Here is a 57,671-nt window from a genome sequence, read left to right on the forward strand (position 1 = left end):
GCCTTTCTTCTCATCCGCTGGCTTTGGGCTCTCGCGATCCTTGTTGTCCTGCTGCTGTTGCTGTCCCTGCTTGCCAGGCTCCTCCCCTCCGGGTTCGCCCCCCTCGACCTGCCCCTGCTGTGCGGGCTGTTCTGCTTCAGGGGAAGCATTGGAGCGGTCATTCCTGTTCTGTTCGGGGACGCTGTTCATTTCGATTCTCCGCCGCAGCAAGTCTGCTGCCGATTGACTGTGGGCGTGTCGCCGTTACGGGAACGTACGGGGAAGCGCCCCATATGAACGACTGTCATGAACAGGCTCGCAGCAACAAGTGTGTACAGTGAGGTTTCAAAAAGGGGTAACGCCATGATCCAGGGAAGAAGCAGGCACCTTGTCGACGTCGAGCGCGAGCTGGCCCACTGGAAAATCGCGTTCAACCTGGGCGCCCTGCCCGCGATGAGCTTCCGCTACGAAGTGGCGCCGGTTATCCGGCTTGCCTGCGATATCTATGTGAGAGATCCGCACGGCACCCGGTCGGCATGGATCGACGATCTGCACGGCAGGCTTGCGAAGCGATCGAGCCTGCGCGGCCACCCTGGGGCAGCAGAGATCGCCGATCGATGCTGGTCCTTGCTTGGCTGCGCTTAGGCGCGGCCAGCCGCGTGATTCCGCTCGCGCATCAACTCATCATTCAGTACGTTGACAATGGAGATGACCGCGTCGGCAAGTCCGCGGGAATCGCTGATGGATCCGTAGAAGTAGATTCTGGAGCCTTCAATGCGAACGTCCGCCAGCTGGAGCTGGGACGCCAGGGCTCTGCACTTGATGAGGAACAGCTCTGTCCAGCGGGCGCCGGGCGCCAGATCCAGCAGCGCGGTGATGGCCTCGTCGGTGGAAGCGTCGACACGCTCGTGCAGCAGCGGAACATCGAAACCGACGATTCTTGGGAGCATGGAAGCGTTCACCTGAACATCCTCTCGCTGATGGGCGCTGCGAGCACTGGCCACAATACAACGGATTGCCCCGCGGGAGTGGGCGGCCCGCTCTGCCACGGGTGACCGTCGATGCGCTACGCATGAGCGCGCCCATCTGGAATCAATGGCCAACCTGAGCGTCAACCGTGCAGGCATGCCGCGCGTCCGCCACCGGAATGCGTGAGCGCGACGTACTGACCATTGCCTGCGGCATTTCAAGCGCCTGCACCACCCGATGCTGCGCACGATGCTCGCTGCCCTCGACGCCCACGATGTAAACGAAACGTCCGTCGAACTTGGCTTGTGTGCCCTCGAAGAGATCGTCGGCCTGTAGTGCCCGCTTCAATGACTTCATCCACGCCCGTTCAGGGATGCGGTCCAGCTCTACCACGACGGCAGCGCCTCCGCAGTCCAGGGGCATGCACTCCACACGCAGTACACGTGGCGAAGCGGGGTTGGCGTGGGATCGGCGCATGGCGGACACTCCAGTGCAGGGGACGGCGGCAGTATCCATAGCGCTCGCCAAGACGCCGTCAACACATCCCGTGGCACCTTCCACACGACGTGGACGGCATCGAGAGGCGGGGCCGCTTCGACACCGGGCTGACAACCCACACGCGTCGCGTTGATGCAGCACAGGACACACTGCAGCTCCGATGGCAACGCAGGCATGTGCCAATGCAACCCGATATGAACCAGCGGAATCGATACAGTCTGCTGCTGGTGGAAGACCAACTGGACCTTGTTGCCCTCATGGAACAGGCGCTTGAAGAGGGCGGTGGCCAGGTAACACACGCCTACAGCGTGTTCGATGCATTGGGGCTGCTGGATACGCAGCGATTCGACGGTGCCGTTCTGGATGTGGAGCTTCGTGACGGTGTGGTTTTCCCCGTCGCCGATCGCCTGGCTGAACTCGGCATCCCCTATCTGTTCGTTTCTGCGGTGTACGACCAGCTGGTGCCGCTGCGCCATCGACGCGCCACCTTCGTTGCCAAGCCTTTCCATGTCGAGCGATTGCGGGAGGCCGTGCAGCGTGTGATGGGAAACGACGGCGCACCACCCATCACTCACTGATCCCCGCTAACCAGCACGGCACGCCTTCGAAGGGCGTGCTGCCTCTGCTATGGTCGCCTGAGTCCTTCGGCGATCCGAAGCGCGGCGGATACGGCAATCAAGGATGAATGGCGAAGATGAAGAAATCATCATCGCGCTGCCATCCGAGACCTTCATAGAGCGCCTGGGCAGCCGCGTTGTCCTTCGCCGTCTGCAGCTCGATGCGCGCTGCGCCGCGTCCTCGTGCCTCTTCAACGGCGTTGATCATGAGTGTGCGGGCAACACCAGTACGACGTGCTGGTCTGTCGACGTAAAGATCATAGAGTACAAAGCTTGGGCGTGCGCTGATGGAGTCGAACAGCGGGTACAGCTGGGTGAACCCGACAAGGCCGCCCCCATCTGCCTCGGCCACCAGTACAAGCGAAGAGCCTTCTGACAGGCGTGCATGCATGAATTGCCTTGCCAATGGCAGGTCTGCGGGCTGCTCGTAGAACTGGCGATACCTGTCGAACAGCATAGCGACCTGTTCAAGATCTTCCGCGCTCGCCAATCGTGTGCGTGTCTTCACTATTTCGGCTCCAGCTTCAGGCGGAACAGAGAGGGCTCCACGAAGGGCGCGGACCTCTCCGCGGAGGAGGCCGACACACTTCGGGCATTACTGGGTCATGCCCCTCAATCACAGGGAAAGGCCGCCCTCAGGCCATCGACGACCAAGGGTGCAGCATCCTGCTGCAGTCTCCCCTGGGGCAGCTGTCGAAGATGTGAAGCGACCCGGTCAACCAACTCGTGCGGGAGAATCCGGCCTTGGCCACACCACTGGGCGTGGCTGGCATCGGCAACGCCCTGGATATAGGCGCTGGCGCGAGCGCTGGACAGGCTTCGGCACTGATCGCCGTCGCAGAAGCCATCAGCGCCTTTGCCCTGCAGCAGGGTGATGAGTTCGGCTCCACTGACAAGCCAGGTGCGTGCCGGTTGCGTTGTTCCGGCAAGGGCGGATCCCGCCAGGACGCAGAGGCCCAGTGCGAGGAGCCAACGCATGCCGCGGCGCGCGTGGGGGGCGTGATGTCCTTTCATGTCGGGGTCCTTGGTGGTCGTCTCTGCGGGTTCCACGCAGCGAGGGTCAAAGTCGATCGAGCTGGTTGCGCGGATGAAACTCCGGGTCGTCCTGGTCTTCCAGCATGGCCTCCACCAATGTCTCGAAGGATGCGGTGGCGGTATCCAGGTCCGTGGAAGACAGGAAGCTGGATTCGCCGTGGCCTACCAGCGCAATCGCGGCAATGGTCTCCCGCTCATCGTCCTCGGCCCAGAGATAGTCGTGGATCAGCGCCACCCCCTGGTCACCTGCCTTCAGGAAGTCGGCGGCGCTTCGTGCCACAGCAAGAAACGCGATGAGATCGTAGAGGCTTTCCGAATAGGTCAGCGATCCTGCAACAAAGTGCGTGCTGCTGCGGTCATAGGCGGCAACCTGGATGTTCTCAGCCTGTGCAGAGGCCAGGAAAGCGTTCAATGCGGCGCGATTGTCGGGGTAGCGGGCCAGCAGCGCCTGGCAGTCCGCAAGCAGGTGATGCAACGCCTCGTCGCTTGAAGAGGCTAGGTATTCACCGTTGCCCAGCTGCCACTGCCCGGCGATGCATCGCCAGTCGGACCATCGGGATGCTGCGGGCACGGGCGCGGCCAGCCATCTGGAGAGATCTTCGGGGCACAGCTGCAGGCGGAGCAGCGCTGAATAAGGCTCTGACAAAGCGATCCCCCATCGTGTCTGCGTGTACAGATGGCTTGTAACAGACAACGGTTGGCCCGCCAACACCCGAACGTCGCTCTCAGGGTTCGCCGCGATCGGGCGTCGAGCTATCGCGCAGCCGTCGACCCTCTGGCCACGCACCGGCCCGTCATCACCAGTCGGCGCACCGGCAGCTCCGGTGTGCGCAGGCGTTCAAGCAACAGCGACATCGCGGCCCGCCCCATCTCCTCGACCGGCTGCTCGATCACAGTGATGCCCGGCTCGACCAGCTCGGTCCAGCGTTCGTTGTCGAAGCCGGCCAGTGCCAACGCGTCTGGAATCGCCAGCCCTGCGCTACGGGCGGCTTTCAATGCGCCCATCAACAGCAGGCTGTTGCTGGTGACCAGTGCTTCGGGGCGGGATGACGTGGCGAGCCACTGCTCGACCGTCGCGATGGCGGCTTCGGCCGTGGGTTCAACCTCGCGGTAGTCCGGCTCCAACCCATGGGTGCGCATTGCAGCGAGATAGCCGTCGCGACGCTCGGCCGCCGTGGTACTGGTGCTGCCGAACAATCCGCCAATACGGCGATAGCCGCGCTCGACCAGATGCTCGACCAGGCCCGCCATCGCTGCCGGATTGTCGAGTACCACGCTGTCGATCGACCCGCCGGGCGCGGCGCGGTCCACCAGCACCGTTGGATAGTCCAGCGTGAGCCGTTCGAGCCGGCCCACCGTGGTCCGGGTCGGCGCGAAGATCAGGCCACTGATGCGTTCTTCGTGCATCAGTTGCAGATACAGCGCCTCCCGCTCCGGGTCCTCGTCGGTGTTGCAGAGGGTCACGCGCAATCCTTCGCGATAGGCCACCTCTTCCACCGCGCGGATCAGCGCCGTGAAGAACGGGTTGCGGATGTCCGCGACGATCAGGCCGATGATGCCGGTGTGCCGGGAGCGCAACCGCCTGGCCTGCAGGTTGGGTCGATAGCCGGTCTGGCGGATCGCCAGCTCGACCCTGCCGCGCACGTCCTCGCTGACCGGACCGCCGCCGAGCACCCGTGACACCGTGGATTTGGATACCCCCGCCACGCGTGCGACGTCGTTGATGCTGATGCTCATTGGAAACGTTCCCGGAAACGTGCGCTGTTCATGGCCGGATGGCCGTTCAGGACAATGCTAACGCCAAAGGACTATTGGCTTTTTGTGCAGTGCACATTGAAATGCGGAGTGGGAACGTTCCCAATACGCTTCAGCCACCCCTTCCCGGAGCCCGCCTTGTCGCCCCTGCCCCCTCCCTCCCCCGTCAGCCGGGAACTGATCCGCCTGGACGCGCGGGCACAGGACAAGACCGATGCCATTGCCCAGGTGGCCCAGATGCTGGTCGCCGCAGGCTGCGTGGCGCCGGGCTACGAGGCCAGCATGGGGCGCCGCGAAGCGCTGGCGAACACGTTCCTCGGCCATGGCGTGGCCATCCCGCATGGGCTCGGCGAGGACCGCCACCTGGTGCGCCACGACGGCATTGCGGTGCTGCAGCTGCCGGAAGGCGTGGAATGGAACCCGGGCCAGGTCACCCGCCTGGTGGTTGGCATTGCCGCCCAGTCCGATACCCACATCACCCTGCTGCGCAGGCTGACCCGTCTGATCCAGGACGAGCCGGCGCTGCAGCGGTTGTTCACCACCGCCGATGCGGGCGAGATCGTCAATGCGCTGGCCAGTGATGCGACCGTCACTGTCGCCCACCTACCGGTGACGGACCTGGCCGAGCGCTTCGAATGGTCCATCGCTTACCCCAGCGGGCTGCACGCGCGCCCGGCCACGCGCTGGGCCGAAACGGCGCGGGGCTTCACGGCCCGTGCCCAGGTACGCGCGGGCGATCAGGCAGCCGATGCCAAGAGTCTGGTAGCACTGCTGCAGCTTGGGCTTCGCGAAGGCGATGCCGTGAGTGTTTCTGCCGAAGGCGCCGATGCCCCCGCACTGCTGGCCGCACTGCGCAAGGTCATGGACGGGCTGGTGGCGCAGGAAAAGGCCGATGCGGAGCGTGCAGCACAGCGAAAGGTGGCGCCGGTCGCGGGCTGGAATCCGCCCGAAGCGCAGGCGGCAATCGCCGGCATCGGCGCCAGCCCCGGGCTGGCCATCGGCCCGGTCCATGTACTGGCCAGCGCGCAGGCCGACGTTGCCGATCGCCCTGCCCCGCTCGGCGAGGGCGGCGCACGCCTGCAGGATGCACTCGGCCGCACTCGCCAGCAGCTGGCCGCGCTGCAGGATGATACCCAGCGCCGCCTTGGCGCCTCGGATGCAGCAATCTTCAAGGCGCAGGCTGCGCTGCTTGACGACACCGACCTGATTACCCGCACCTGCCAGCTGATGGTTGAAGGCCACGGCGTTGCGTGGTCCTGGCACCAGGCCATCGAGCAGATCGCCTCCGGGCTGGCGGCGCTGGGCAACCCGGTGCTGGCCGGGCGCGCTGCAGACCTGCGCGATGTGGGCCGGCGCGTGCTGGCGCAGCTTGACCCTTCTGCGGCCGGCGGCGGCCTGGCTGATCTGCCGGCGCAGCCGTGCATCCTGCTTGCCGCCGACCTGTCGCCCTCGGATACCGCCAACCTCGACACCAACCGCGTGCTCGGCCTCGCCACCGCACTGGGCGGCCCCACTTCACACACTGCAATCCTCTCGCGCACGCTCGGCCTGCCGGCGCTGGTTGCCGGTGGAGCCGAACTGCTGGCGATCCAGGCCGGCCGCGAGGCGATCATCGACGGCAGCAGCGGGCGGCTCTACCTCTCCCCCTCCGAGGCCGATCTTGCTTCGGCACGCGCCTGGATCGCCGAGCAGCAGCAGATCCGCGCACGCGAAGCCGCACAACGTGCGCAGCCGGCGCAGACCACCGATGGCCATCGCATCGACATCGGCGCCAACGTGAACCTGCCGGAGCAGGTGCCATTGGCGCTGGAACAGGGCGCGGAAGCTGTCGGCCTGATGCGCACCGAATTCCTGTTCCTCGAACGCGGCAGCACGCCCAGCGAGGACGAGCAGTACGCGACCTACATGGCGATGGCCAAAGCGCTGGACGGCCGTCCGCTGATCGTGCGCGCGCTCGATATCGGTGGCGACAAGCAGGTCGCCCACCTGGAGCTGCCGCGAGAGGAAAACCCCTTCCTCGGCGTACGCGGCGCGCGCCTGCTGCTGCGCCGCCCGGATCTTCTGGAACCGCAGCTGCGTGCGCTGTATCGCGCAGCCAGGGACGGTGCACGGCTGTCCATCATGTTCCCGATGATCACCTCGGTGCCTGAGCTGGTCGCTCTGCGCGCCATCTGCGAGCGCCTGCGCGCCGAACTGGACGCACCCGACGTGCCGATCGGCATCATGATCGAAGTTCCGGCCGCCGCAGCGCAGAGTGATGCGCTGGCGCGCCACGCCGACTTCTTCTCGATCGGTACCAACGACCTGACCCAGTACGTGCTGGCCATCGACCGCCAGAACCCGGAGCTGGCCGCGGAAGCCGACAGCCTGCATCCGGCCGTGCTGCGCGCGATCCGCGCCACGGTGGAAGGTGCACGCACGCAGGGGCGCTGGGTGGGTGTCTGCGGCGGCCTGGCCGGCGATCCGTTCGGTGCGATGCTGCTGGCAGGGCTGGGCGTGGACGAACTGTCGATGACCCCGAACGACATCCCGTCGGTGAAAGCACGCCTGCGCGGCACTGCACTGGCCGATCTGCAGAGGCTGGCCAACGCCGCGCTGGACTGCGAAACCGCCGAGCAGGTGCGCGCCCTCGATGGAGCAGGTGCATGAATGCCCGCGCCGTCACCGTCACGTTGAACCCGGCAATCGACCAGACCGTGCGGCTGGCCAGCCTGCGGCGGGGCCATGTGCACCGCGCGCGCAGCAGCCGCGACGATGCGGGTGGCAAGGGCATCAACGTGGCCGCCTGCCTGGCCGACTGGGGCGTGCCGACCACGGCACTGGGCGTGCTCGGTGGCAGCAACGACGGTGTGTTCGGCACGTTGTTCTCGGCGCGCGGCATCGTGGATGGCTGCCTGCGTATTCCGGGCAGCACCCGCACCAACATCAAGCTGGTTGACGAGGAAGACGGCGAAACCACCGACATCAACCTGCCGGGCCTGGCACTCGACGGTGCCGATCTGGACGCCGTGTCGCGCCGGCTCGGTGCCTTGCTGCTGCCTGGCCTGCCGGTGGTGCTGTCCGGCAGCCTGCCGTCCGGACTGCCGGCTGATGCATGGGCGCGGCTGCAGGCGCAGGCCGGCGCCGCCGGGACGCGCGTGCTGCTGGACACCAGTGGCGATGCGCTTGCCGCTGCCTTAAGTGGCACCGCGGGTGCACTGCCCTACGCGGTCAAGCCCAACCGCCAGGAGCTGGAGGCCTGGACCGGCACGCAGCTGCTGGATCGCAGCGCTCTGCGCGTCGCTGGCCAGGCCCTGGTCGAACGCGGGGTCGCTTTGGTAGCGATCTCGATGGGCACCGACGGCGCGCTGTTCATTGATCGCAGCGGCGCGCTGGTCGCACGACCGCCGCGACTGGCCCAGGGCAGCACGGTCGGTGCGGGCGACGCCATGGTCGCCGGCATCGCTGCCGCGATGCTGGATCCCTCCATCGATCTGGCCGGTTGCGCACGGCTGGCGACCGCGTTCTCGATGAGCCGGCTGCAAAGCGGTGACGCACGACGGCTGGACCCGGCGCAGGTACGCGCATGGGCCGGCGATGTACTGATCGAGCGGTTGGATTGACCCCTCCTGCCGGAGGCACGGCGGCTGGCTTCATGCCAACCGCAGCGCCCTCGGCAAGGACGAACCCGAAGAATTCCAGGAGTTCCCATGCACGCTTCCACCGTAGTCATCGCCGCTGGCGAGCGCAGCATCGAGGCGGTTCTTGCCGCCGAAGCGCTGCGCCGCGCCGCCCGCCAGCGCGGGCTCGAGCTGATGATCGAGATCCGCAGCGACCAGGGCGTGACCGGCGCACTGCCTGCATCGAACGCCGCCGCCGCGACGCACCTGCTGCTGGTGGGTGATGGTGAGGCGGACATCGCGCGCTTCGCCAATGCTGAGATCGCGCATGCCAGCCTGGGCGAGGTACTGGACGACCCGGTTGCGGCGCTCGCACCGCTCGCGGCCGCATATTCGAACGACGCCGGCACGAATGCGGGCAAGCGCATCGTTGCCGTTACCTCCTGCCCCACCGGCATCGCTCACACCTTCATGGCGGCAGAGGGGCTGCAACAGGCCGCCAAGGCGCTGGGCCATGCAATCCGGGTCGAAACACAGGGTTCGGTCGGCGCGCAGGACGCGTTGAGCGACGAAGAAATCGCCACCGCAGACCTTGTTCTGATCGCCGCAGACCGCGAAGTCGATCTGTCGCGCTTCGCTGGCAAGCGTCTTTTCAAGAGCGGTACCAAGCCGGCGATCAATGACGGCCAGAACCTGATCCGCAAGGCACTGGCCGAGGCCGGCGTGCAGGCAGGTACGGCAACATCGGGGCGCACGACCGAAAAGACCAAGGCCACCGGGCCCTACAAGCACCTGATGACCGGCGTGTCGTTCATGCTGCCGTTCGTCACTGCTGGCGGCCTGCTGATCGCACTGGCATTCGCGCTCGGCGGCATCTATGCCTTCGACGATGCCCACAAGGGCACGCTGGCCTGGTCGCTGTTCCAGATCGGCGCCAAGTCCGGCTTCATGTTGATGGTGCCGGCCCTGGCCGGTTACATCGCCTACTCCATCGCCGACCGCCCCGGCATTGCGCCCGGCATGATCGGCGGACTGGTAGCAGTGAACATGGATGCTGGCTTCATCGGCGGCATCCTGGCTGGCTTCATTGCCGGTTATGGCGTGCACTGGATCAACCGTGCGCTGCGCCTGCCGCGCAGCCTTGAAGGCCTCAAGCCGGTGCTGATCCTGCCGGTGCTGGGCACGCTGCTGGTCGGCCTGTTGATGATGTACGTGATCGGTACGCCCGTGGCCGGACTGCTGGCGTGGCTGACCGACTGGCTGCGCGGCATGCAGGGCAGCAGCGCGATCCTGCTTGGCCTGCTGCTGGGTGGAATGATGGCGGTGGACATGGGCGGGCCGGTCAACAAGGCGTCCTACGCCTTCTCCACCGCATTGATTTCCAGCCAGGTCTACACGCCGATGGCGGCGACGATGATCGGCGGCATGACGCCGCCGCTGGGTATCGCACTGGCCACATGGCTGTTCAGCAACCGCTTCACCGCCGAAGAGCGTGGCACGGCCGGTGCCGCCGGCGTGCTTGGCCTCAGTTTCGTGACCGAAGGCGCGATCCCCTACGCCGCGCGTGATCCGCTGCGCACCATTCCAGCGCTGATCCTTGGTTCCGCGGTGGCGGGTGCGATCTCGATGGCCGCAGGCGTCGAACTGAAGGTGCCGCACGGCGGTGTCTTCGTGCTGCCGATCCCGAATGCGGTCACCCACCTTGGCATCTACCTGCTGGCGCTGTTGGCCGGCGTGGCCGTCACTGCGGTCGCGCTGCGCATCCTCAAGAAGCCGGTCACCACGCCAGCCTGACCCTTGCCCCTCACGGTCCTTCCGCAGTCCCTGTGCATGCAGGGATCCAGCGACCTGCGCCCTGCACACGGAGCTCCGCCCATGACCTGCTCTTTCCACCGCCTGTTGCCGGCAGCGATCCTGCTGGCCCTGCCGTCGCTGGCCGCAGCCACCGACGCGAGCGACGTCCTCACCCCCAAGCTGTCGTACACCGGCGAAGCGGCCGCCACGCTCGACGGCGGCAAGCGCAGCGGCACGGCCTATGCCGGCCAGCTGATGTTCGGCGCCGACGTGAACCTGGACGCCGCGTTCGGCTGGCGGGGCGCAACGATCAAGGCCTACGGCATCAACCGCCACGGCACCAACCTCGCCAACAGCAGCACAGGCAACAGCACCTCGGTGCAGGAAATCTACGGCGGCCAGGGCACGCGCCTGGCCAACCTGACGCTCGAGCAGAAACTGCTGGACGACCGGCTGGTGCTTGAGGCGGGACGCAGCGTTGCCAACATCCATCATCTCGGTTCGGAGTTGTGCCAGTACTTCCAGGGCAACTCGGCCTGCGGCAACCCGACCTATGTGTTCCGTACCAGCAACTTCACCTGGTGGCCGGTATCGAGCTGGATGGCTGATGCCACGGCATGGGTGACGCCGGATGTCTACGTACGCGTGGGCGCGTACCAGGTCGACCCGAGCCAGGCCGAAGATGGCCAGCACGGCCTGAAATGGAGCACGAACCAGGCCACCGGCTGGATCGTGCCCTACACCATCGGCTGGCGCAGCCCCGCGTCGGCGCGCTTGAAGGCCCGCTACGAACTGGGTGGCTGGCAGGACAACTCGACCTACCGCGACCCGCTGCGCGATGCCAACGGCATGCCGGCGCTGCTCAGTGGCCAGGAACACGCGACACGTCACGGTCGCTCCGGTGCATTCGCCCGCTTCGAGCAGCAGCTCACCAGTGATGGCAGCGACCGTGGCCTGACCCTTTTCGGCGCCGCGCTCAAGGGTACCTCCGGCCAGTTGATAGAGGATCACTTCCTGCAGGCCGGGCTGGTGCAGAAAGGTACGTTCGCCAGCCGGCCGCAGGACAGCATCGCCTTCGTCGTGACCCAGCAGAAGTACAGCAGCATCGCGCTGGAGAACCTGCGCCTTGCCCGTGCCGCAGCGGGCGGCAGCGGCACCCCGCACGGGAGCCAGGTGATGATGGAACTGAGCTATGGCATCCAGGTCACCCCGCAGCTGCGGGTCGCGCCGAACCTGCACTACATCGTGCATCCGGACCAGTTCAACGAACCCGCACGCCAGCATGATCTGCCGAATGCGCTGATCGCCGGCCTGCGGGTCGATTGGAGTCTGTAGGAGAATCCGTTTTCGTCCACGCGATTGCCGCTCAACGGCTCATCAAGTCTCGAAGTGGGCTTTCAGCCAGTCGTCGACACCCTCCAGTTTCACGCCAATGCTGGCATTGAACGTCCCGTCCAGGCTCCAGGAGACGCCCCTGCCCTGGGCGAAGGCAGCACGGTACTTCCTGATCATGTTTGATGGGTCACTGGCAAGCTCCTCCATCAGCTGGGGAACGCTCCACACGATCAGCTTGAAAGGAACACCGAACTTTTCCTCAAGGATGGCGGGCAGCTGCTCATAACGGACCGTGTCTCCCGCAAGATAGACGATCTCGTTTCGAAGGGGGGGCGAGTGGAAGACGATCTGTGCAGTCATTGCACCGATGTCCTCCGGTGTGGTCAGCGTAACCGCATTGGAGGCTGTGCCAAGTGCATTGACCTTTCTGCCGGGAAGATCGATGACGCCAAACTCCGGCTCGAAGAGGTAGCTGGTGAACATGCCGGTGGAAATGACCACCCAGTCCATTTCGGCCTGTGAGCGGAGATAGTCGCGTACATCCAGCTGGGCGTCGAAAAGATCCTGTGGCCCGCCGCGTCCGATGGCGTCAAAGTCGACCCCGAATTGCCAAGGGAAGTACCTGGTAATGCCCGACTTCGCGGCGGCGCGCGCTACCTTCATGGGAGTGTCGCGGCCAGCGGCGTAACCGGTGCAGCCGATGACCGTGTCATAACCGGAAAATAGATCAGCCAGCTCATCGACCGTGGCAGTGACCAGGTCGCCAGGAACAAGGGCCACTCCCAGCGAGCGGATCTGGTCAATGACCGTACGCTTGTCCGGTAGTGTGGATTCAATCGACGCAGGCCTCAGCATCACGCTGATGGTTGCGTCATGCACAACCGCGAGCTGGGCCAGGTTGCGGATGACGGGCATTCCGAGTTCGCCGGCACCCAGGACCAGGATTGAGCGGGAAACAATCGGGGGAGACATTGAAACCACCATCAGTGTGTACGATGGCGGCGATTCTGCGCCCCTCCCTAGTTGCCACGTAAGAAGGTACACCGATGATACCGACCGCACCGTTCATGAGCACCGATGAGCTTCTGCGACATTCACAATCGATATGCGACGGCATGAGTGCGGACGACGACGGTCTGCGCCGCGAGGTGCTCGCGCATGCCGGCAGCCGCTGGTCGCTGGGCATCATTCACGCCCTGGGGGTCTACGGAACACTGCGTCACGCCGATGTGGCGCGGCGGATGAAGGGAGTCACGCAGCGTATGCTGACGCGTACCCTGCGTCAGCTTGAAAGGGACGGACTGATCCATAGGCAGGATTTCCGTGAGGTTCCGCCGCGCGTGGAGTACACCATCACTCCGCTGGGCAGGGAGCTGCTGGTTCTTATGATCCCGATGTGGACCTGGGTAGTGGGACACGCCGAGGAATTCCGCCGCTGCCGGGAGAATTTCGACGCGCACCAAGGCCCTCCCCCTGACTGACCAGGCCTGCATCCGGTGCATCCAGGCGCTCCCGCCAGCCGTATGTAGGATGCCCGCGCTGTGCGGGCATCCTACCGAGGAACGCACCGTGAACGCTCTTCAGCGCATCGCCGCCGCAGTCAGCTTCGCCGTACTCGTCTCAGCCGCTTCCGCCAGCTTCGCCGCAGATACCGTGATGGTTGGCGGGGCCGAGATGTACCCGACCAGGACCATCGTTGAAAACGCTGTGAACTCCAGGGATCACACCACTCTGGTGGCAGCGGTCAAGGCCGCGGGCCTGGTCGACACGCTCAATGGCGCCGGTCCCTTTACCGTCTTCGCACCCACCAATGCCGCCTTCAACAAGCTTCCAGCAGGCACGGCCGATGCACTGGTCAAGCCTGAAAACAAGGCACAGCTCACCCGGATCCTCACCTACCACGTGGTCCCAGGACGCTTCAGTTCCGCCCAGCTCCTGGCCGATGCCAGGAAGCACGGTGGAAAAGCCACGCTGAAGACTGTGCAAGGCGAGCCGCTTACCGTGGCACTTCATGACGGCATGTTGTGGGTGATCGACGCCAAGGGCGGCAAAGCAGGTATCAGCATCGCCGACGTCAACCAATCCAACGGCGTCATCCACGTTGTTGATGCTGTGCTGATGCCGAAGTAGTGGCACGCCCTGCCACTCCGGCCAGCAGCATGACGTAGCGGACGAGGACCCGGGCACAGGCCCGGCTCCTCCCGTCACTGAAGCGCCTGGGCCAGTTTGAGTACATCCGCCGGGAACGTCGCGTAGTCATCCAATGGCGCGCGATGGGTGTCGCGTCGGTGGATGAGGCGCACGGCAACCACCCGCTGTTGCGGAACGATGACCAGGTGCTGGCCCAGGTAGCCATTGGCGGCGTAGGCAACGGTTGGGCCGCGTTGGATGTCGAACATGTCGGAGAGCTTGAGTCCACGACCGGTGATCTCGCTGCCATAGTGCTGCGGCCAGTCCGCCCCAAGTCGCTCGGACATGTACGCAATCAATGCACTCCTGCTGTCGAATGCCCTGCCCCCGGTTGCCAGCAATGCCTGCTGGACCGGGGCGCTGACTTCATGCTGCGCCAGGAAGCCGGCCATCTGGCCTTTCAGCTCATAACGCTCCCATGCTGGAATGCGCCACCACAGGAGACCAACATCCGGCGAGCGGGCACTTGCTCCAGTCAGCAGCGCCACAGACCGTTCGCTCAGCACGCGCGTACCCGCCGGGGTGACGCCGCCATCAAGCAGCAGCTGTCCGATGGTCGCCAGATCGCGGGCGCTCAGCGACAATCCGGCCATGCCCAAGGGCGTGCCCGCATCGTCCTTCAACCACGTATATCGGGCAATGCCCAGCGGTTTGAACAGGCGCGCCTCAAGGTAGGCATCCATCGGTTCCCCTGCCAGACGCTCGACAATGCCGGGCAGCAGATTGGTAGCCTTGTTGTTGTAGGAGAACGTGGTGCCTGGATCGCGGCTCAGCTCTGCCGCCAGCGCAAGCTTGACCAGGTCCGGCGCAGCTTCCAGCTCTTCCCCCGCGTTGGCCACGTTCTGCAGGCCAGAGGTATGGTCCAGCAGCATGCGTACCGTGATGTCCCTTTTCCGCCCCTGCTTCCACTCCGCGAAGATGTTGCTTACCGGCTCGTCGATCGAGGCCAGTTTTCCCTCGTCCAGCAGAAGCACGATGGCCAGCGCCACCACCGACTTGGTGGCCGACATGAGGTGAATCGGCTCCTCGCCCGTCCCTGGTTGGGGCTCCAGCAGTGTTTTTCCATCCTTCCAGACAAGTACCGCGTCAGAATGCGCGGCACGGGCATTGTGTTCGATTGTCGCGACGGCGTCGGCCGTGGTGGTCGTGGTGGCCAGTACAGGGACGGCCAGCATCAAGGCCGCGAAGCTGGACAGCCATCGTGCAGTTTTCATGGGCATCTCCTACGGTGAATGCCTGGTTACATTGACTACAGGTGTAGTCACGACCGAGTGCCTGAAGTCATGCCCGACCACATGGCAGCATCATCACGTCGCCACCCGCATGGCCCCCGCAGCCCGCCAGGGGGACACGCGAAGTCGATGGCCCTTGCTGCCGGCCTGCGTTCTGATCGCTCCAATCCGGCGGGTGCAGCCGTACGCCGAGCGCAACGCCGCCCGATTTCGTTTCGCACTGCAGCAAATGCGGCGTGCCAAACAGCACTTCTGATCGCTCAACTGTCTGATTTCCCGAGCTTCTGGTCATCCATCGTTCATTCTGATTGACAGCGTTGTCAGGTCGCACTTACAAGAGCCCACGTCCGGCGCACGGCGCGGGAACGTCCAGACATCATCTATGGGGAGAGAGGGACCCTATGACCGGCCATTTCAGGAAGAGCACACTCGCACAGGCAGTCCTTGCCACCATCGTCACCGCCACTGCGGCGCTGCCGGTCGCGGCGCAATCAGCCAAGGAAAGCAGTTCCACCGCCACCAGCGAGGCACGGGAGGCCTCGACGTTGGACGCCGTCATCGTCACTGTCGAACGCCGGGAACAGGACCTGCAGAAATATGCAGGTACCGCCCAGGCAATTTCCGCGGACGATACGCGTGCGCTGGGCATCAACAATGAGCTGCGCAACATCCAAGCCCTGGTGCCAGGCATGAGCATGGCCAACCAGGAAGGCAACCTGGAGATCTTCATCCGCGGCGTGGGTTCTTCGAACAACACCGAGCTGGGTGATCCGGGCGCCGCGCCCCACATCAACGGGGCCTACATTGCACGACCGCGCGGTCTGGGCGGCATGTTCTACGATGTCGAGCGGGTGGAAATCAACAAGGGCCCGCAGGGCACGCTGCGCGGCCGCAATGCGCTGGCCGGCACGCTGAACATCATCACCAAGCGCCCTGACCTGGAAGCCTTCGGCGGGTACGTTCAGGCCGAGGCCGGCAATCGTGACCATCGCGGTGGCGAATTCGCCCTGAATCTTCCGATCGGCGGTGGCGCGGCCTTCCGGGTGGCTGGCTACAAGGTGGAGAAAGACTCTCCGTTCAAGAATGCTGGGCGCGCGCAGGACCTGGAACCGGCTGGCGTGCAGGACGACCGGGGCGCACGCCTGTCGTTCCTCTACCAGCCGGATGACAAGCTGTCGATCTTCGCCATGGCCGACATCGGCAAGGAAGGCGGTACGGGCTATCCAGGCGCCAACGTCTACACCGCCGCCAAGGCCGGCTACCTGCCGGACGATGTCGACCTGCGAAAGATCATCTACCGCGGCGCGCAGGGCAAGCTCGACAGCACCAACTGGGGGGCGCAGACCAGCATTTCCTATGACTTCGGCAAGGTGGCGGTGGAGTACAACGGCAGCTACCGCAACGTGGACTACCGCCAGACCAATGCGCAGAGCGAAGGCATCCTCTGGCCGGGCCGCAACATCGATCCGGTATCACCCAGCAACCCGGGCGGCATCGACTACGACAACTACTCCACGCAGTATTGGCTGACCGAGTCGGAGTCGCAGGTACATGAGCTGCGGTTCACGTCCGACCAGGACGAACGGCTGCGCTGGACCACCGGCCTGTTCCACTTCAATGAGGACCAGCGGGTGGGCTACCTTTCGCTGGTGGACAAAGGGCGCTGGTATTCGGGCACTGAATTCACCATGCCCAAGGTCAATGGCAAGTCATCCGCCGTTTTCGCCGACGGTACATTCGACGTCAACGATCGCCTGCGCCTGAAGGGCGGCCTGCGCTACTCCGAGGAGAAGAAGTCGCGTTACGGCATTGGCGGCAACTGGTCGCTGGGCTTGCCTGGCCAGGGCGGGGACTTTGCCACGCGCCTCGGCACGCCCGGCTTCGAGCCGGCTTTCATGAGCCGTCCGAACTTTGACGTCAGCAACATCACCTCGCAGGCGGAGATGGCCCGCTTCCTGCTGCAGGGTGTGCTGCGACATGGTCGCAACGACACCTTGCTGCAGCAGATCGGCGCGGTGCCCGATGGCGGCCCATTCGGTTGCGTGGATCGCCCCGACATCGGTGGCGATACCGTCGATTGCCCGTACCAGAGCTGGGCCCAGGTCAGCGCGATTCCGGCCCAGCAGTTCGGCAAGAGCAAGTTCAGCTTTACCGACTGGCGCGCGGGTTTCGAGTACGACGTGAGCGATGACAGCCTGCTGTACGGACTGGTGTCGACCGGCCACAAAGCGGGGGGCTTCAACGACACGTTTGATCCGAAGGAGATTCCTGAGACCTTCAAGCCCGAATCGATCATTGCCTACGAAATCGGCAGCAAGAACTCCTTCCAGATGCTGGGTCGCACCTCGACCTTCAACGTCAGCGGGTTCTATTACGACTACAGCGACCAGGTGTTCCAGGACCTGGCGGTGATCGCCACCAACCCGACCACCGGTGAAGCGACCGGCTATGCCCTGGTCAACCGCAACGTCGGCAAGTCCGCGGTGTACGGCCTGGAGGCGGAAAGCACCTTGCGCTTTCCGCACAATTTCATGGTCAACATCAACGCGCTCTGGATGGATAGCGAGATCAAGCGTGGCACCGTCGCCGATGTCCGCAGCCAGAACTACGACGCCGGTGGTGCCACCTCGCTGATCGACCTGTCCGGCAACGAACTGCCGCTGGCGTCGAAACTTACCTTCAACGTAAGGCTGCAGCATACGACCGAGCTGCGCTTTGGCACCTTCGACTGGCAGTTGCTGGCCTCCTACCGCTCGGCCTTCTACCTCACCCAGTACAACAACCGGGACGTGGAGTTCATCCGACAGGATCCAGCCAGTGGCGAGCTGGTCCATGACCGTACCGAAAGCGCCGCTGCGGCCGGCTTCCCTGACCGCCAGAAGGGCGAGACCACCTTGAACGCGGGCATCGGTTTCACCTCACTGAGCGGCAACTGGCGCGTGGAAGCCTGGGGCAACAATCTGTTGGGCAACGATGTCTCGCAGAAGGCCCTGGTGGGTTCCGGCATCAACGTCCGCTTCCTGAACGACCCGCGCAGCTACGGCCTGCGCCTGCGTTACCAGTTCTGAGCAGCGCAGCCTTGAAGGAGGGCCGGTTTCGCCGGCCCTCCGCGCGCAATCACCACGTCCTGCCCTGTGCGACAACGCACGGGGCGTCGTCCTGCCCGTGATGACACGAGAATCATGAAACACACAACCCGCTGGTCGCAGTTCGGTGTACTCATCACCGTCTTTTTCTTCTGGGGTTTCGTCGCTGCAAGCAACGGCATCCTCATTCCGGTGTTCAAGAAAGCGTTCCATCTCAGCCAGGCACAGAGCATGTACGTGGCGATGGCTTTCTACGTTGCCTACACCGCCGGTTCGCTGATCTACATCGCCATCTCCCGCGCCATCGGCAACGACCTGCTGCATCGGGTGGGCTATCGCAACGGCATCTGCCTTGGCCTGCTGGTGTCCGCGCTCGGTGCCCTGCTCTTCTATCCGGCGGCCAATACCGGCTCGTTTGCACTGATGCTGTCCGGCCTGTTCATCGTGGGCCTGGGCTTCTCGCTCCAGCAAATCGCAGCCAATACGCTGGCGGTGATCATGGGTGATCCGGCCACCGGATCGCAGCGCCTGACCATGGCCGGCGGTGTCAACAACCTGGGCGCAACGGTAGGCCCACTGCTGGTGAGCATTGCCATCTTTGGCAGCGTGTCAGCGGGCAACACAGAGGCGAGCATCGAGAGCGTAAAGATCCCATACCTGGTGCTGGGTGCCGCCTTCGTACTGGTCGCCGTGCTGCTGCGGTTCTCGAGCGTGCCCAATCATGTCGAGCTGCGCGCCACGGTCCCCGCAGGTGCGACCGGGGCGAATCACCAGGCAGATCGCGGATCTGCGCTCTCCTATCCGCAGCTGGCGATGGGCATGATCGCGATCTTCCTCTACGTCGGCGTGGAGGTGTCGACCATCGACAATCTTCCAGCCTACCTTGAGCAACCCTTGAGCAAGGGTGGGCTGGGCCTGGAAACCTCGGTGATCGCCCCGTTCGTCTCGCTGTACTGGGCCAGCCTGATGATCGGCCGCTGGGGTGGTGCCGCCGGAGCGTTCGACGTGCGCGCAGGCACGCAGAAGCTGCTGATGCTGGTGCTGCCGTTCATTGCATTTGCCATCTACCTTGCCGTCAACGCGATCTCTGGCCACAACTCCGCACAGTTCCTCCACTACGCGCCGGTGATCGTCCTGATGATCATCGCCACCCTGGCCAGCAAGGGCAATCCATCACGCATGCTGCTGTACTTTGCCGTGTGTGGCATTGCGGCGCAGCTGGTCGGCATGTTCACCACCGGAATGACCAGTGTGATTGCCTTCATCAGTGTCGGGCTGTTCTGCAGCACGATGTGGCCCTGCATTTTCACCCTGGCCATCACGGGCCTGGGCCGCCACACCAACCAGGCAAGCAGCCTGCTGATCATGATGATCATGGGCGGCGGCATCGTCAGTTGGGCGCAGGGGGCACTGGCCGACAAGGTCGGCGTGCACTACAGCTTCATCATTGGCGTGCTGTGTTTCTGCTATCTGGCGTTCTACGCGTGGGCGGCGGGCCGTACGCTGCGTCGCCAGGGCGTAGACCTGGAGCGATTGGCCACCGAAGGCGGCCACTGAGCCGCACCCCTGCTCTGCCAGCATGGCGTGCCGGCCGCGCCGGCGCGCCATCGCACCTGCGCTCAATCGTGACGGGCCGGCCCCGTGGATCGCCGGACCTTCAGGGCGTAAGCAATATCGACCACGCCACCGCTCCCGAGCGCGCGCACTTCCTTGATCAGCTCCATGGCCGCGCGCCGGCCCATCTCACGGGTGGGCTGGCAGACGGTGGTCAATGCCGGATAGATCTGGCGGGCGATCGGCGTGTCATCGAAACCGCAGACCGAGATATCGGCTGGCACCGACAGGCCGTGTTCGAACACCGCACAGATGACGCCTGCCGCCATATCGTCGTTGGCGGCGAAGATGGCGGTCGGCCGATCAGGCCGAGCAAGCAGCGCGTTGGCGCCGATGTAGCCGGATTCGTATGAGAACTCGCCTTCCAGGACCAGGCTGGGGTCGTAGCGCAGGCCTGCCCTGCGCAGGCCTTCGCGATAGCCTGCCAGGCGCCACATGCTTGCACCATGCGCGGCGTGTCCCTTGATATGGGCGATACGGGTATGGCCCAGCGAAGCCAGGTGCGCGATCAGCGCTACCACCGCGCCGATTTCATCCACGACGACGCCCACGTTCCGGTTCTGTTCCTTCGCCGAAATGCTGGAATACGGGATGCCGAGGTCGACCAGGCGTTCCAGCAGGGCGGTGTCGTCTGTCAGCGGCGGCGTCAGCACCACGCCGTCGAGCTGCGACTGCATGATCAATGACTCGACCTTTTCCACGATATCGGCCGCGTCGTAGATCAGCGGAGCGAGCATCAGGTTGTAGTGCTGTTCCATGCACGCGTCCAGCACCCCCATCTCGATCTCCATCAGATAGTTCGAGGAGGGATTATCGAAGAGCATCGCAATGAGGTAGGAACGCCGGCCAGCAAGGACCCGTGCCGAGGGCAAGGGGCGGTAGCGCAGTTTTTCCACCGCCGCGTCCACCCGGGCCCGGGTGCTCTTGGAGACGTTCGGCTCGTTGTTGAGCACCCGCGAGACGGTCTTCATCGAGACACCGGCCGTTGCCGCGACATCCTCGATCCGCACGCGTCCCGGCCTGCCTGCGAGCACCTGCTCAGCTCCCGGCATCCCCCGCCCTCTGCCCGTCATAGCCTCACCATCTTTGCCTGAATCCTGCACCACGGGATGTGGATGCAGATGCAACTTTATCCTCAAAACCCATGCCGCTGTGCAGCAAGCATTCGTCCCACGGGCTGGGTATGCTCGGTTTTGACTGACAACGCTGTCAGGTTGCTTTCCGGCCGCCGAGCCCACCCAAGCCACCCTTCCGAGATGATTGTTCCGATGAACGTCCGTCATTCCGATCGTGCGAAGCGCAACCCCGTGTTCCATCCCCACCGCCTGATGCTGGCTGCGGCGCTTGCCATGGCCCTGGTACCTGCGTCCGGTGCGGCCCCTGCCGCGGTGAACGACGCAGGTACCATCACGCCCGCGCACTGGCCCAGGGCAACCTGGCCGCTGGCCAACGATCCGGCCATGGAACGACGCATCGACGCGCTGATCGCATCAATGACGCTGGAAGAAAAGGTCGGCCAGATCGTGCAGGGTGATATCGCCAGCATCACGCCCGATGACGTGCGCAGATATCGGTTGGGTTCAATACTGGCAGGCGGCGCATCCGACCCAGGTGGCCGCTACAACGCAAAGCCCGCCGAATGGCTTGCGCTGGCCGACGCGTTCTGGGAAGCGTCGATGGACACGCGCAACGGTGGCAAGGCCATTCCCATCGTCTGGGGCATTGATGCGATGCATGGCCAGAGCAACGTGGTGGGTGCCACTCTGTTCCCGCACAACATCGGCCTGGGCGCAGCGCGCAACCCGGAACTGCTGCGCGAGATCGCAAGGATCACCGCGGCCGAAACCCGCGTGACCGGCATGGAATGGACCTTCGCACCGACCGTGGCCGTCCCGCAGGATGACCGCTGGGGGCGCACGTACGAGGGCTACTCGGAAGATCCGGCACTGGTGGCCAGCTATGCAGGGGCCTTCGTCGAAGGCCTGCAGGGCAAGGCGGGGGCCGCGGACTTCCTCGACGACCACCACGTGATGACCACGGTCAAGCATTTCCTCGGCGATGGCGGCACGGGCAACGGCAAGGACCAGGGCAACACCACGGTCAGCGAGGCCGAATTGCGTGACATCCATGCCGCAGGATACCTGCCGGCGATCAATGCGGGCGCGCAGTCGGTGATGGCGTCGTTCAACAGCTTCCATGGCGAGAAGATGCACGGGCACAAGCCACTGTTGACCGATGTGCTGAAGGGTCGGATGGGCTTCGGCGGCTTCGTGGTCGGTGACTGGAACGGCCATGGCCAGATCAAGGGCTGCAGCAACACCGACTGCGCGAAGACCTACGTCGCCGGCCTGGACATGGCCATGGCACCGGACAGCTGGAAGGGGATGTATGAAAGCACGCTGGCCCACGTGAAGGACGGCAGCTTGCCGGAGGCGCGGCTGGACGATGCCGTTCGCCGCATCCTGCGGGTGAAGATGCGCATGGGCCTGTTCGACAAACCCAAGCCCTCCGAGCGCGCATTGGGCGGCAAGTTCGAGCTGCTCGGGGCGCCGGCGCATCGCCAGGTGGCGCGGCAGGCCGTGCGTGAATCGCTGGTGCTGCTCAAGAACCAGAACCAGCTGCTGCCACTCTCGCCGAAACAGCGCGTACTGGTTGCCGGCGATGGCGCCAACGACATGAGCCGTCAGGCGGGCGGCTGGACGCTCAGCTGGCAGGGCGATGGCACGCGTCGCGAGGACTTCCCGAATGCGGAAACGATCTGGGAAGGTCTGCAGGCACAGGTCAAGTCGGGAGGCGGCCAGGCGGAACTGGCCATCGATGGCCGTTACCGCAATCGCCCCGATGTAGCCATCGTGGTGTTCGGCGAAGATCCCTACGCCGAATTTCAGGGCGACTTGCCCAACCTGATGTTCAAGAACGGCAAGTCCGGAGACCTGGAGCTGATGCGACGCCTGAAGGCAGACGGCATTCCGGTCGTGGGGGTGTTCCTGAGCGGGCGCCCGCTGTGGCTGAACCGCGAAATCAACGCCGCCGATGCCTTCGTGGCTGCGTGGCTGCCGGGCTCGGAAGGTGGGGGCGTGGCCGATGTGCTGCTGCGCGGGGGCGATGGGCGCGTACAACACGACTTCCGCGGAAAGCTGAGCTACTCCTGGCCACGCCGCGCCAACCAGTACGAGAACAACGTGGGGCAGAAGGACTACGACCCGCAGTTCGCCTTCGGATACGGCCTGACCTATGCCGACAAGGGAAATCTACCTGCGCTTTCCGAAGACCCCGGCATTGATCCGGACGCCGCGGGTAGCGGCACCCTGTTCGAGCGTGGTGTAGCCGGCACCGGCCTGATGCTTCGCCTGACTGCCGCCAATGGCGAATCGACCGATGTCGTGCATCCCAATGCAACCACTGCCGACCAGTCACTGGCGATGGTCGCGATCAACACCGATGTGCAGGAGGGCGCACGCCAGTTCAGTTTCCGGGCGCCGGCCACGGTGGCGTTGCAGGCCAGTACTCCGCTGGACTGGTCGCGCGAGACCAACGGCGAGCTCTCCGTGGTAGCGACCGTGCGTGTCGAACAGCTCCCGGCGGAATCCGCAGTGACACTGGGTACCGTCTGCGGGGCGGCGTGTGCTGCCGAGGTTGCGCTGGGCCCTGCGCTGTCGGCAGCGCCGCGGAATGAGTGGGTCAGGTTGGGCGTTCCCCTCAAGTGCCTGGCCAAGGCCGGGGCAGACATGAGCCGCTTGAGCGTACCGTTCGCACTGCGCGCCGGAAAGGGCACAACGCTTGCGATCACATCGGTCGTACTGGGCACGGAGTTCGATCGCAAGGTGGAGTGCGCGACGCAGTAGGCGCCGTGTTGAATGCCTTGGCGCGGCCGTCACGGAACGCGCCGCGCCAGGGCATTCGCTGGGCAGCCGGCACGGTATGATGCCGCAACCCCGGCACTTGCACTGATCGCAGCGGGCGCCTGCACGCCGATCACGTACGCCGGAGAACCGGCGGCGGGGTCGATGGATGGCACCACGCACGCCCCTACTCCATGCTCGCTTCCCATTCTTCGCTCATCATCTGGATGGCGGTGGCCATTGCCACTGTCGGCCTGCTGTTCCGCCCGTTCCGCATCCCGGAGTACGCGTGGGCGCTCGGCGCGGCCGCGTTGCTTCCGCTCAGCGGCACCGTGTCGTTCGGCACTACCTGGCACGCAGTCGCCGAAGGCCGCGACGTCTACCTCTTCCTGGTCGGCATGATGGTGCTGGCCGAGCTCGCCCGCCGCGAAGGGCTGTTCGATTGGCTGGCGCTGTATGCGGTGCGGCATGCGGGCGGCTCGGGGCGGCGCCTGTTCGACCTGGTGTTCCTGGTCGGCACGCTGGTAACGGTATTTCTTTCCAATGATGCGACAGCCGTGGTGTTGACCCCGGCGGTCTACGCGGCCTGCAAGGCGGCCCGCGCCAATCCCCTGCCCTACCTGTTCGTCTGTGCCTTCATCGCCAATGCGGCCAGCTTCGTGTTGCCCATCTCCAACCCGGCCAACCTGGTGGTCTACGGCCAGCACATGCCACCGCTGCTGCAGTGGCTGGCGCAGTTCGCACTGCCCTCGCTGGCGGCGATCGGTGCGACCTATCTTGTGCTGCGCTGGGTGCACCGGCGCGAGATCGCACAGCCGCTGGTGGCCGCGCCGCAGCATCGCCCGCTGACCGAGGGCGGGCGCCTGAGTGCGCTGGGTGTGCTGTTCACCGGCAGCGTGCTGCTGGTGACCTCTGCACTTGACGGGCCGCTGGGCCTGGCCACGTTCTGCGCCGGTGCACTGAGCGTGGCGGCGGTGGTGGTTCGTCAGCGCCGCAGCCCGCTACCGCTGCTGCGCCACGTATCCTGGGGCGTGCTGCCGCTGGTGGCCGGGCTTTTCGTGCTCGTGGAAGCGGTAGCGCAGACCGGCGTGATCCAGAGTGCAGCCGGCGCTCTGCAGGCGCTGGCGAAGGCGTCGCCGCAGCAGGCCAGCTGGCTGGCGGGTGGTGCGGCCGCATTGCTCAGCAACCTGGCCAACAATCTGCCGGTCGGCCTGGCGGCCGGTTCGCTGGGCCAGATGGCAGAGCTGCCGGCACAGACCCGTGCCGCATTGCTGGTTGGCGTGGACCTGGGCCCGAACCTGTCGGTGACCGGCTCGTTGGCCACGATGCTGTGGCTGGTGGCGCTGCGTCGCGAGGGCGAGCATGTCAGCGCGCTCGACTTCCTGCGCGTCGGCGCGCTGGTGATGCCGCCCGCGCTGATCGGAGCGCTGCTGCTGCTCTGATCGGCGCGCGGGCGGCGTATCGGTGTCAGAACGCCAGCTGCAGGCGGGTATTGAAGGTAGTGCCTTCATCCCTGCCTGCTGCACTGCCACTGCGGTGGCGGGTCTGCCAACGGACGGCTTCGAACATCACGCGGCTGAAATCGTTGAGGTACCAGTTCGCGCCCAGCGTCCATGCGTGGCCGGTGCCGCCACTGGGCAGTTCGGCATAGTCCACGTCTTCATAGCGGCCCTTCAGCTCCCATGCGCCGCGACCGCCACGCGTCACCGGGTCGGCCACCTTCACGCGTCCCCAGGTACCGGTCTTGCCCGTGTAGGACGGGCGTGCGCCAGCCAGGAACCACCCGGCCGAGATCGCCCAGGCCTCGTGGTCACGATCATAACGGCCGCTGGCGTCGCTCCCCCGCAGGCTGCGGGTGCCCCATTCGCCGGTCGCCCACGCCCTTCCGAAGAAGCCGGCCAGTTCGGCACCGTAAGCCGTGCTGCGCTCGGCGCCCAGCAGTGTGCCCGGCGCGATCTTGACCAGATCGTTGAAATGCCCTGCGATGGCCGAACTGCGAACAACGCCGCTGGCGCCTGCGGCGATCTCCTCGTGGAACGCCCAGGCCCCCAGGTGCACCGTGACCGCGTCGCTGGCCACGGGGTTCCAGTGCACGCGCGTGGCCCAGGTCTGGCTGTCGTTGTCGGTGCCGGCGTTGTTGAGATCGTTGCCGGCCACCGACACGCTGGCATGCCACCCCTTTCCATACACGCGCTCGGTCAGCCCGACACCAAACAGGCCGCGCTGCGGCAGCATCAGCGTGCCGACCACGTTGCGCTCCTGGAATGGCGTGTTGGAGGTGCTGCTGGAGCCATCGAAACCGCGATCATTCAAGCGATTGCCAACCGTGAGATCGGCCGGCAGGCCGAACAGGGTGTGGTCCAGCGTGGCATAGACCGACTTCCAGGCCACCGTGTTGTCGGCGAAGTCGCCCTCCACCACCCAGCCCAGGCTTCCGTAGCGTCCCTCTGCGCCCAGGCGCACCGAACGGATCTCCGTTCCCGAAACGTTGCGGTCGGCGACCGCGGAACCGTCAGTACTGGAGGCATCGACGAACAGGCGTCCGCGGGGACGGAACACCGTATTGCCGTCGGCACTGCTGAGCTCCGGTGCGCCCTTGGCCCAGGACACCTTCGGCAGCTTGGACTGGTTGGATTCCAGTGCCGCCACCCGCGTCTCAAGCACAGGTGCGGGCTCCGGCGGCGTGGGTAGCCCGGCCGCTATGCCCTGCCCTCCCTCGACGGCGCGCAGGCGCGCTTCCAATTGCTGGATCTGCAGCGCCTGCTGCTGCACCAGGCGTGACAGTTCGGCCTGGCTCAGTGGTGCGGGCTGGGGCGAAGCAGACTGGGCGCCTGCGTGACCGCTGGCCAACAGCAGGCCGAGCGCGACCGACAGCGCTGCCAGCGGCAGCACGGTGGAATGATTCATGGGCTCTCTCTCCGGCCAGCCGGCCCCCTGGCCCGGCGCTGGCCTGTTGCGGTGGTGCGGGGGAAGATCGGGGGGAGGAAGTGCGCGCCGCCGGATCGGTCCGGCGGCGCGGCAGGCCGGCTCAGCGCAGCCGGTTCAGCTGGTGGCCTGTGCCTGGGCGTTGGGACGCCAGGTGATCAGCTTGTTCTCGACCACGTCCAGCAGGGCGTCGATGACCAGCACGAAGGCGGCCAGGATGATGATGCCGGCGAACACGCCCACGGCATTGAAGTTGCCCTCGGCCTGCGCGATCAGGTAACCCAGGCCCGCCGAGGCCCCGAGGTACTCACCGATGATCGCGCCGACCACCGCGAAGCCCACCGAGGTGCGCAGCGAGGACAGGATCCAGCTGGCTGCTGCGGGGAAGTAGACATGGCGCAGCAGGTCGCTGCGGCTTGCGCCCAGGATGCGGGCATTGGCCAGCACCACCGGATTCACCTCGCGCACGCCCTGCATGGCATTGAAGAACGTGGTGAAGAACACCAGGGTGACCGCCAGCGCCACCTTCGACCACAGGCCCAGCCCCAGCCACAACACGAAAATCGGCGCCAGCACTACGCGTGGAATTGCGTTGAAGCCTTTGATGAAGGGATCGAGGATGCGCGCCGAGCGACGGCTCAGGCCCAGCCACACGCCGCCAGCCACACCCAGGCCGGTGCCGATGATGTAGCCCAGCGCGGTTTCGGTAAGGGTGATGTAGACGTGCTGGTAGAACGAGGTATCGGACAGCCAGGTCCAGGCCTGCTGCACGATCGCTGTCGGTGAAGGGAAGAAGAACGGATCGATCACGCCCAGCGCGATGCCGCCTTCCCAGCCGCCGAAAACGGCGACCACCAGGGCCAGCTGGATGAATTTGTCAGTCTTGGCGTGCATAGCTCTTCTCCACTTCGCCGCGCAGGCAGGCCCAGATGTCGCGGTACAGGTCGGTGAAACGGTCATCCAGCTTGATCTCTGCCACGTTGCGCGGACGCTCCAGATCCACGTCGAAGCTGCGCACCACGCGGCTGGCTGGGCCGGAGGACAGCACCACCACGCGATCCCCCAGGGCGATCGCTTCTTCCAGATCGTGGGTGATCAGGATCACCGAGCGCCGGTCCTCCTGCCACAGACGCAGCAGCTCGTTCTGCATCAGGTGCCGGGTGTGGATGTCCAGCGCCGAGAACGGTTCATCCATCAGGATCACCTTCGGCTCGACGATCAGCGCCTGCGCCATCTGCACACGCTTGCGCTGGCCACCGGACAGCTGGTGGGGGTAGCGATGCTCGAAACCGGCCAGGCCGACCTTGGCCAGCCACGCGTTGGCCTTGGCCTTGCGTTCGGCTTCGGGCACGCCGCGGAAGCGCAGGCCGAGTTCAACATTCTGGTAAGCCGTCTTCCACGGCAGCAGCGCATCCTGCTGGAACAGGTAGCCGACCGACTCCTGCACGCCGCTGACAGTGCGGCCATCGATGGCTACTTCGCCGGAGGACGGTTTCAACAGCCCCGCCACGGAATTGAGGATGGTGCTCTTGCCGCAGCCGGTCGGGCCGACGATGGCAAGGAACTCGCCGTCACCCACCTGGATGTCGACATCACGCACGGCGGTGAATTCGCCGAAGGACATGGTCACCTTGTTGAGGGCGACCATGGTCTGTGCAGGCTCCAGCTGCGGCGCGCCGTTGAGCTGGCGCACGGTGGCATTGAGGGCCATGGGGTTACCTCCGATCACGGTTGGGCCGCCGGCGCCGCAGCGTGGGCACGCTCGACGAAGGCATTGGTGTAGGTCCTGGACAGATCGATGTTGGCCTTGGCCACATCCGTGTTGAACTCGCGCAGCACCTTCAGTGGGGTTTCCAGGTCGGCCGGCGTGAAGTGACCGTCGCGTGTAAAGATCGCGCGGGCGTTCTCCACCGCGCGGGCATAGGTGGCGCGATCGCCGGAGACGTAGCTGTCCGGCAGCGCGGCAACGATCTCTTCGGCACTGTTGTCGGCGATGAACTTCAACGCCATCTGCTCGGCACGGGCGATCTTCTCGGCTGCCTGCGGGCGCTTGTCCAGGAAGCTCTGGTTGGCATACATCACCGACGTCGGGTACAAGCCGCCATAGACCTGGCGGGCGCCGTCGTCGCTGCGCGCGTCGAGGAGGATCTTGCCGACCTTGCGCTCGGTGATCAGGGTGGCGGCCGGGTCGTAGTTGACCAGCAGGTCGATCTTGCCCTGCTCCAGGGCGGCAACCGCTGCGGCGCCGGAGCCGACGCCGATCAGCGAGATGCTGTCGGCCGGAATATCATGCTGGGCGAGGAAGTGACGGACGAAGAAGTCTGACGAGGAGCCCGGCGCGGTGATCCCGACCTTCTGGCCCTTGATGGTTTCCGGCCGGGCCGGATCGAAGGTGGCATCCTCGCGGCCGGCCATCACCAGCCCCGAATTGCGCGAGAGCAGTACGAAGGCCACCACGTCCTTGCCCTTGGCCTGCATCTGGATGGTGTGGTCGTAGAAGCCAACGGCCACGTCGGTGGAATTGGCCACCAGCGCCTGCAGTACCTTGGAGCCGCCCTGGGCGAAGTTCTCGGTCTTCACTTCGAGACCGACATCCTTGAAATAGCCCTTGGCGTCGGCGATGAAGAACGGCAGGTTGTTGAGGTTGTAGGAGCCGACGCTGATGCGCACCGGTGCGTTGTCAGCGCTGCCTGTGGTCGCACCTTCGGCGCGGCCGCTGTTGCTGCACCCGGCCGCGGCCAGGCCGGCCGCGCACAGCGCGGCCATCAGGAACTGCTTGTACATCATCCCTCCCAGGAGTGAAGCATCTACGTTGTGGTGGCGGGGCAGGCACGCCTGTGCCGACCCAGCCGGTTTCAGATCATGCCGCTGACGTCCATTGGCGGTCTTGGGTGGTACTGGCCGTGGCGTGCGCGGGCGGAGTTGCATATACCCGACCGTCGAACAGTCGGCGTGCGGTGCGCACCACGCTGGCAATCACCGGCGTATCGTCCGAACTGCGACTGAGACCCACCTCCAGGGCCCCGCTCGGATGTTCGAGGGTAATGCTGCCGGGAACGGACAGGCATCCGACCAAAGTGTGGGCCAGCGTGCCCGGCGTGACGGCGGCGGTGGCCAGGCCGACCGCGCCGGTAATGGCCAGTGCGGTATGGCATTGGTGCGGCATGAAATAGCGCACCTGCAGATCGCCCCCATGCTGGGGCGCCGACAGCAGCACCGGCTTGGGGATGACCGTGTTGCCGGCGTCGGCGATGCCCATGCGGGCCCCCGCCTCGATGCGAAGCGATTCCAGCCGGCGCATGAACGCCGCGTCCGCGTTCAGTTCGGAGGGCGAGGCATCACCGTGCACGCCCAGGTCTTCGGCACGCACCAGCATCATCGGCATGGCGCAGTCCACCAGGCTGACCGGCACGCCATTGATGGTTTCCTGCGCGTGCCCGCTGGGCAGCAGCTTGCCGGTGCGGGCGCCTGCCGCATCGAGGAAGGAGAGCCTGACCGGCGAGGCCGAGCCCGGCGCGCCGGCAATGCGTGTATCACCGCGATAGACCACATTGCCGCCGGGCGTTTCCACCGTCGCGATGATCAGCTTGCCGGTGTTGACGTTGTGGATGCGCACCTCGGTCTGCGGATCCTGAGCCTGCACCAGCCCCCGCTCGATGGCATACGGGCCCACCGCCGCCAGCATGTTGCCGCAGTTGGGGGACGTGTCCACCACCTGCTGCTCCACCCTTACCTGGGCGAACAGATAGTCCACGTCGGCGTCTGCCCGGCTGGATCTGTCGATGATGGCCACCTTGCTGGTCAGCGCGTTGCCACCACCGATGCCGTCGATCTGCAGCGGATGACCCGACCCCATCACTTCCACCAGCAGGCGATCGCGTTCGGCGGTGTTCGCCGGAAGGTCGCTGGCCAGGAAGAACGGGCCCTTGGAGGTGCCACCGCGCATGAGCACGCAGGGAATGCTGAGCAGATCGTTGGACATACGTGTGCTAGATTGATGCGTATAGGGGATGAATGACCCCTCTGTGATTCGATACTGGCATGACCCCAATTGATCTGTGAATTGCTGATTTTTGGATGATTGATACCCAATGAGCATCAATTGCGAAATCCTCGATCTCCGCGCGTTCCTGCTGGTATCGGAGACGCGCAGCTTCCATCGGGCCGCGGAGATCCTGCACGTCTCCCAGCCGGCACTCAGCCGACGGATACAGAAGCTGGAGCAGGCGGTGGGTTCGCCGCTGCTGGAGCGCACCACGCGCAGCGTCAGCACTACCGCCGTCGGCGAGAACCTGCTGCCGCTGGTGCGTCGCATGCTGGAGGAATTCGATGGTTCACTGTTCTCACTGCGGGGCCGGGACGATACGCGGGGCGCTACCGTCACCATCGCCTGCCTGCCCACGGCGGCGTTCTACTTCCTGCCCAGCGTGATGGCGCGCTTCCACGAAGCGCATCCCAACGTGCGCTTCCGGATCCTGGATATCCCGGCGACCGAGGGCCTGCAGGCGGTGGAACGTGGCGAAGTCGAGTTCGGCATCAACTTCATGGGCGCCAACGATCCGAATCTCGATTTCGACGTACTGGCCCAAGACCCGTTTGTGCTGGCCTGCCGCCGCGACCACCCCCTGGCCCGCAAGCGCAGGGTGGAGTGGGCTGACCTGGCAGAGCATCAGCTGATCACCGTGCATCGCACCAGCGGCAATCGCACGCTGCTGGACGGCGCCCTGGCGCGCGAGAACCTCAAACTGAGCTGGCACTACGAGGTGACCCACCTGTCGACGTCACTGGGCATGGTCGAGGCCGGCATCGGCGTGTCTGTCCTGCCGAAAATGGCTACGCCGGACGGGGATCATCCCACCCTGGTGACGCGCTCGATAGGCAACCCTGTGGTGTCGCGCACGATCGGGATCGTCCGTCGCCGAGGCGCCCTGCTCTCGCCTACTGCGGAACGCTTTCTCCAGATGCTGATGAGCCAGTGGCGCGGGGAGACCTGAGCATCGTTTGCTGGACAGGCCGACCCCGGATCTTGCCGAGGGTGGTGGCCGGGCATGGCTCGGCCCTACAGATGAGCCAGCTCTCGCGCGAGGAAAGGCGCTGTCCTGCTTCCCTGCGCGCGCGCCACCTGTTGCGGCGTTCCCTTCGCCACGATGGTGCCACCGGCACTGCCTGCGCCCGGCCCGACGTCAATCACCCAGTCCGCCTGCGCGACCGCCCGCATGTCATGCTCGATCATCACCACCGTATTTCCTGCGTCGACCAGCCGCTGCAGTTGAACCAGCAGCCTGTCCGCATCGGAGGCATGCAGGCCGGTGGTGGGTTCGTCCAGCACGTACAGCGTGCGCCCGCGCTGGCTGCGCTGCAGTTCGGTGGCCAGCTTGATGCGCTGGGCCTCGCCGCCTGAAAGCTCGGTGGCCGGCTGGCCCAGCCGCAGGTAACCCAGGCCGATTTCCTGCAGCAACTGCAGCGGGCGGGAAATGGGCTCCTCCGCGCTGAAGAATGCGTGCGCCTGGTCCACCGTCATCTGCAGGACCTCGGCGATGTTGCGGTCGTTCCACAGCACCTTCAGGGTGGCTTCGTTGTAGCGGGCGCCGTGGCAGGTGGGGCATGGGGCGTAGACGCTGGGCATGAACAGCAGTTCGACGCTCACGAAACCCTCGCCTTCGCAGGTCTCGCATCGGCCCTTGGCCACGTTGAACGAGAAACGGCCCGCGTCGAACCGGCGACGACGTGCGGCGGGTGTCGCCGCGAACAGTTTGCGCACGTGGTCGAACAGCCCGGTATAGGTGGCCAGGTTGGAGCGTGGCGTGCGGCCGATCGGCTTCTGGTCCACCTGCACCACGCGTTGGATGGCGTCCACATCACCGGCCAGTTGGCCTCGGGTGGTTTCGATCACGGTCGGCCCGTCCGTGGGTGAGGCCTCGGCACCGTCGTCCGCGGGTTCGTGCCCCAGATGCAGCAGCATCAGCTCCGGCAGCGCCTGCGCCATCAGGCTGGACTTGCCAGAGCCGGAAATGCCGGTCACTGCCGTCAGCAATCCCAACGGCACCTGCGCGTCCACGCCCTGCAGGTTGTGACGGTGGATGCCTTTCAGCTCCAGCCAGTTCCCGGCGCTGCGCTGGCGGCTGGCAGGCGCAGGCACCTGGTCGAACAGATACCGGGCCGTGCGCGAATCCTGTACCTGGCGCAGGCCATCAGGTTCGCCGCTGTAAAGCACGCGCCCTCCCCGCTCGCCGGCCTCCGGCCCCACGTCCACCAGCCACTGCGCGCGGCGCATCAGCTCCAGATCGTGTTCGACCACGAACACCGAGTTTCCGCCATCACGCAGCCGGTCCAGCGCGTCGTACAGCGCCTGGCTGTCGGCCGGGTGCAGGCCGGCCGAAGGTTCGTCGAGCACATACAGCACGCCAAACAGCAGCGAGCTGAGCTGGGTGGCCAGCCGCAGGCGCTGCAGTTCGCCAGCGGACAGGGTGGGCGTGGCGCGGTCCAGCGAGAGATAGCCCAGGCCAAGCTCCCGTAGTTGCCGCACCCGCCCCATGACCCCGCCCGCCAGCCGCTGTGCAGCCAGCCGCTTCTCTTCGGACAGGGCCGAGGTCAGGCGTACATCCGGAGCCGCAGCGTGGACGGCGCGACCGCTGGCCGCTCGCTGGCTGCGGTCGCGTCGCGCGCTCGTCTTGCTGGTGCGTTCGCCCCGGCTGTGCGCGCTGAAGTCACCTCGCGCGATGGGCTCCAGCAGATCTGCCAATTGATCCAGAGGCAACCGCATGAACTCACCGATATCCACACCCGCGAAGGTGACCGAGAGCGCCTCCGGCTTCAGGCGCTTTCCGTGGCAGGCCGGGCACAGCTTGCCTTCCATGTAGCGGGAAACCCGTTTGCGCATCAGCGCGCTCTGGGTATTGGCGAAGGTATGCAGCACATAACGACGCGCGCCGGTGTACGTGCCCATGTAGCTCGGTTCGAGCTTTCGCATGAGCGCGGCCCGGGTCTCGGCAGGCGTGAAGCCGGCATAGACCGGCACGGTGGGTGTTTCCTCGGTGAACAGGATCCAGTCTCGATCCTTCTTCGGCAGCGTCTTCCACGGCACATCGATGTCGTAGCCGAGCGTGACCAGGATGTCGCGCAGGTTCTGGCCATGCCATGCCGGCGGCCAGGAGGCGATGGCGCGCTCGCGGATGCTCAGCGACGGGTCCGGCACCATCAAGGCTTCGGTCACTTCGTAGACATGCCCCAACCCGTGGCAGGTACTGCAGGCGCCCTGCGGCGTGTTGGGCGAGAAGTCCTCCGCGTAGAGCATCGGCTGGTTGGCCGGATATGCGCCTGCACGCGAATACATCATGCGTACCAGGCTGGAGAGCGTGGTGACACTGCCCACCGATGAACGCGCATTGCTCGCGCCGCGCTGCTGCTGCAACGCCACTGCCGGTGGCAGCCCGTCGATGGCGTCCACATCGGGCACGCCGGCCTGGTCGATCAAGCGCCGCGCATAGGGCGCAACGGATTCGAAGTAGCGTCGCTGCGCTTCGGCGAAGACGGTGCCGAAGGCCAGCGATGACTTGCCGGAGCCCGAAACGCCGGAAAACACCACCAATGCGTTGCGCGGAATGGAGACATCGACATTCTTGAGATTGTGCTCGCGCGCGCCGCGTACCTCGACGCAACCGCTGGCAGCGGCGGCACATGACGATTCACCAAAGGGGGGCTTGGACATCTTCGCGATCCTGCGGGCAGAGGAAAGCGCGCGTGAGGCGCGCCCGATGGTGCATTCTCGCTGCTGCGGGGTGAACATGGGGCATGGCGCGGTCACGCCATGCGTGACTTCCGGACACCCATAACGGACTGTCAGCGCCCGTCCGGCCGAACCGGCTCGCGGGCCCCCGTTCTGGGAGCAAATGCCACCTTCTCTCCATTGACCAGCTCGACGACGAACTGGTTGGAGCGATTGAAGCCGATGCTGGTCACCCACGAGAGGTGCGAGACGGTGCGCCGAAGCTGCGATGTGCGCCGATACAACTGATCGAGCGTAACGGTGCGAACCAAGCGGCCACGATTGTAGAAAAGCAGCACCGGCTCGCTCAGCGTCACATCAACCGGAACCAGGTTCATGCCCTCGTAGCCGACCACAACCGACTCCCCATCGTCCGACGGGAACAACCAGCGATGCCATCCGGGTATCAGCCAGGCATCCTGGCCCGATGCATGTGGCGTTACCCGCGTTGAATTGAGGGCCGGATCGGAATCAGCACAGAGATTTCGAGCGGGGGAACATGCCGTGAACCTCTCCGGCGGCGGCAGCGGGGAGTCGGCAAGCGCCGGGCCCGCAGCCAGCAGTGCAGCGATGAGCGTGATGAGAACCTTCATGTCACTGCACACCTCGATGAAGTGGTCGCCGAAGCCGAAACTAGGCGGCGTGCACGTAGGGCGCTACCGCCGCGGCAAGCACATCGATTCCCCACGCGGAGCCTGCGATCTCCTCGGGCTGGCTTCTCTTGAAGCGTGACCAGTCGGCCCTTGCAAGTCTGCCGACCAGAAGCTGATCGGCAGGAAGTTGGTGCATCGACCAATAGGGAAACTGCCGGGTGGAGACGCGCCCCCGCGCCAGCTCCACGACATCCGTATGGCTGGCCGATTGCAGCACGCGCTCGTAGACGCTGGCCACGCCATCTTCCGGCCCTTCGAAGTACTGCACGAATCGCGTGCCGTCGTGCAGCAGCACGCCCGTCACGCCTGCAACTTTATTGAACCTCGCGGCATCGGCCACGAGCGCCTCCAGGCGATCGATCGAAAGACCTTCTACTGCTTGACTTGCATATACAACGGCCCGGATGGGCATGAATTTCGCCTTGAATATGGCGCCACATCGGCACCCGCTCACACTCTAGCACCCGGCACAAGCCTGCCCCCTGATCCTGATTCTTAACTCTTCAGAATATGGACGGTCGTTGGGTGAGCCTTACGGCACGTCAGACGGCATGATGGGCGCCCCAAACGTTCAGGGCATTGTTCATCTTCATGCGAGACATCGGACAGTTCTATGTAGTCAGCGTCGAAGGAGTGGCGCGTGAGGATGGCACCCTGCTGCAGGTCACCCGGATTGATTGCTCCTGCCTGAAATGCTCAAGGCAATTCCGGGCCATTCCTGATCATGGGCTTGTCGACCTCAACGGCGCCGCTTCGCTCAGCTGCCCGGGGTGTGGCAACCACCAGTCCGTCAGCCGTGCACGGCTGGAGGAATTCACGTTGCGTAGTGACCCCTGAGTTGACCCGCACCGCTTCTCGACACCGCGCCGACGCGCCCGACACCCTTGCATCGATATCTTCCCGTAGTAGACCCACAACGGCGTTCCAATGAGTCATACCGGCATATTCAAGATCACCGACCTCACCTACAGACCGGGCGCGGAGGGCGACCTGGCCCGGGCCCTGCAGATCGAAGCAACCTGCACGGCGTGCGGCGCAACCAGTGTCTGGGGTGAGCAGGAGATGGAGCATGTGAGAGGGGGAACCGTGCTTGCGTGCCGCGCATGCGGTACGCGCCAGGCTATCAGCAATGCCGGCCTGATCAGTTGCCCGTCCGAGATACGACACCGACAGGGCTGACCGGGACGGGACCGGGCAACCATATGCGCTGCCCGGTAGCCGTCATCGATGGCCCGTCAGCCGCCGACTGCCGATGCCTGCGGCCGGTGCCGTTTGATCCAGTCCAGTGATTGGGCAATACCACCGAACGGAAAGAAGTGCGGGCTGACCAACCCGTGGGCGTCAGTCAAACTGCCCACCAAGTGGTCCACGAATACTTCCGGCCCTGCGGTCCCGAGCAGCCGCCCGATCGAGATGCCGTACCTTGCCAGCATGGATGCACTGGCACCCACCCCGCACATTGCGGCGTAGCGTGCCAACCGCGCGATGCTTGCCGGACCCGGCACGCCGACCAGCACCGGAACGTCGATGCCACGGGCGCGCAGCGCGTCCAACCAGGCCAGAACGATGTCGGCATCGAAGGCGAACTGCGTGATGATCATCGGCGCCATGCCGCGCGCTTCGATGGCCTGGCACTTGTGTTCCAGCACCTGCCAGCACCCGACACTGCCCATGACCGGATGGCCCTCGGGGTGGCCGCCGATGGCGACGGCCTTGATGCCGGCCCTCTCCAGAAGCCCGGTCTCGATGATCGAAGCGCTATCAGCAAATGGGCCGGCGGGCGTGGCCAGATCGCCGCCGATCAACAGGCACTGGGCGACACCGGCCTCGTTGGCGGCGCGCTGCAGGAACCGTTCAAGCACCACACGCGACCCGATGCGACGGGCCGAGAGATGCGGCATTGGCTCGAATCCCAGCTCACGCACCCTGCGCGCCGCAGCCAGTCGTGCGTCGTCGTCCTCGCTGGCCAGCCAGGGAATGGAGATTGTCGTGCCGCGTGGAATGCGGGCAGCCTCCGCGTGTAGCGCGGGCATGGCTTTGGCGCTCACCTCCAGCGAAAAGGCATCAAGAAAGGCCCGCGCCCGCAGCGACGTAGGTGCGGCCATTACGTGCCCCCGCGCGCATTGCTGGCCAGCGGCGTGCTGTTCCGCGCCAGTTCGATGAAAGCCTGCAGGTAGTCGATGCCGGTATCCGCCTCGCGTGCACCCAGGTAGATCTGCTTGGGGATGCCCTTCGCACCCAGGCGAACGGGCACCACATCCATGCGGGCGGCGTACTCCTCCACCAGCCAGCGTGGCATGGCCGCCACGCCGCGGCCGCTGGCCACCATCTGCATCATGATGTCGGTGGTTTCAATGGCCTTGTGCCGTCGCGGGGTGATACCGGCCGGCAGCAGGAACTGGTTGTAGATGTCCAGGCGCTCGAACGGCACCGGGTAGCTGATCAGCACTTCCTGGCCGAGCTGGCGCGGCTTTACGTGGTCCACCTTGGCCAGGGCGTGGTTGCTGGCCACCACCAGCACCTGTTCGTAGTCGAATACGGGAATGAACTTCAGGCCCGGCTTCAGCAGCGGGTCCGGGGTGACCAGCAGGTCGATCTCGTAGCCGAACAGTGCGCCGATGCCGCCGAACTGGAACTTCTGCTTGACGTCCACGTCCACGTCCGGCCAGGCGGCCAGGTACGGCGAGACGATCTTCAGCAGCCACTGGTAGCAGGGATGGCATTCCATGCCGATGCGCAGCGCACCCCGCTCGCCCTGTGCGAACTGGCCCAGCCGTTCCTCGGCCAGATCCAGCTGTGGCAGCACCCGGTTGGCAACCGCCAGCAGGTACTGCCCGGCCTGGGTCAGCCGCAGGCTGCGGCCTTCGCGCAGCCAGACGTCGGTGCCCAGCTGCTGCTCCAGCTTCTTCATGCTGTGGCTCAGGGCCGACTGGGTCAGGTTGAGTACGCCGGCGGCGGCGGTGAGTGAGCCCTGCTGCTCGACCTGCTGCACGATACTGAGGTGGATCCGCTCCAGCATGATGATGAATCCTACTCATGGATTGGTGAAGTAATACCATTTTACGTCATGGAAGGGCGTGGCTAGCATCGGGTCATGCTTTCACCTACCCGCCCCCTTCGAATCGTCGCCGTTTCCGGCGGATTGCAGCGCCCCTCCAGGGCCGCCACCCTGGCCGAGCATCTGCTGGGCCTGATCGGCGAAGACATCCATAGCGAGCAGCACCTGGTCGAACTGGGCGAACTGGCCCCGCAGCTGGCGGGCGCGCTCTGGCGTTCGCAGCTGCCCGACACCGTGGAACGGCAGTTGGCCGCCGTCGAGCAGGCTGATGTGCTGGTGGTGAGCACGCCGGTCTATCGCGGCTCGTACACCGGGCTGTTCAAGCATTTCTTCGACTTCGTCCACCAGGACGCACTGGTCGACACCCCCATCCTGCTGGCCGCCACCGGTGGCAGCGAGCGCCATTCGCTGGTGATCGACCATCAGCTGCGCCCGCTCTTCAGCTTCTTCCAGGCGCGCACCCTGCCGCTGGGCGTCTACGCCACCGACCGCGATTTCGCCGACGGCCGCGTGCACAACGATGCGCTGATCGAGCGGGCACGGCTGGCGGTGCGGCGGGCCCTGCCGCTGTTGGGCCTGCCCCGCCACCGCGCCGCCGCCCTTGAGGCCGCTGCAGCACTTTGAATGCCGGATGCCTTCGCCCGCCTCCGGATGTCATCCCGCACTACGGAACGCCACCCATGACGACCGACACCTTCACCTTCAGCATCACGCGCATCCCCTTCAACGAGGATTACCAGCCTGCTGACGGGACGCGCATCACCACCAATTTCGCCAACCTGGCCCGCGGTGCGTCCCGCCAGGAAAACCTGCGCAACACGATCAGCATGATCAACAACCGCTTCAACGATCTGGCGCACTGGGACAACCCCAGCGCGGATCGCTACGCGGTCGAGCTGGACATCATCTCGGTGGAGATGCACATCGATGGCGGTGATGGCAGCGATCCGTTCCCGCTGATCGAGGTGCTGCGTCCGACCATCGTCGACACCCGCACCGGTGCCCGTACCGAAGGCATCGTCGGCAATAATTTCTCGTCCTACGTGCGCGACTACGATTTCAGCGTGGTGCTGCCGGCCAGCAACGAAGGCAAGGCCACCTTTGGCATTCCGGAAGGCTTCGGCGACCTGCATGGCAAGCTGTTCAAGCACTTCCTGGAGTCTGACGCCTACCGTGCCAACTTCAGCAAGGGGCCGGTGATCTGCATCAGCGTATCCAGCAGCAAGACCTACCGCCGCACCGAGAACCACCACCCGATCCTGGGCGTGGAGTATCGCCAGGGCGAGTTCTCTCCCACTGACCAGTACTTCGACAAGATGGGCCTGCAGGTGCGCTACTTCATGCCACCGGGCAGCGTCGCACCGCTGGCGTTCTACTTCCAGGGCGACCTGCTGGGCGACTACTCGAACCTGGAGCTGATCGGCACCATCAGCACGATGGAGGCCTTCCAGAAGATCTACCGCCCGGAGATCTACAACGCCAACTCCGTGGCCGGCAAGGTCTACCAGCCCAGCCTGAAGCACCAGGATTACTCCTCAACCCGCATCGTCTACGACCGCGAAGAGCGCAGCCAGCTGGCGGTCAAGCAGGGCAGGTTCACCGAAGAACACTTCATCAAGCCGTACCGCGCCGTGCTTGAGCAGTGGGCTGCCCGCTGATCCACCGATTCCCCATTCGCCCCCAGGAAACAAGACGCAATGTCGACGAAGAAACTGCTTCCCACCTCCACCGCAGGCAGCCTGCCCAAGCCATCCTGGCTGGCCGAGCCCGAGAAGCTCTGGTCACCCTGGAAGCTGCAGGACGATAGCCTGATTGAAGGCAAGCAGGATGCACTGCGCCTGTCCCTGCAGGAGCAGCAGCACGCCGGCATCGATATCGTCAGCGACGGCGAACAGACCCGGCAGCATTTCGTTACCACCTTCATCGAGCACCTCAGCGGTGTCGATTTCGAGAAGCGCGAAACGGTCCGCATCCGCAACCGCTACGATGCAAGCGTGCCAACTGTGGTTGGCGCAGTCAGCCGCCCGAAGCCGGTGTTCGTGGAAGATGCGAAGTTCCTGCGCCGCCAGACCGCGCAACCCATCAAGTGGGCCCTGCCCGGCCCGATGACCATGATCGACACGCTGTACGACGCGCACTACAAGAGCCGCGAAAAGCTGGCCTGGGAGTTCGCGAAGATCCTCAACGAAGAGGCAAAGGAACTGGAGGCCGCCGGCGTGGACATCATCCAGTTCGACGAGCCCGCCTTCAATGTGTTCTTCGACGAAGTGAACGACTGGGGCGTGGCTGCGCTGGAGAGGGCCGTCGAAGGCCTGAAGTGCCAGACGGCCGTGCACATCTGCTACGGCTACGGCATCAAGGCCAACACCGACTGGAAGCAGACACTGGGCTCGGAATGGCGCCAGTATGAAGAGTCGTTCCCCAAGCTGCAGACCTCCAGCATCGACATCATCTCGCTGGAATGCCAGAACTCGCACGTGCCGATCGACCTGATCGAACTGGTGCGCGGCAAAAAGGTGATGGTGGGCGCCATCGACGTGGCCTCCAATACGGTGGAGACGCCGGAAGACGTGGCCAACACGCTGCGCAAGGCGCTGCAGTTCGTGGATGCCGACAAGCTCTACCCGAGCACCAACTGCGGCATGGCACCGCTGGCGCGCGAAGTGGCGCGCGGCAAGCTGCTCGCGCTCAGCGCCGGGGCGAAGATCGTGCGTGAGGAGCTTTCGGCGTGATCAGGCACCGGTTGAGCGGAAATACCGGCCGTCCCCTGGTGTGAGGCCTTCCTGCACCCGGGCCTCTGCGTGAGGTCCGGGTGAGATGGCAGTCATTGCCCGATGGCAATCATCGCCTGCGTGCACGGCGCTCCGGGCAGTCCTTCGGATCGAACAGTTCGAGGGCGCTCATTATCTGGAGATTGGTAAACGCCCCGTCATGTCCCTGTGCGACAGCCTCGCAGTACCAGTAGATCTGCTCATCCCTGTCCTTGGGCACGCCCTGCCCGCTGGCATACAGGTTCCCGAGTTCGAACTGGGCGGGCGCGTAGCCCGCCATTGCCGCCTTGCCGAACCAGGCGGCTGATTGGATATCGTCCTTCGGCACGCCGATACCATCGGCATACATGGTCGCGAGCACGGCCTGAACCTCGGCGTCGCCACTTTTGGCAGCTGCCATCAGTTCCTCAACCGAGTTGAACCTCGGCGGGGGTTCGATCTGGTCACACCACACCTGGCCCTCCTTGCCACTCGAGCACAGCTTCTGGCGAGCATCGCTGACCAGAATTCCCTTCAGATCCTGGACGGCCGCCTTGGTGTACCAGCGCATGGCCTCGGCCCGGTCTTTGGTGAGGCCCGCGCCGCCGCGCTCATACAGGCTGCCAAGGTTGTACTGCCCCGCGGAAGCTCCTCCTTCGGCCGACCTGCGGATCCAGAAGAGGCCCTGCGCATCATCCTTTGACACGCCCAATCCCTCCAGGTACATCATCCCCAGGTCGGACTGTGCAAGACCGTTGCCTTGCTCCGCCGCCTTGCGCACCCAGAACAGTGCTTGCGCGAGATCCTTGGGAACCCCGGTTCCGTTCAGATACATCACGGCAAGAGAGGATTGGGCAGATGCATGGCCCTGCTCAGCAGCCTTGCGATACCAATCAACCGCCGTCACCGGGTTCCTGACCACACCGTTGCCTTCGTTGTAGCGATCTCCAAGATCATTCTCGGCATCTGCGCTGCCGGTCTCGGCTGCTGCCAGCACGCTCTTCAACGAGGCCGCTTCGTCATTGCCAAGCGCGTGGGCGCTGCAGGCGAAAACAAACAGGCCCGTGCACAGAACTGTGCGAACCCGGGCTCCAATCGAATCTTCCATGAACTTCTTCACTCTTCATCAATTCCAGAAAAATACCGCGTGCAAATCGAACTCAGGCTTTGCCGCCCACTATCGCCATGCGCGCTGCACCTTTCCGGGCTTCCGCAACGGAAAATATTCCTACGCGCGTGGTCACGGCATCCCCCGGAACCCCGAGCATCGAGGGTGGCGATCGATGCTCAGGGCGCGATTATAGGTGCTGGTACTGCCCTTCGCAGCGCCAGGACCTTCTTGATCCGTGCCACTTCCCCGGCTCCGGCCTCGGCCAACCGACGGGCCTGCTGCCGTTGCTGCCGCGACTGTACTGGTGACGATCTGCCCGCTTCGAGTGTGGCACCCACCAGCCTCGCCACCGCATCGCGCAGCCGAAGTTGCGGGCAGAGTCGTGCAGCGCACCAGCGCTCGGCATAGCGCTTGGCCTGCCGTGCATTCGCTGCTGCAACGATCTTTGCCTTGGGCACTCTGCGTGCTTCCAGGCACACCCGGAAGCCAAGCACTGCATGCGGCACGATGTTCGCTACGGAGCGCCCATTCCACCACAGGTCCCAACGTTCGCCGCTCTGCACCCAGCCGGAATGCCGGGGGACGGACATTGAATCTGCGATCTCAAGGCGGGAATCCATGGCCGGAAGAATACGATCGGCTGTCGCACGGATTGAGATTGCGATGGCACCGCGATCATCGACCATGAATCGTTCAAGAAGGCGCCGGCTGTCCGCTGCCTGGACGCGCTACCCTGTTGCCCGATGTCTTCCATGCGCAACGTCCTCCATCGTGATCTCGTGTCCAAGGCCGCATCGCTGCCCCGGTTGCCTGGGGTATACACCTTCCACGATGAGGCGGGAGCCGCGCTGTACATCGGCAAGAGCGTGGACATCCGGCGGCGGGTGCTGGACCACCTTCGGGCGCCGGACGAACAACGGCTTGTCGGCAGGACCGACGGGTTTTCCTGCATCCGTACCGCCGGTGACATCGGGGCGCAGCTGCTGGAAGCGCGGCTGATCAAGCAGGCAAAGCCACTGTTCAACAGGAAGCTTCGCCGCAACAAGCGACTGTGCACGATCGTGCTGGCGGCTGACGGGGTCCGCATCGAGGATGTCCACGGCGCCGATCCTGCTCAGGCCCATGGATTGTTCCCCGGCCGTCATGCCGCCATCGCCGCACTGCAGCGCCTGGCGGACGAGCACCAGCTCTGCTACGGGCGGCTGGGGATCGAATCGGTGCGTGCCGGGGTGCCCTGCTTCCGCCACCTGCTCAGGCGCTGCGCGGGTGCCTGCAACGGCAGCGAACCGGCCTCGGCGCATGACGAACGCCTGCGAGGTGGCCTGGCCGGCTACCACCGGCGGGCATGGCCCTACGCCGGCGCAATTGGCATCGACGAGCGCTCGGAGGACATGCGGCAGATCCATGTGGTGCGTAACTGGACGTACCTGGGCTCGGCGCCGACGATCGCAGCAGCGCGAAGGCTCGATACGCCAGCAGTCGGTTTTGATCGTGATGGCTACAGCGTGCTTGCAAGGCCACTGGTCAGTGCGTCGGTGAAGATCATCGCTCTCTAGTGGAATGCTGGCCGAGGCCCCACCTGGGCCAGTGGGCGAGGCGCCTTCGCACAGCCACACGAACAGAACTGCGTTCAGCGTGACGGGTCACATTGAACCGGACCGCAGCAACGCTATGCACAACGCCATGAAGCCGCCACCCACGGCCAACGCCAGCCACGCCTTGCCCATGCTGCGGGCACTGAATACGCCCACGGCCACCGCCACCAGCAGCACGAACCCCAGCAGCGAGGTGGCCAGCACGGAGACTGCCGGTCGCACATCTGTCAGCGCAGGCAGCCCCAAGGCCACTGCGGTCGCGGTTGCCGCGGTGAACGCGTAGCCGCCGGCCGAAGCGGCCAGCACGCGACCCGCCACCTGCCAGCGATAGCCGGCGCCCCGCCCTTCCACGGGCTTGGCGTTGCGTGGCGCCTCCTGCACCTGCGGCCAACGCCGCTGCAGCATCACCGCCATTCGTGCCAACACCAGGCCGAACGCCAGTGCGGTGAGCTCCACGCCGGCCTGCTGCCACGCGCCCCGCTGCAGGTACATCACCAGATGCTGGCCGGTGGTGGCCAGATTCACCAGCGGCAGCGCCAGGCACAGCACCGCGGCCAGCCACAGCTGCTCGATCCATCCCCGGCGTGGCGGGCGCCACAAGGCATGCAGCAACGATACCGCCCAGGCCAGCAGGAATATGCGTATCTCCCAACCGCTACGGTCAGTCATTGCCAACGGCAGCAGGCGATTGGCATGGAAGTAGACAATGCTGGCCAGCGCGATGCCGGCCAACGACACCACATTGAACGCTTCCATCCATCGGTAGATGCCCGTCGTAGGCGCACCGAACTCATGCTCGCTGCGCTTGCGCCGCTTGATGGAGAACAGCAGCGTACCGATCGCGATCATCGCCGTGCCCAGCAGGCCACTGATGAAGTACAGCCACTTCATCGGCCAACCGCCGAAATCCGCTTTGTGTAGTGCTTCGATGCTCTCGTGCACCTGCGCGGCACCCACGCCATGCGGGTGCGATGCGTGCTGTTGCAGCAGTGTGCCGCTGGCAGCATCGAACGTGATCCGACTGGCCTCGGTCAGCAGGCGCCTGTCCGCGCCTTCCACCGGTTTGCGACCCACCACTTCCACCACGCTGTGCACGGTGCCGGGCGTCTGGATGATGATCTGTGCCGGCGATTGCCCGCTGATGGCCTGCGCGCGCGCCAGCAGTTGCGGCAGGTCCGGCAGTCGTGCGGTGGAAACCAGGATTGCGGGCGGAACCGGCTGTGCGGGCGCCAGTTCGGCTTCATAGCGCGCGTATGCGCCATCTGCATCGCCATAGGTCGCATGCACGGGCCACGGCAGATAGCTGCTGTAGAAGAATGCGAGCCCGGTGTAGCCGATCATGAACAGGAAAGGCAGAGTCAGCACAGCGCTCAGGTTGTGCGCATCCAGCCAGCTGCGCTGGCCCTTGCCGGGGCGGAAGGTGAAGAAATCCTTGAAGATGCGCTTGTGCACCACTACGCCGGAGACCAGCGCCAGCAGCATGCAGGCCGTGATCCAGCCGACCAGCCAGTAGCCGGCCATGCCACCGTGCAGGGTGTAGTGGAAGGACATGAAATGGCGCCCGCCCTCGGTTTCCCGTAGGCGAGGTGGAGGTTGTGGCATGCCCGTGCTGGCATCCACCCAGCGTTCGTGCGCGATGCCGTCGCCCTCCTCCCATGACAGTTCCAGCGGCCACCTCTGCTGGGCAGGCCAGCGGATCTGCCATGCCCACGCATCGGCGGCGTGGGTGGCCAGCCATTGCTGCGCACGTGCCGCCTGCGCTCCCGAGTCCATCGCTGGCGAGGAGGCCGGCACGGGACCGGCCTCCATCCAGCGCGTGATCGGCTCACGGAACACGCTGAGCGTACCGGTCAGGAAGATCGCGCACAGCAGCCAGCCACTGGTAAGGCCACACCAGGTATGCAGCCACGACATGCTTTGGCGGAAACCTGCCTTCATGCCGTTCCCGTGGCGGGCACGCTGCCGCCCTGCCGGTTGTGGAGGATCACAGCGAGCCGCGCAGCGTCAGCGTCACATTGCGGGGTTCACCAAAGAAGTTGCCCCGGCGTATCTGGCTGAGCATGGCGTAGTAGCGCGTATCGAACAGGTTGGCCACGTTGAGGCCAACGCTCCAGCGCGGATTGATCCGATAGCCGGCACGCAGGTCCCACACGGCGCGCCCCGCCGCCCCCATGCGCCAGTCCGGGTCGTCGTAGGCCGGATAGGAGTAGCTGCTCTGCGCCGACACGCCACCACCCACGGAGAACGCATTCCACTTGCCGGGCAGCTGGTAGGACGTCGACAGGCGCAGCAGGTGGCGGGGCGTCTCGGCGCTGATGGTCGCGCCCTCATCGTCACGGCTGGTGACGTGGGTGTAGCCGGCCATCATCTGCCAGCCCGGTGCCAGTTCGCCGCTGGCTTCCAGCTCAAAACCCTTGCTGCGCAGCTTGCCGCCATTGCGGTAGCAATCGGACGAAGCCAGCGAGCCACGGCAACTGCCCGGGTCGGACTCGTCCACCACGGCGTTGCCGGTCTTGCGGATGGAGAACACCGCAGCAGACACGTTCAGGCGCCCATCGTTCAATTCGCCCTTCACACCCAGCTCGTAGTTGGCTCCGATGGCCGGGTCCAGCACCGAGCCGGACGAAGTGACATACGAGCTCTGCGGCTGGAAGGTATCGGCGTAGCTGGCGTAGACCGACCATTGCGGCCCCAGGTCGTAGACAAGCCCGGCGTACGGAGTGAATTCGTGCTTCTGTTCGTAGTCACGGCTCCTGGCACCGCTGAAGCCATCGCTGGACTGGTACTTCACCCAGCTCAGCCGGCCGCCCAGCGTGAGGTACAGGGGCTCCGCCAGCTGCAGGCGCAGGTTGCTGTACACGCCGCTCTGCTGGGCGCGGGCGTTCTCCGCCCAGTCCCATGCCGGCTGGTTGGGCTGCGCGATGGCGCTGTGGTCCGGTGCGTAGACATCGATCGGCACGTCGATGGCCAGGTCCGCCGAGCTTTGACGCGTACGCTGGCGCGACCACATCGCGCCCAGCAATACCTGGTGGCTGCGGCCAAAGGCGTCGAAACTGCCGGTGGTGTGCAGATCGATGCCATCGCTGCGCACGCGCGAGCGGTTGAAATAGATGTCGTAGAAGCGCGAACCGACGCCGGTGGCGCGGTCCACCCCGCCAAGCGGAACCGCAACGCGCTGGTCCAGGTCGGACTCGGTGCGGTTCACCGACAGGCGCGCCTTCCAGCGCTCGTTGAAGCGGTGCTCCGCCTCTGCGAAGGCTTCGTCGACGGAGCCTTCCTGCCGGTTCCAGTCCTGAATGAGCGAGGTGGAACGCGTGATGTCCAGTGCGCCGCCGTCGGTGTAGCGCGGCAGGCCGAACAGCCAGTAGCCGTCGGTGTCACTCTGCTGATGGCGCAGGCCGAAGGTCAGCGTGGTGTCTGCACCCAGGTCGGCATCGATCACACCATAGGCGACCGGTGCCTTCGACGAAGTGCCCTGCTGGAAGTATCCACGGTCCTGGTAGGCCGCAACCAAACGGCCGCGCACACTGCCCGCTGCATTGAGCGGGCCGCCGCCATCAACCTCCAGGCGGTAGTTGTCCCATGAGCCCAGGGTGGCCGCCAGATCGAGATGGGCCTGGTCGCGCGGGCGCTTGCGCACCATGTTGATCGCCCCGCTGGGGTCGGCTGCGCCCAGCATCATGCCGCCGGCGCCTCGCAGCACTTCAACCCGCTCCAGTACGGCGGTGTCGATGGGCAGCCAGCCCACGGGGGCATAGACGATGCCGGCCACGCCATCGACCAGGTAGTTGTTGTCATCGACGGTGAAGCTGCGGATCGAGAACTTGTGGTTGCCGAAGTTGCGGGCGGTCTTGGTCACGCCGGTGGTCTGTGCCAGCGCCTCGTCCAGTGTGGTGAGGTTGCGGTCATCCAGCTGCTGGCGGGTGATCACACTGACCGACTGCGGGGTCTGGCGGATGGTCTGGCCCAGTTTGCCCAGGCTGAGCTCGCGCACGGTATAGGCGCCATCGCTCGGGGCGTTGGCGGTCACGTTGATCGTCTGCAGCGTGGTCTGGGTGTCTTTGCCGCGGCCAGGTGATGCCGCTTCCTGCACCAGGGTGAACACGCCGGGGCGGCTGGCGTTGACACGCACCCCACTCCCCTCCAGCAGGCGCGCCAGTGCTTCCTGCGGCGTGTAACTGCCATTCAAGGCCGGGGCGCGGCGGCCGGCCACCGCCGACTCACTGAACAGCACCTGCTGTCGTGACTGCTCGGAGAAGCTGCGCAGTGCAGCATCCAGCGGTTGCGCCGGAATAGCGAACTGCATGCGCGCGGCGGGCTGTGCCTGTGCGATGGCTGGCGCTGCCAGCGCGCTGGAAATGCATAGCGCGAGCAGCGGCAGGCGCCTGGCCTGTACGCCCGTGGAAAACGCGCGGGCAACAAGTGCGCGCTTGATCTTCATGTACCCCATTACCGCTCCATCATGCTTGGCCACCACTGGCCTCACTGGGGTAAACGGAAAATGGCGGTGGAGTGGGAACCCGCGCCGGAAGAATTTTTCCTCGGGGCGTCAGCGGGTCACAGGCCGTTCGTCGATGCGATAGCCGCCCTGGGCATTGCGGGTCACCTGCACAGGCAACAGATCCGGCAACGCCTCCAGGAAGGTGGCCGGGGCGTCGGTGGCTGCGTACCCGGAGACCGGCAGGAACTTCAGCCCAGGCTGGCCCAGCGTGACGGGATGGCCCAGATACTGCCCGACTTCCTGCGCTACTTCGTCCAGCGGAGTACGCCGGAACACCAGGCGCCCGTTGCGCCAGCCGCCGATGCTCTCTGCGTTTGCCGCAATGGGGCGATAGGTGGCTGTAAACGTGGCAACGGCCAGGCCCTGTTCGGCGAGCAGGCTGACCGGCGCGGTGCCCTCGGCCCGATCCGGCTGTACCCGCACGTGCCCATGCAGCACCTTGACCACGACTTCGCCGGGCGCATTGCGCACGTTGAAGGCCGTGCCAATCACGGTCACCCGGCTGCGCTGCGCATCCACGGTGAAGGGCCGGTCGGCCGCCGGGGCGACCTCGAAGAACGCCTCGCCCTGGCTGAGCACGACTTCACGACGGGATCGATAGAAATGCACGGCCAGCGAGCTGCGTGCATTGAGCGAAATCCGCGAGCCATCCGGCAGTTGCAGGTCACGGATCTCGCCCGCGCCAGTGGCCACGTCCTGCACATAGCTGGGTGCGGTGTACCAACCGTAGCCGACGTAACCCAGGGCCAGCATCGCCACCGCCGCAGCGGTCGCCGCGCGGGGCAGCCGCCACGACCGCCCACGCCGCGCCCTGCCGTCCCGTCGCGGAGCTGCAGGTGCCGTTGGTGCGAGCGCCGCAGGCCCGTCCGAGGCCAGCATGGGGCGCGGCAGCTGGCCCAGGTCGTGCCAGGTTCTGGCCACCTCGGCGAACGCCTGCTGGTGCGCTTCGCTCTCGGCCAGCCACCGCTGCAGGCTCGCCTCATCCTCCGGCTGCCAGTCCGGATCCTGCTGGCGCACCAGCCACGCAGCAGCCGCCTCATGCAGGGCAAACGGATCGAAACCTGCGGCAGGAGGAGTGTCGTTCATCGGCAGGAGAGATCAGCATCAGTGGCAGGCGCCAACACCTCGCCCGCCCCGGTTGGCCGATGCAGTGCCTGCATCTGCGCCAGGGATGCATAGCGTACCCGCACTTCGCAGTAGGCCACCGCACGCGACAGATGCTTGACCACCATGCGCCGGGAGATCTGCATGCGGGTGGCCACGTCTTCCTGGGTCAAGCCATCAAAGCGGCAGAGCACGAAGGCCTCGCGCTGACGCTCGGGCAGTTCGGAAAGCGCCTCCGCCAGGCGCTGCAGGCGCTGCCGTTGTGCAGTGACCTGCAACGGGCACTGTGATTCATCGCCGGCCATCGCGTGGCCGGCTTCCTCAGCGTCTGCCAGAGGCACGACCTGAAGGCGGCGGCCGGCATGATGTTCGCGGTATTCGTCGGCCACGGTGTTCATTACCGTCCGGCGGAGATAGGCGCCCTGCTTGTCGCAGGAATCGAGTACCGGATGGGCCGCGATCCACTTCACCGCACCGTCGTGCAGCGCGTCCTCGCTGTCGACGACGCTGCCTCTGAAGCGGGTCAGGCTGCGCAGTATCGGCCGCCGCCAACGTTCATAGGCCTTGGCCAGGATGCCGCCAGTGGCGGTGCTGTCGGCATCCGGGCGAGCTGCCGCGACCGATGATGCGTCGGGCTCCTCCATATCCTCCGCCGTGTCGCGACCTAGCGCAGACACGGCATCCCCGTTGCAGAGATCTGCGATCGGCACAGGAGGGGCGTGAATGTCACTGGGGTAGCCGGATGTACTGCCGACGTGGGCGGCAGGCGTCAACAATGGGGAAGTGGCCGGAGTGTAATGCGAGTCATTTGCAATTGAAACACCCCCTGCCCGAGTGGAAGTCCAGCAGGACCGATGCAAGGCCTGGCAGGCAGCCACGCCAGGGTCAGTGGGCAACCCCTGCCAGCGCCGGTATCACGGCTGACGGCAGGCGCCGCCGTTGCGGCACATCACGTCCTCGATCCAGTCGATGTAGCGGGACACGCGAACGTTGTGGACCACCTGGCCATAGAAGCCCGCTTCAAGGGCATGCTCGGGAACGGCAGTGATCCAGGACCCAAGGCCAACCAGCTTCCACGCACCTTGATCCTCGATCAACAGCGGGCCACCGCTGTCGCCGTTGCCGAGCACGCCTTCAAGCGGCAGGCCCTGCGGCGGCCGATCGAACCGGTACCAGAGGTAGCGTTCGTTGCCGCCGGTGATGGCGTTGTACGCCCGGCGCAGGGTCGTGCGATGCGACCCGTTCGGCACCAGGCCCGTGGCGCCGTTGCCGGTAGCGCCCTTCCCGATCAGGGCTGCAACCTGCCCGGCCTCGCCCGTGCCCCAATAGAGCGCTACCGGTGGCACATCGCTGGCCGGCGCTGCCAGCCTGATCAGCGCGATATCGTCCGACGTGGCCAGGAAGGCGTGGATCCTGGAGGGACTTCCCGTTGCCATGGCCTCCTTGCCCAAGGCGTCCGGCATCCGCTTGAAGCCTGGATGCAGGAGAACCCGATCAACGCCGTAGCGCTTCCCGTTGATGGCGATGGTTGCGCCCATCCCTTCCATCGGCGCTGCATGGGCCGCGGTCAGCACCCACCCGGGGGCGATGAGGACACCGTGGCCCTCGCCTGGCATGTCGGCCAGCGCCGGGAACGCGGATGCCTCGATGCGGTATCGGGCATCGTCAACATCGTCGCGGATGACCACGGCAGCCGCGGCGAACGGGAGCATCGCAAGCACCAGCAAGAGGCGGCGGATCATCGAAGCCCTCCCTTGCCATCCCGTGCCGCAATTCTTTCGACCAGCGTATCGACCGCCGTTTCCATGGCATGTGCCGTCTGGTCGCCGCTCTGGTTGGTGATGACGAAGATGCCAAGATCGTGCTTTGGAATGATGTAGATGTAGCACTGCGAGCGTGGCACACCACCGTGGTGGGCGTAGTACACGCCTTTCCGACCGTCGCCGGAAACGATGTTCCAGAAATAGCCGATGCTGAAGTCGTCGTCGAACGTGGCCAGCGTACGGTGTGATTCCTTTACGACGGGACCGTTGGCCAGCTCGAACTGGAGATACTTCACCATGTCGGGGACGGTTGCCTTCACGTTTCCGGAAGCGCCCCATGGCAGCTGCGGCATCGGTGTGGTCGGTAGCGGATTGTCGCTGTGGTAACCGACGGCCAGCCATGGCGTTTCGGCATCGCCCAGGTTGATCCTGACGCCCGTCATGCCGGCCGAATCACGGAAGAAGTCACGCAGCAGCGGCTCGTAGTCACGCTGATGGACCCGTTCCAGAATGTGCGCGGACAGCTGCGTGCCGGCGCTGGAGTAGGCGTACTCTTTCCCCGGCAACCGCGGGATCTGCACGGCGTGCAGGTCCTTCAGGAAATCGGCCTTGCCGTAGCCCGCGTAGATCGCGTTGAGTTCAGCCGGTGTGCGGTGGTCGGTGAAATCCTCCAGCACCGTGTTCGCACGTTCCGGCAGCATGTTCGGCAGGCCACTGGTATGCGACAGCAGGTGGCGGACGCGGATGGGATGGCCCTGGTACTGCAGGTTCGGATAGTCGCCCTGCAGGTACATGCGGATGTCATCCTCCAGGCCCAGCCTGCCTTCCAGGACCGCGTTGGCCATCAGGGTGCCGGCCAGGGTCTTGCTCAACGAGCCGATTTCGTAAACGGTTGCGTCGGTGGGCGGCCCTGGCTTGCCGGTTTCCATGTCACCGCGATGGCGGATGAAAGTGCTGCCCCGGTACACCACTCCGATGGAGGCCGCGTGCAGCAGCGGTTGCTCGATCAGGGTCTGCGCGACCTGGTCGATGTCCGCCCGCAGATCCTTCGGCGGAGCCTTCGCGGCGGAGCAGCCTGCGCCAAGCAGGGCGGCGGACAGGGCGAAGGCGTTGAGCCACCGCCGGTTTCGAACGGTCATCGAAAGGGCTTCCATGCGCTGGCGCTTGAAGGGCGATCGGGAAAGAGCGCACACGATAGCCCATTGCCAGGCCGATCACCCGGGGGTGAAAGGCGCCCCTGCCCTGCCTTGGTGGCCCTCCCCGAGATCGATCAGCCGATCGGCCGCGGTCACGATGCTGCGCCGGTGGGTGATGGCCACGACGGTGACGTCACTGGCAATGGCACGGATGTGGTCCATGATCTCGCGCTCGGTGGCTTCATCCAGGGCAGAGCTTGCTTCGTCCAGGAACAGGATTGCCGGTTCACCATACAGCGCACGCGCGATTGCAATGCGCTGCCGCTCCCCGCCGGAAAGCTTCAGGCCACGCTCGCCCACCGTGGTCTCAAGCCCCTCGGGCAACGCCTCGATCAATGGCAGGATCGCGGCCCTGCGTGCGGCATGCCGCAGCCGGCCATCATCACGCGCACGCCCCAGCAGGATATTGTCGGCCAGGCTTTCATTGAGCAGGATGACGTCCTGGGGAACCACCGCGACAGCGGAATGCCACGCAGCACGATCGATATCGGACAGCTCGACGCCATCCACGAGAATCCGGCCACGCTGGGGATCGATCGACTTCAGGGCCAGCTTGAACAGCGTCGACTTCCCCGACCCGGTGGGCCCCATCAGGAAGGTGATGCCGCCCCGCCCGGCCTGGAAGCAGACATCGTCCACTCCGCGCCCGTTGCCGTAGCGATGGCTGACCCGCTGGAACTCCAGCCGGCCATTGCCTCCGGCGAAGCGCTGGGCATGGGCCACCTGCCGTTCTTCGGGCGCCGCCCACAGGGTTGAAAGCGGGCCCAGCATGCTCCAGGAGCGCGCGACGTCGTCGATGGAACGGGCAATCATCTCGAACGGCATGTTCAACTGGAGCAGCAGCAGATTGAACAGGACGATGTCGCCGACGCTGAGCGTCCCACTCTGGTAGCGCGGCAGCAGCAGATGGAAGGTCACAATGAACTCCACTGCGAGGCCGATGCCCAGCAGGGCGATGAAGCCTATCCGCTGCAGCACGTAGGCGCGCCAGCTGTCACGCACATCCTGGGCCTTCCGCTCGAAGCGCTGCACCATCCAGGCGTTGCCGCCGAACTGGCGCAGCGTTTCCATGGCGTTCATGGCGTTGCCAACGAAACGGGCATTCTGCTGCCCGGCCTCGACGGCGGCTTCGCGATGGATGCGGGCACGGCGGGTGGCGATGGCCGAGAGCGTGACGGCCACCGTGCCGTAAGCCAGCACGATCACCACCACCTGCAGGTTGATCAACGCGCCCAGCGTCACCAGGGTCAGCAGGATCTGCAACGCGCTGGGAATGAAGGCAACCAGCCCCAGCTGCACGACGATCTTCAGTGCGCCACGGCCTTTTTCCCCGGCGGATTGCAGCTCGGCGGGATTGTGGTCCAGGAAGAAGCTGTTGGTCTTCTTCAGCAGTCGGGCGAAGTAGCGGGTGCTGGTGATGAAGCCGAGATTCTCGCCACTGAGGAACGACAGGTACTGCACCGTGTTCTGCAGGGCACCGCCCACGCCCAGCACGACGGCGTAGAGCAGGAATCCCCCTGCCAGCGCGTTGACTCCATCGATGGGCAGGCGGTCGATCAGGCGCGAGAACAGGTACGGCGCTGCAACACCTGCAAGACTGGATAGCAGGACACTGCCGGCGATCAGCAGCAACAGCCTGCGGTCGGCCTTCCAGTACGCCGCCAGGATTTCGGCAACTGGCGGCGGAACTGCGATCTTCGTCATCGATGTCGTTCCAGCAGACCCACGGCGTTGGCCCATCATTCGCTCAAATGATATGATATAACATCGCCATCTGGGGCGGCGCAGCCGCGTTGCAGACCACTTTCGGATGGGATCGATGGACCGGGGAATGACGAACGTATCCACTGCTACGCCGCGTGCACGCCTGGCCCTCGGCATCGCTGCTGCATTGCTGGCCAGCCTGCCGGCGGCGGCACAGAGCACGGTCGCTGGCCGTGGTTCAAGCGCGGCAGGCCCGCTGCCCGAGTCCCCGACCGCCACCCTGGACAAGGTCCTGGTGGTGGGCAGCAACATCCGCAACGCCGTGGGGGGCGGCGCCTCCCCGGTCATCGTGATCGACCGGGAGGCCATCGACCGCACTGGCGCGGCCACCGTGCAGCAACTGTTCGAGAAACTGCCGCAGAACTTCGGCGGTGGTGCCAACGGTGCGAACGTTGCCAACCTCGGGGTCGACCGCGATACCGGCAACAACTTCGGCCAGGGCACCGCCCTCAACCTGCGCGGGCTGGGTACCGGCACCACGCTGACCCTGATCAACGGCCACCGCGTGACCTCATCGAACCGCTACCAGTACGTCGATGTCTCGCTGATCCCGCTGAGTGCCGTCGAACGCGTGGAAATCCTTACCGATGGCGCCTCGGCCATCTACGGCACCGATGCGGTCGGGGGCGTGGTCAACATCATCCTGCGGCGCGACTTCACCGGTTACGAGACCGCTGTGCGCTACGGCACGGTGACTGCCGGCAGCATGGAGGAGTACCAGGCATCGCAGTCGGCAGGCTGGTCGTGGGAAGGTGGCCACGTGCTGGCCAGCTACGAGTTCCTGAAGCAGGGCAACCTGCCTGCGGTTGAGAAGGACTTCTCGAGAAACGTGCGGGTCAAGCCCTACGACCTCTATCCAGGATCGAAGCGGCACAGCCTGTACGTAGACGGCGTGCAGCAGCTCAGTGATGTGCTGGCCCTGAACGTCACCGGCTCGTTTGCCAAGCGCGAGATGGATACCACCATTTCCGGCACGGCCGACGAAACGCGGCTGTTCCCGCACACGCGGCAGTTCGACCTGTTCGCCGGCCTCACCCTGGATCTTCCCAATGCGTGGCAGGCACGCCTGGATTCCGGGTTCGGCAGGAGCGATGTCTCCTACCAGCGCACCACCATCACCGGCAGCTCCGCCAGTACCGCACCACCCACCAACACCAATTCCGAATCGCGCTACCTGGACGTGGTTGCCGACGGTGAACTGTTCAACCTGCCCGCCGGCGGCGTACGTGCGGCATTCGGAGCGGGCTACCGTCGTGATGGCTACGAACTGCTCGATCACCGCGGCCTGGAAAAGCCGCTCGACCTGCAGCGCACCGTCAGGTCCGCCTTTGCCGAGCTCAACGTTCCGCTGCTGAAGGACCTGCCGGGTGTGCGCAGCCTGTCCCTGACCGCAGCGGCGCGCTATGACGACTACAGCGATTTCGGTTCCACGCTGAATCCAAAATTCGGCGTGCTGTGGGAGGCGACCGAGGGATTGTCGTTCCGCGCCAGCCATGGCCGCTCCTACCGGGCGCCGGTGTACCAGGACATGCAGTTGAACAACACCGTGGTGGTGGCGAACGTGCCCAACCCGGCCGCGCCCGGCGGCAACACGATCCTCATGATGCTGTCCAACGGCAACCCGGACCTGGGCCCCGAACGCGCCAAGACCTGGACCGGCGGTTTCTCGTTCGCGCCGCCATCAGTGCCTGGCCTCAAGATCGACGCGAACTACTACCACATCGACTACGACGACCGCATCGGCAGTGGCTTCGGCGGTAGCTTTCCCTCGCTGTTCCTTCAGTCCACGGCCCCCTACGCGGACATCCTGACCACCAACCCCACGCAGCAGCAGATCCAGCAGGCACGCCAGCTGGGTGTGTCGGGGCTGGGCCTTTTCGTCTCGCGCGTGGGCCCGTATGCGCTGCCCGCCGGAACGGACGAAACCAACAGCCAGGTGATCCTCGACAACCGCTTCCGGAACAACGCCTTTACCCGGCAGCGCGGCATCGATTTCAGCACTTCCTATGGCTTCGACGCCGGCCAGACCCACATCGCCATCGACCTGGCCGGGCAGTACATCATCGATTCGAAGCGGCGCGTGACCAGCACCTCGCCCGAGGTGGATGCGGTGAACGCGGTGTACTACCCGGTGGACCTGAAGCTGCGTGGAGGCATCGCACTGAGCCGGCAGCAGGCCGCGGCTGGGCTGTTCGTCAACTACGTGGACAGCTATCGCGATCCGGCCAACCTCGCCCGCCCCCATGTCAGCTCATGGACGACCGTCGACCTCAACCTCGCCTATCACTTCGGTCCGTCTGCGGACCCACAGCGTGGCACCTCGCTCGCGTTCAACGTGCAGAACCTGTTCGACCGGGACCCGCCGTTCATCATCAACAGCATCAATACCGGCTACGACCCCACCAACGCGACAGCGCTGGGGCGTTTCCTGTCCATGACGCTGACGCATCGCTGGTAGGCCCCGCATGCGTGCCCACTCCCCTGCCCCGTCGAGGCCCACGCTGGCCATCCAGCAGGCCTTCGCTGTCGCGTCCACCCAGCTCACGCTGATGTGGCGCGAGCGGCGCGTGCTGTGGCTCGCCGTTGCCCTGTTGCTGATTGCAGGTGCGTCGGTGCTCAGCGGCGCAGCACGCATGACCCTGCAGGCGCAGGAGCGCCAGGCAGTGAGCGAGGAAGAGGCGCGGCTGTGGGACAGCCAGGGCACGATCGACCCCCACAGTGCCGCCCATGTCGGCCGTGCCATTCCTGCCCCGGTGCGGCCGCTGGCGGCGCTGGACCCCGGGCTGACGGATTTCCTGGGGACCTCGGTGTTCATCGAGGGCCATGCACAGAACCCGGCACGGCACCGCGCCGTGGACGCCGGCACCGCGCTCAGTCGCTTCCAGGGCTTCTCCGCGGCATGGGCGCTGCAGGTTGTGGCACCGCTGCTGATCATCCTGGCCGGCTTCGCCAGCCTGTCCGGCGATGTAGCCCGGGAGACGCTGCGCCAGGAACTCGGCACCGGCGCCTCGGCCGGCGTGCTGATCAGCGGGCGATTGATTGCCATCGCGGCTGCCTCGTTGCTGCTGGTGATGGCCATGCTGCTGATCAGCCTTCCAGGGCTGTCCATCCAGTACGGCGGCGCCGCCGATATCGCCGCCCTGCTCGCACTTGCCGCGGCCTATGTGCTCTATCTGCTGGTGTTCTGCGCGTTCACCGTGGGCGTGTCGGCACTCGCCGGCTCCGCCCGGACGTCGCTGGTGGTGCTGCTGGGCTTCTGGGTAGTGTCCACGCTGCTGGTGCCGAGGGTGGCGCCCGCCGTGGCCGAATCCCTGCATCCGACCCCTTCCGCACCCTCCTTCAGGGCTGGCGTCACCGAAGAAGCGGAGAACGGTGCGGATGGCCACGACCCGGCGGACAAGCGGTTGGATGCCTTGCGTACGGCGTTGATGGCGCGCTACCGCGTCGACAGCGTGTACGACCTGCCGGTGAACTTCCGTGGCGTGGCCCTGGAGTTTGCCGAGGCGAACTCCACCCGCGTCTACAACCGCCACTTCGACAACCTGCATGCCACCTACCAGCAGCAGGATGCCACGCAGCGGTTGTTCGCCATTGCCTCTCCAACACTGGCGCTGCAGTCCTGGTCGCGTGGGTTCGCGGGCACGGATTTCCGGGCACATCTGGCATTCCTGCGTGGCGTGGAGGACTACCGCTACCGGTTGATCCAGGCACTCAACCAGGAAGTGAAACTGCACAAGGCGCCAGGGGGCGGGAAGCATCTGGCCGATATCGCCGGCATCACCCGCCCGGTGCAGTACCAGGCGCCGCGGCAGAGCCTGGCAGGCATCGCCGCAATCCAGGGCGTGAACCTCGCCATTCTGCTGGCCTGGCTGGTGCTCGGCCTCATGGCGGTCGTCATTTCGTCGCGGCAACTGGGCAGATCGCCATGAGCGTGGCGTCGA

At 65.3% G+C, this 57,671-nt stretch carries 48 protein-coding genes and 1 pseudogene (2 of these 49 cut by a window edge); 20 read left to right on the plus strand and 29 right to left on the minus strand.

The window, feature by feature from the left end; all coding sequences use genetic code 11:
• Positions 1 to 189, minus strand: the 5' portion of a protein-coding gene (locus QP552_RS10715) for a hypothetical protein (protein WP_286075886.1). It extends 27 nt beyond the left edge of the window; 189 of the gene's 216 nt are visible here — the first part of the coding sequence; it begins with the start codon at positions 187 to 189; its stop codon lies off the left edge, out of view.
• A gap of 96 nt (positions 190 to 285) precedes the next feature.
• Between QP552_RS10715 and QP552_RS10720 the strand changes: the two genes are divergently transcribed.
• Positions 286 to 624, plus strand: coding sequence for a hypothetical protein (locus QP552_RS10720; protein ID WP_286075888.1), 339 nt, complete (start codon positions 286 to 288; stop codon positions 622 to 624).
• On the opposite strand, the gene QP552_RS10725 is transcribed toward QP552_RS10720, so the two are convergent.
• The gene (locus QP552_RS10725) at positions 621 to 941 is read right to left on the minus strand and encodes a hypothetical protein (protein WP_258394037.1); all 321 of its coding nucleotides are present in this window, start codon (positions 939 to 941) and stop codon (positions 621 to 623) included. The two genes, QP552_RS10720 and QP552_RS10725, sit on opposite strands and share 4 nt — an antisense overlap.
• A 130-nt stretch (positions 942 to 1,071) precedes the next feature.
• The gene (locus tag QP552_RS10730; RefSeq protein WP_286075890.1) at positions 1,072 to 1,425 is read right to left on the minus strand and encodes a hypothetical protein; all 354 of its coding nucleotides are present in this window, start codon (positions 1,423 to 1,425) and stop codon (positions 1,072 to 1,074) included.
• Between the two features lie 203 nt (positions 1,426 to 1,628).
• On the opposite strand from QP552_RS10730, the gene QP552_RS10735 reads away from it, so the two are divergent.
• The gene (locus QP552_RS10735) at positions 1,629 to 2,024 is read left to right on the plus strand and encodes a response regulator (RefSeq protein ID WP_111112693.1); all 396 of its coding nucleotides are present in this window, start codon (positions 1,629 to 1,631) and stop codon (positions 2,022 to 2,024) included.
• Between the two features lie 97 nt (positions 2,025 to 2,121).
• Here QP552_RS10735 and QP552_RS10740 read toward each other — a convergent pair whose 3' ends face one another.
• The 4 genes from QP552_RS10740 to QP552_RS10755 all read right to left on the minus strand — a co-directional run bounded on the left by QP552_RS10740 (position 2,122) and on the right by QP552_RS10755 (position 4,835).
• Positions 2,122 to 2,571: a GNAT family N-acetyltransferase gene (locus QP552_RS10740; protein ID WP_258392071.1), complete on the minus strand. Its 450-nt coding sequence runs from the start codon at positions 2,569 to 2,571 to the stop codon at positions 2,122 to 2,124.
• A 104-nt stretch (positions 2,572 to 2,675) separates the two neighbouring features.
• Positions 2,676 to 3,077 (minus strand): Rap1a/Tai family immunity protein, encoded by a 402-nt coding sequence (locus tag QP552_RS10745; RefSeq protein ID WP_258394039.1) that lies wholly within the window; start codon positions 3,075 to 3,077, stop codon positions 2,676 to 2,678.
• A gap of 46 nt (positions 3,078 to 3,123) precedes the next feature.
• On the minus strand, positions 3,124 to 3,744 hold the full coding sequence (locus tag QP552_RS10750) for a hypothetical protein (RefSeq protein WP_258394040.1): 621 nt from the start codon (positions 3,742 to 3,744) through the stop codon (positions 3,124 to 3,126).
• 107 nt (positions 3,745 to 3,851) lie between these two features.
• Complete coding sequence (locus tag QP552_RS10755; RefSeq protein WP_286075894.1) at positions 3,852 to 4,835, minus strand: LacI family DNA-binding transcriptional regulator; 984 nt, start codon at positions 4,833 to 4,835, stop codon at positions 3,852 to 3,854.
• Between the two features lie 156 nt (positions 4,836 to 4,991).
• Here QP552_RS10755 and ptsP point away from each other — a divergent pair, with 156 nt between their 5' ends.
• The 4 genes from ptsP (at position 4,992) to QP552_RS10775 (ending at position 11,581) form a co-directional block, all read left to right on the plus strand.
• Complete coding sequence (ptsP, locus tag QP552_RS10760) at positions 4,992 to 7,502, plus strand: phosphoenolpyruvate--protein phosphotransferase (protein ID WP_286075895.1); 2,511 nt, start codon at positions 4,992 to 4,994, stop codon at positions 7,500 to 7,502.
• Positions 7,499 to 8,455 carry a 1-phosphofructokinase family hexose kinase gene (locus tag QP552_RS10765; RefSeq protein ID WP_286073595.1) on the plus strand — a complete coding sequence of 319 codons (957 nt, stop codon included), beginning with the start codon at positions 7,499 to 7,501 and terminating at the stop codon, positions 8,453 to 8,455. Before ptsP ends, QP552_RS10765 begins: the two co-directional genes overlap by 4 nt.
• A gap of 87 nt (positions 8,456 to 8,542) precedes the next feature.
• The gene (locus QP552_RS10770; protein ID WP_106548490.1) at positions 8,543 to 10,246 is read left to right on the plus strand and encodes a fructose-specific PTS transporter subunit EIIC; all 1,704 of its coding nucleotides are present in this window, start codon (positions 8,543 to 8,545) and stop codon (positions 10,244 to 10,246) included.
• 81 nt (positions 10,247 to 10,327) lie between these two features.
• Positions 10,328 to 11,581: a carbohydrate porin gene (locus QP552_RS10775; protein ID WP_286073596.1), complete on the plus strand. Its 1,254-nt coding sequence runs from the start codon at positions 10,328 to 10,330 to the stop codon at positions 11,579 to 11,581.
• Positions 11,582 to 11,623: 42 nt separating this feature from the next.
• On the opposite strand, the gene QP552_RS10780 is transcribed toward QP552_RS10775, so the two are convergent.
• Entirely contained in the window at positions 11,624 to 12,553 is a 930-nt protein-coding gene (locus QP552_RS10780) for an aromatic alcohol reductase (protein WP_286073597.1), read from the minus strand.
• Between the two features lie 95 nt (positions 12,554 to 12,648).
• Here QP552_RS10780 and QP552_RS10785 point away from each other — a divergent pair, with 95 nt between their 5' ends.
• Positions 12,649 to 13,062 (plus strand): helix-turn-helix domain-containing protein, encoded by a 414-nt coding sequence (locus tag QP552_RS10785; protein WP_286073598.1) that lies wholly within the window; start codon positions 12,649 to 12,651, stop codon positions 13,060 to 13,062.
• Between the two features lie 49 nt (positions 13,063 to 13,111).
• Positions 13,112 to 13,711, plus strand: coding sequence for a fasciclin domain-containing protein (locus QP552_RS10790; RefSeq protein WP_286073599.1), 600 nt, complete (start codon positions 13,112 to 13,114; stop codon positions 13,709 to 13,711).
• A gap of 74 nt (positions 13,712 to 13,785) precedes the next feature.
• Here the strand turns inward: QP552_RS10790 and QP552_RS10795 are convergent, their stop codons facing one another.
• Complete coding sequence (locus QP552_RS10795; RefSeq protein WP_286073600.1) at positions 13,786 to 14,985, minus strand: serine hydrolase domain-containing protein; 1,200 nt, start codon at positions 14,983 to 14,985, stop codon at positions 13,786 to 13,788.
• Positions 14,986 to 15,404: 419 nt separating this feature from the next.
• Between QP552_RS10795 and QP552_RS10800 the strand changes: the two genes are divergently transcribed.
• Positions 15,405 to 18,071 carry a TonB-dependent receptor gene (locus tag QP552_RS10800; protein WP_111111687.1) on the plus strand — a complete coding sequence of 889 codons (2,667 nt, stop codon included), beginning with the start codon at positions 15,405 to 15,407 and terminating at the stop codon, positions 18,069 to 18,071.
• A 114-nt stretch (positions 18,072 to 18,185) separates the two neighbouring features.
• Positions 18,186 to 19,646: an MFS transporter gene (locus tag QP552_RS10805; RefSeq protein ID WP_286073601.1), complete on the plus strand. Its 1,461-nt coding sequence runs from the start codon at positions 18,186 to 18,188 to the stop codon at positions 19,644 to 19,646.
• 62 nt (positions 19,647 to 19,708) lie between these two features.
• Here the strand turns inward: QP552_RS10805 and QP552_RS10810 are convergent, their stop codons facing one another.
• Positions 19,709 to 20,755 (minus strand): LacI family DNA-binding transcriptional regulator, encoded by a 1,047-nt coding sequence (locus QP552_RS10810; protein WP_111111688.1) that lies wholly within the window; start codon positions 20,753 to 20,755, stop codon positions 19,709 to 19,711.
• A 216-nt stretch (positions 20,756 to 20,971) separates the two neighbouring features.
• Between QP552_RS10810 and QP552_RS10815 the strand changes: the two genes are divergently transcribed.
• Together QP552_RS10815 and QP552_RS10820 are read left to right on the plus strand one after the other, a co-directional pair.
• Positions 20,972 to 23,548 (plus strand): glycoside hydrolase family 3 protein, encoded by a 2,577-nt coding sequence (locus QP552_RS10815; RefSeq protein WP_286073602.1) that lies wholly within the window; start codon positions 20,972 to 20,974, stop codon positions 23,546 to 23,548.
• 191 nt (positions 23,549 to 23,739) lie between these two features.
• Entirely contained in the window at positions 23,740 to 24,987 is a 1,248-nt protein-coding gene (locus QP552_RS10820) for an arsenic transporter (RefSeq protein ID WP_286073603.1), read from the plus strand.
• Positions 24,988 to 25,012: 25 nt separating this feature from the next.
• Here QP552_RS10820 and QP552_RS10825 read toward each other — a convergent pair whose 3' ends face one another.
• The 5 genes from QP552_RS10825 to QP552_RS10845 form a co-directional block, all read right to left on the minus strand.
• Entirely contained in the window at positions 25,013 to 26,452 is a 1,440-nt protein-coding gene (locus QP552_RS10825) for a porin (protein ID WP_286073604.1), read from the minus strand.
• Positions 26,453 to 26,587: 135 nt separating this feature from the next.
• Positions 26,588 to 27,364, minus strand: a complete 777-nt coding sequence (locus tag QP552_RS10830; RefSeq protein ID WP_005409726.1) for an ABC transporter permease — start codon at positions 27,362 to 27,364, stop codon at positions 26,588 to 26,590.
• A complete protein-coding gene (locus QP552_RS10835; RefSeq protein WP_057504056.1) occupies positions 27,348 to 28,181 on the minus strand; it encodes an ABC transporter ATP-binding protein in 834 nt (277 codons plus the stop codon). Before QP552_RS10835 ends, QP552_RS10830 begins: the two co-directional genes overlap by 17 nt.
• Positions 28,182 to 28,195: 14 nt before the next feature.
• A complete protein-coding gene (locus tag QP552_RS10840) occupies positions 28,196 to 29,254 on the minus strand; it encodes an ABC transporter substrate-binding protein (protein ID WP_111111692.1) in 1,059 nt (352 codons plus the stop codon).
• A gap of 76 nt (positions 29,255 to 29,330) precedes the next feature.
• A complete protein-coding gene (locus QP552_RS10845; protein WP_111111693.1) occupies positions 29,331 to 30,452 on the minus strand; it encodes a 4-oxalomesaconate tautomerase in 1,122 nt (373 codons plus the stop codon).
• A 109-nt stretch (positions 30,453 to 30,561) separates the two neighbouring features.
• On the opposite strand from QP552_RS10845, the gene QP552_RS10850 reads away from it, so the two are divergent.
• Positions 30,562 to 31,464, plus strand: a complete 903-nt coding sequence (locus QP552_RS10850; protein ID WP_111111694.1) for a LysR family transcriptional regulator — start codon at positions 30,562 to 30,564, stop codon at positions 31,462 to 31,464.
• A gap of 65 nt (positions 31,465 to 31,529) precedes the next feature.
• Here QP552_RS10850 and QP552_RS10855 read toward each other — a convergent pair whose 3' ends face one another.
• From QP552_RS10855 to QP552_RS10875, 5 genes are all read right to left on the minus strand, one after another.
• On the minus strand, positions 31,530 to 34,178 hold the full coding sequence (locus tag QP552_RS10855) for an excinuclease ABC subunit UvrA (protein WP_286073605.1): 2,649 nt from the start codon (positions 34,176 to 34,178) through the stop codon (positions 31,530 to 31,532).
• A 131-nt stretch (positions 34,179 to 34,309) separates the two neighbouring features.
• Positions 34,310 to 34,828 carry a hypothetical protein gene (locus QP552_RS10860; RefSeq protein WP_286073606.1) on the minus strand — a complete coding sequence of 173 codons (519 nt, stop codon included), beginning with the start codon at positions 34,826 to 34,828 and terminating at the stop codon, positions 34,310 to 34,312.
• A 40-nt stretch (positions 34,829 to 34,868) separates the two neighbouring features.
• Positions 34,869 to 35,300 (minus strand): BLUF domain-containing protein, encoded by a 432-nt coding sequence (locus QP552_RS10865; protein WP_106548484.1) that lies wholly within the window; start codon positions 35,298 to 35,300, stop codon positions 34,869 to 34,871.
• A gap of 823 nt (positions 35,301 to 36,123) precedes the next feature.
• Complete coding sequence (locus QP552_RS10870; RefSeq protein WP_111113798.1) at positions 36,124 to 36,993, minus strand: methylenetetrahydrofolate reductase; 870 nt, start codon at positions 36,991 to 36,993, stop codon at positions 36,124 to 36,126.
• Complete coding sequence (locus QP552_RS10875) at positions 36,993 to 37,907, minus strand: LysR family transcriptional regulator (protein WP_099552177.1); 915 nt, start codon at positions 37,905 to 37,907, stop codon at positions 36,993 to 36,995. The genes QP552_RS10870 and QP552_RS10875 overlap by 1 nt, the downstream gene beginning before the upstream one ends.
• Before the next feature lie 75 nt (positions 37,908 to 37,982).
• Between QP552_RS10875 and msuE the strand changes: the two genes are divergently transcribed.
• The 3 genes from msuE to QP552_RS10890 are packed head-to-tail and all read left to right on the plus strand — an operon-like array spanning position 37,983 to position 40,678.
• Positions 37,983 to 38,570: an FMN reductase gene (gene msuE / locus QP552_RS10880; protein WP_111113800.1), complete on the plus strand. Its 588-nt coding sequence runs from the start codon at positions 37,983 to 37,985 to the stop codon at positions 38,568 to 38,570.
• Positions 38,571 to 38,626: 56 nt separating this feature from the next.
• Positions 38,627 to 39,604 carry a DUF1852 domain-containing protein gene (locus QP552_RS10885; RefSeq protein WP_286073607.1) on the plus strand — a complete coding sequence of 326 codons (978 nt, stop codon included), beginning with the start codon at positions 38,627 to 38,629 and terminating at the stop codon, positions 39,602 to 39,604.
• A 39-nt stretch (positions 39,605 to 39,643) separates the two neighbouring features.
• A complete protein-coding gene (locus QP552_RS10890; protein ID WP_286073608.1) occupies positions 39,644 to 40,678 on the plus strand; it encodes a methionine synthase in 1,035 nt (344 codons plus the stop codon).
• Positions 40,679 to 40,787: 109 nt separating this feature from the next.
• Here the strand turns inward: QP552_RS10890 and QP552_RS10895 are convergent, their stop codons facing one another.
• Complete coding sequence (locus QP552_RS10895; RefSeq protein ID WP_286073609.1) at positions 40,788 to 41,816, minus strand: tetratricopeptide repeat protein; 1,029 nt, start codon at positions 41,814 to 41,816, stop codon at positions 40,788 to 40,790.
• A 209-nt stretch (positions 41,817 to 42,025) separates the two neighbouring features.
• Positions 42,026 to 42,427, minus strand: a pseudogene (locus QP552_RS10900) (hypothetical protein); the annotation flags it as partial.
• 132 nt (positions 42,428 to 42,559) lie between these two features.
• Between QP552_RS10900 and QP552_RS10905 the strand changes: the two are divergent.
• Positions 42,560 to 43,363, plus strand: a complete 804-nt coding sequence (locus tag QP552_RS10905; protein WP_111113803.1) for an endonuclease — start codon at positions 42,560 to 42,562, stop codon at positions 43,361 to 43,363.
• Between the two features lie 87 nt (positions 43,364 to 43,450).
• On the opposite strand, the gene QP552_RS10910 is transcribed toward QP552_RS10905, so the two are convergent.
• The 7 genes from QP552_RS10910 to QP552_RS10940 all read right to left on the minus strand — a co-directional run bounded on the left by QP552_RS10910 (position 43,451) and on the right by QP552_RS10940 (position 53,814).
• On the minus strand, positions 43,451 to 45,316 hold the full coding sequence (locus QP552_RS10910) for a PepSY-associated TM helix domain-containing protein (RefSeq protein WP_286073610.1): 1,866 nt from the start codon (positions 45,314 to 45,316) through the stop codon (positions 43,451 to 43,453).
• A gap of 70 nt (positions 45,317 to 45,386) precedes the next feature.
• A complete protein-coding gene (locus QP552_RS10915) occupies positions 45,387 to 47,843 on the minus strand; it encodes a TonB-dependent siderophore receptor (RefSeq protein ID WP_286073611.1) in 2,457 nt (818 codons plus the stop codon).
• Between the two features lie 108 nt (positions 47,844 to 47,951).
• On the minus strand, positions 47,952 to 48,989 hold the full coding sequence (locus QP552_RS10920) for a FecR domain-containing protein (protein ID WP_286073612.1): 1,038 nt from the start codon (positions 48,987 to 48,989) through the stop codon (positions 47,952 to 47,954).
• Positions 48,986 to 49,717, minus strand: a complete 732-nt coding sequence (locus tag QP552_RS10925; protein WP_286073613.1) for a sigma-70 family RNA polymerase sigma factor — start codon at positions 49,715 to 49,717, stop codon at positions 48,986 to 48,988. The genes QP552_RS10920 and QP552_RS10925 overlap by 4 nt, the downstream gene beginning before the upstream one ends.
• A gap of 204 nt (positions 49,718 to 49,921) precedes the next feature.
• Positions 49,922 to 50,749 carry a trypsin-like serine protease gene (locus QP552_RS10930; RefSeq protein ID WP_286073614.1) on the minus strand — a complete coding sequence of 276 codons (828 nt, stop codon included), beginning with the start codon at positions 50,747 to 50,749 and terminating at the stop codon, positions 49,922 to 49,924.
• The gene (locus tag QP552_RS10935) at positions 50,746 to 51,909 is read right to left on the minus strand and encodes a serine hydrolase domain-containing protein (RefSeq protein WP_286073615.1); all 1,164 of its coding nucleotides are present in this window, start codon (positions 51,907 to 51,909) and stop codon (positions 50,746 to 50,748) included. Before QP552_RS10935 ends, QP552_RS10930 begins: the two co-directional genes overlap by 4 nt.
• A gap of 75 nt (positions 51,910 to 51,984) precedes the next feature.
• Entirely contained in the window at positions 51,985 to 53,814 is a 1,830-nt protein-coding gene (locus tag QP552_RS10940) for an ABC transporter ATP-binding protein (protein WP_286073616.1), read from the minus strand.
• Here QP552_RS10940 and QP552_RS10945 point away from each other — a divergent pair.
• The 3 genes in view from QP552_RS10945 to QP552_RS10955 are tightly spaced (at most 7 nt apart) and all read left to right on the plus strand, a layout consistent with a single transcriptional unit that may run on beyond the window.
• Positions 53,798 to 56,188, plus strand: coding sequence for a TonB-dependent receptor (locus QP552_RS10945; protein WP_286073617.1), 2,391 nt, complete (start codon positions 53,798 to 53,800; stop codon positions 56,186 to 56,188). The two genes, QP552_RS10940 and QP552_RS10945, sit on opposite strands and share 17 nt — an antisense overlap.
• Positions 56,189 to 56,195: 7 nt before the next feature.
• Entirely contained in the window at positions 56,196 to 57,659 is a 1,464-nt protein-coding gene (locus QP552_RS10950; RefSeq protein ID WP_286073618.1) for a DUF3526 domain-containing protein, read from the plus strand.
• Positions 57,656 to 57,671: the beginning of an ABC transporter permease subunit gene (locus QP552_RS10955; RefSeq protein ID WP_286073619.1), read on the plus strand. Its footprint extends 1,343 nt past the window's final position; the window shows 16 of its 1,359 coding nt (coding positions 1-16); it begins with the start codon at positions 57,656 to 57,658; the stop codon falls past the right edge of the window. Before QP552_RS10950 ends, QP552_RS10955 begins: the two co-directional genes overlap by 4 nt.

Origin of the sequence: Stenotrophomonas sp. 59, from assembly GCF_030291095.1 — a bacterium.
Lineage (GTDB): Bacteria > Pseudomonadota > Gammaproteobacteria > Xanthomonadales > Xanthomonadaceae > Stenotrophomonas > Stenotrophomonas maltophilia_Q.

Coding starts and splice junctions, on each gene's coding strand:
- QP552_RS10720 (WP_286075888.1), top strand. CDS start 286: ATGAACAGGCTCGCAGCAACAAGTGTGTACAGTGAGGTTTCAAAAAGG.
- QP552_RS10730 (WP_286075890.1), bottom strand. CDS start 1,425: ATGCGCCGATCCCACGCCAACCCCGCTTCGCCACGTGTACTGCGTGTG.
- QP552_RS10735 (WP_111112693.1), top strand. CDS start 1,629: ATGCAACCCGATATGAACCAGCGGAATCGATACAGTCTGCTGCTGGTG.
- QP552_RS10745 (WP_258394039.1), bottom strand. CDS start 3,077: ATGAAAGGACATCACGCCCCCCACGCGCGCCGCGGCATGCGTTGGCTC.
- QP552_RS10755 (WP_286075894.1), bottom strand. CDS start 4,835: ATGAGCATCAGCATCAACGACGTCGCACGCGTGGCGGGGGTATCCAAA.
- QP552_RS10765 (WP_286073595.1), top strand. CDS start 7,499: ATGAATGCCCGCGCCGTCACCGTCACGTTGAACCCGGCAATCGACCAG.
- QP552_RS10770 (WP_106548490.1), top strand. CDS start 8,543: ATGCACGCTTCCACCGTAGTCATCGCCGCTGGCGAGCGCAGCATCGAG.
- QP552_RS10775 (WP_286073596.1), top strand. CDS start 10,328: ATGACCTGCTCTTTCCACCGCCTGTTGCCGGCAGCGATCCTGCTGGCC.
- QP552_RS10780 (WP_286073597.1), bottom strand. CDS start 12,553: ATGTCTCCCCCGATTGTTTCCCGCTCAATCCTGGTCCTGGGTGCCGGC.
- QP552_RS10785 (WP_286073598.1), top strand. CDS start 12,649: ATGAGCACCGATGAGCTTCTGCGACATTCACAATCGATATGCGACGGC.
- QP552_RS10790 (WP_286073599.1), top strand. CDS start 13,112: ATGCCCGCGCTGTGCGGGCATCCTACCGAGGAACGCACCGTGAACGCT.
- QP552_RS10795 (WP_286073600.1), bottom strand. CDS start 14,985: ATGAAAACTGCACGATGGCTGTCCAGCTTCGCGGCCTTGATGCTGGCC.
- QP552_RS10800 (WP_111111687.1), top strand. CDS start 15,405: ATGACCGGCCATTTCAGGAAGAGCACACTCGCACAGGCAGTCCTTGCC.
- QP552_RS10805 (WP_286073601.1), top strand. CDS start 18,186: ATGAAACACACAACCCGCTGGTCGCAGTTCGGTGTACTCATCACCGTC.
- QP552_RS10810 (WP_111111688.1), bottom strand. CDS start 20,755: ATGCCGGGAGCTGAGCAGGTGCTCGCAGGCAGGCCGGGACGCGTGCGG.
- QP552_RS10815 (WP_286073602.1), top strand. CDS start 20,972: ATGAACGTCCGTCATTCCGATCGTGCGAAGCGCAACCCCGTGTTCCAT.
- QP552_RS10820 (WP_286073603.1), top strand. CDS start 23,740: ATGCTCGCTTCCCATTCTTCGCTCATCATCTGGATGGCGGTGGCCATT.
- QP552_RS10825 (WP_286073604.1), bottom strand. CDS start 26,452: ATGAATCATTCCACCGTGCTGCCGCTGGCAGCGCTGTCGGTCGCGCTC.
- QP552_RS10830 (WP_005409726.1), bottom strand. CDS start 27,364: ATGCACGCCAAGACTGACAAATTCATCCAGCTGGCCCTGGTGGTCGCC.
- QP552_RS10835 (WP_057504056.1), bottom strand. CDS start 28,181: ATGGCCCTCAATGCCACCGTGCGCCAGCTCAACGGCGCGCCGCAGCTG.
- QP552_RS10840 (WP_111111692.1), bottom strand. CDS start 29,254: ATGTACAAGCAGTTCCTGATGGCCGCGCTGTGCGCGGCCGGCCTGGCC.
- QP552_RS10845 (WP_111111693.1), bottom strand. CDS start 30,452: ATGTCCAACGATCTGCTCAGCATTCCCTGCGTGCTCATGCGCGGTGGC.
- QP552_RS10850 (WP_111111694.1), top strand. CDS start 30,562: ATGAGCATCAATTGCGAAATCCTCGATCTCCGCGCGTTCCTGCTGGTA.
- QP552_RS10855 (WP_286073605.1), bottom strand. CDS start 34,178: ATGTCCAAGCCCCCCTTTGGTGAATCGTCATGTGCCGCCGCTGCCAGC.
- QP552_RS10860 (WP_286073606.1), bottom strand. CDS start 34,828: ATGAAGGTTCTCATCACGCTCATCGCTGCACTGCTGGCTGCGGGCCCG.
- QP552_RS10865 (WP_106548484.1), bottom strand. CDS start 35,300: ATGCCCATCCGGGCCGTTGTATATGCAAGTCAAGCAGTAGAAGGTCTT.
- QP552_RS10870 (WP_111113798.1), bottom strand. CDS start 36,993: ATGGCCGCACCTACGTCGCTGCGGGCGCGGGCCTTTCTTGATGCCTTT.
- QP552_RS10875 (WP_099552177.1), bottom strand. CDS start 37,907: ATGCTGGAGCGGATCCACCTCAGTATCGTGCAGCAGGTCGAGCAGCAG.
- msuE (WP_111113800.1), top strand. CDS start 37,983: ATGCTTTCACCTACCCGCCCCCTTCGAATCGTCGCCGTTTCCGGCGGA.
- QP552_RS10885 (WP_286073607.1), top strand. CDS start 38,627: ATGACGACCGACACCTTCACCTTCAGCATCACGCGCATCCCCTTCAAC.
- QP552_RS10890 (WP_286073608.1), top strand. CDS start 39,644: ATGTCGACGAAGAAACTGCTTCCCACCTCCACCGCAGGCAGCCTGCCC.
- QP552_RS10905 (WP_111113803.1), top strand. CDS start 42,560: ATGCGCAACGTCCTCCATCGTGATCTCGTGTCCAAGGCCGCATCGCTG.
- QP552_RS10910 (WP_286073610.1), bottom strand. CDS start 45,316: ATGTCGTGGCTGCATACCTGGTGTGGCCTTACCAGTGGCTGGCTGCTG.
- QP552_RS10915 (WP_286073611.1), bottom strand. CDS start 47,843: ATGAAGATCAAGCGCGCACTTGTTGCCCGCGCGTTTTCCACGGGCGTA.
- QP552_RS10920 (WP_286073612.1), bottom strand. CDS start 48,989: ATGAACGACACTCCTCCTGCCGCAGGTTTCGATCCGTTTGCCCTGCAT.
- QP552_RS10930 (WP_286073614.1), bottom strand. CDS start 50,749: ATGATCCGCCGCCTCTTGCTGGTGCTTGCGATGCTCCCGTTCGCCGCG.
- QP552_RS10935 (WP_286073615.1), bottom strand. CDS start 51,909: ATGACCGTTCGAAACCGGCGGTGGCTCAACGCCTTCGCCCTGTCCGCC.
- QP552_RS10945 (WP_286073617.1), top strand. CDS start 53,798: ATGACGAACGTATCCACTGCTACGCCGCGTGCACGCCTGGCCCTCGGC.
- QP552_RS10950 (WP_286073618.1), top strand. CDS start 56,196: ATGCGTGCCCACTCCCCTGCCCCGTCGAGGCCCACGCTGGCCATCCAG.